At 58.7% G+C, this 57671-nt stretch carries 50 protein-coding genes and 1 riboswitch (1 of these 51 running past the window's edge); of the genes, 17 read left to right on the forward strand and 33 right to left on the reverse strand.

Annotated elements, in window-relative coordinates; all coding sequences use genetic code 11:
* Positions 1-572: 572 nt before the first annotated feature.
* From ppk1 to DXC90_RS06340, 5 genes are all read left to right on the forward strand, one after another.
* Positions 573-3026, forward strand: a complete 2454-nt coding sequence (gene ppk1, locus DXC90_RS06320) for a polyphosphate kinase 1 (protein ID WP_233502219.1) — start codon at positions 573-575, stop codon at positions 3024-3026.
* An 86-nt stretch (positions 3027-3112) separates the two neighbouring features.
* A complete protein-coding gene (rlmD, locus tag DXC90_RS06325) occupies positions 3113-4441 on the forward strand; it encodes a 23S rRNA (uracil(1939)-C(5))-methyltransferase RlmD (protein WP_117735242.1) in 1329 nt (442 codons plus the stop codon).
* A gap of 181 nt (positions 4442-4622) precedes the next feature.
* The gene (locus tag DXC90_RS06330; RefSeq protein WP_055287259.1) at positions 4623-5165 is read left to right on the forward strand and encodes a DJ-1 family glyoxalase III; all 543 of its coding nucleotides are present in this window, start codon (positions 4623-4625) and stop codon (positions 5163-5165) included.
* Entirely contained in the window at positions 5162-5743 is a 582-nt protein-coding gene (locus tag DXC90_RS06335; RefSeq protein ID WP_117735243.1) for a nucleoside triphosphate pyrophosphatase, read from the forward strand. The genes DXC90_RS06330 and DXC90_RS06335 overlap by 4 nt, the downstream gene beginning before the upstream one ends.
* A 101-nt stretch (positions 5744-5844) precedes the next feature.
* Complete coding sequence (locus DXC90_RS06340) at positions 5845-6846, forward strand: P1 family peptidase (RefSeq protein ID WP_117735244.1); 1002 nt, start codon at positions 5845-5847, stop codon at positions 6844-6846.
* Between the two features lie 373 nt (positions 6847-7219).
* Here DXC90_RS06340 and DXC90_RS06345 read toward each other — a convergent pair whose 3' ends face one another.
* On the reverse strand, positions 7220-8251 hold the full coding sequence (locus DXC90_RS06345) for a glycosyltransferase family 2 protein (RefSeq protein WP_117735245.1): 1032 nt from the start codon (positions 8249-8251) through the stop codon (positions 7220-7222).
* Entirely contained in the window at positions 8244-9446 is a 1203-nt protein-coding gene (gene glf / locus DXC90_RS06350) for a UDP-galactopyranose mutase (RefSeq protein WP_022094097.1), read from the reverse strand. The genes DXC90_RS06345 and glf overlap by 8 nt, the downstream gene beginning before the upstream one ends.
* Positions 9447-9677: 231 nt before the next feature.
* Here glf and pta point away from each other — a divergent pair, with 231 nt between their 5' ends.
* On the forward strand, positions 9678-10658 hold the full coding sequence (gene pta / locus DXC90_RS06355) for a phosphate acetyltransferase (RefSeq protein WP_117735246.1): 981 nt from the start codon (positions 9678-9680) through the stop codon (positions 10656-10658).
* A 347-nt stretch (positions 10659-11005) separates the two neighbouring features.
* Here pta and DXC90_RS06360 read toward each other — a convergent pair whose 3' ends face one another.
* From DXC90_RS06360 to rnd, 9 genes are all read right to left on the reverse strand, one after another.
* Complete coding sequence (locus tag DXC90_RS06360; RefSeq protein WP_117735247.1) at positions 11006-12184, reverse strand: acetate/propionate family kinase; 1179 nt, start codon at positions 12182-12184, stop codon at positions 11006-11008.
* Positions 12185-12346: 162 nt separating this feature from the next.
* Positions 12347-13525: an acetate/propionate family kinase gene (locus DXC90_RS06365; protein WP_117735248.1), complete on the reverse strand. Its 1179-nt coding sequence runs from the start codon at positions 13523-13525 to the stop codon at positions 12347-12349.
* 120 nt (positions 13526-13645) lie between these two features.
* Complete coding sequence (locus DXC90_RS06370) at positions 13646-14806, reverse strand: MFS transporter (RefSeq protein WP_117735249.1); 1161 nt, start codon at positions 14804-14806, stop codon at positions 13646-13648.
* Between the two features lie 119 nt (positions 14807-14925).
* Entirely contained in the window at positions 14926-15816 is an 891-nt protein-coding gene (locus tag DXC90_RS06375; protein WP_117735250.1) for a LysR family transcriptional regulator, read from the reverse strand.
* A 41-nt stretch (positions 15817-15857) separates the two neighbouring features.
* Positions 15858-16193 carry a histidine triad nucleotide-binding protein gene (locus DXC90_RS06380; RefSeq protein WP_035137921.1) on the reverse strand — a complete coding sequence of 112 codons (336 nt, stop codon included), beginning with the start codon at positions 16191-16193 and terminating at the stop codon, positions 15858-15860.
* Positions 16194-16348: 155 nt separating this feature from the next.
* The gene (gene xseB, locus DXC90_RS06385) at positions 16349-16615 is read right to left on the reverse strand and encodes an exodeoxyribonuclease VII small subunit (RefSeq protein ID WP_006234311.1); all 267 of its coding nucleotides are present in this window, start codon (positions 16613-16615) and stop codon (positions 16349-16351) included.
* A 42-nt stretch (positions 16616-16657) separates the two neighbouring features.
* Positions 16658-18109: an exodeoxyribonuclease VII large subunit gene (gene xseA, locus DXC90_RS06390; RefSeq protein ID WP_370446336.1), complete on the reverse strand. Its 1452-nt coding sequence runs from the start codon at positions 18107-18109 to the stop codon at positions 16658-16660.
* 115 nt (positions 18110-18224) lie between these two features.
* On the reverse strand, positions 18225-18929 hold the full coding sequence (locus tag DXC90_RS06395) for a zinc metallopeptidase (RefSeq protein ID WP_117735251.1): 705 nt from the start codon (positions 18927-18929) through the stop codon (positions 18225-18227).
* 238 nt (positions 18930-19167) lie between these two features.
* Positions 19168-20301: a ribonuclease D gene (rnd, locus tag DXC90_RS06400; RefSeq protein ID WP_117735252.1), complete on the reverse strand. Its 1134-nt coding sequence runs from the start codon at positions 20299-20301 to the stop codon at positions 19168-19170.
* Between the two features lie 98 nt (positions 20302-20399).
* Between rnd and DXC90_RS06405 the strand changes: the two genes are divergently transcribed.
* The 5 genes from DXC90_RS06405 to DXC90_RS06425 all read left to right on the forward strand — a co-directional run bounded on the left by DXC90_RS06405 (position 20400) and on the right by DXC90_RS06425 (position 27216).
* Complete coding sequence (locus tag DXC90_RS06405) at positions 20400-21317, forward strand: diacylglycerol kinase family protein (protein WP_117735253.1); 918 nt, start codon at positions 20400-20402, stop codon at positions 21315-21317.
* A 409-nt stretch (positions 21318-21726) separates the two neighbouring features.
* On the forward strand, positions 21727-23532 hold the full coding sequence (locus tag DXC90_RS06410) for a C69 family dipeptidase (protein ID WP_158550233.1): 1806 nt from the start codon (positions 21727-21729) through the stop codon (positions 23530-23532).
* A gap of 408 nt (positions 23533-23940) precedes the next feature.
* Positions 23941-24513, forward strand: coding sequence for a hypothetical protein (locus DXC90_RS06415; protein ID WP_117735255.1), 573 nt, complete (start codon positions 23941-23943; stop codon positions 24511-24513).
* Positions 24514-24725: 212 nt separating this feature from the next.
* Positions 24726-26477, forward strand: coding sequence for an ABC transporter ATP-binding protein (locus tag DXC90_RS06420; protein WP_117735256.1), 1752 nt, complete (start codon positions 24726-24728; stop codon positions 26475-26477).
* Positions 26470-27216: an energy-coupling factor transporter transmembrane protein EcfT gene (locus DXC90_RS06425; RefSeq protein WP_117735257.1), complete on the forward strand. Its 747-nt coding sequence runs from the start codon at positions 26470-26472 to the stop codon at positions 27214-27216. Before DXC90_RS06420 ends, DXC90_RS06425 begins: the two co-directional genes overlap by 8 nt.
* Positions 27217-27340: 124 nt before the next feature.
* Here DXC90_RS06425 and DXC90_RS06430 read toward each other — a convergent pair whose 3' ends face one another.
* Together DXC90_RS06430 and DXC90_RS06435 are read right to left on the reverse strand one after the other, a co-directional pair.
* Positions 27341-28087 (reverse strand): aspartate/glutamate racemase family protein, encoded by a 747-nt coding sequence (locus tag DXC90_RS06430; RefSeq protein WP_233502225.1) that lies wholly within the window; start codon positions 28085-28087, stop codon positions 27341-27343.
* Positions 28088-28171: 84 nt separating this feature from the next.
* A complete protein-coding gene (locus DXC90_RS06435; RefSeq protein ID WP_099431498.1) occupies positions 28172-29428 on the reverse strand; it encodes an ATP-grasp domain-containing protein in 1257 nt (418 codons plus the stop codon).
* A 396-nt stretch (positions 29429-29824) separates the two neighbouring features.
* Here DXC90_RS06435 and DXC90_RS06440 point away from each other — a divergent pair, with 396 nt between their 5' ends.
* A complete protein-coding gene (locus tag DXC90_RS06440; RefSeq protein ID WP_117735259.1) occupies positions 29825-30958 on the forward strand; it encodes a glucosaminidase domain-containing protein in 1134 nt (377 codons plus the stop codon).
* A gap of 55 nt (positions 30959-31013) precedes the next feature.
* On the opposite strand, the gene DXC90_RS06445 is transcribed toward DXC90_RS06440, so the two are convergent.
* The 5 genes from DXC90_RS06445 to DXC90_RS06465 all read right to left on the reverse strand — a co-directional run bounded on the left by DXC90_RS06445 (position 31014) and on the right by DXC90_RS06465 (position 35068).
* A complete protein-coding gene (locus DXC90_RS06445) occupies positions 31014-32405 on the reverse strand; it encodes a protein kinase (protein WP_117735260.1) in 1392 nt (463 codons plus the stop codon).
* 71 nt (positions 32406-32476) lie between these two features.
* Positions 32477-32899: an XRE family transcriptional regulator gene (locus tag DXC90_RS06450; RefSeq protein WP_117735261.1), complete on the reverse strand. Its 423-nt coding sequence runs from the start codon at positions 32897-32899 to the stop codon at positions 32477-32479.
* A 48-nt stretch (positions 32900-32947) separates the two neighbouring features.
* Positions 32948-33391 (reverse strand): FxLYD domain-containing protein, encoded by a 444-nt coding sequence (locus DXC90_RS06455; protein WP_117735262.1) that lies wholly within the window; start codon positions 33389-33391, stop codon positions 32948-32950.
* A gap of 238 nt (positions 33392-33629) precedes the next feature.
* Positions 33630-33878, reverse strand: coding sequence for a hypothetical protein (locus tag DXC90_RS06460; RefSeq protein WP_147326613.1), 249 nt, complete (start codon positions 33876-33878; stop codon positions 33630-33632).
* A gap of 2 nt (positions 33879-33880) precedes the next feature.
* Positions 33881-35068: an N-acetyldiaminopimelate deacetylase gene (locus DXC90_RS06465; RefSeq protein ID WP_233502227.1), complete on the reverse strand. Its 1188-nt coding sequence runs from the start codon at positions 35066-35068 to the stop codon at positions 33881-33883.
* 144 nt (positions 35069-35212) lie between these two features.
* A riboswitch (Lysine riboswitch) is annotated at positions 35213-35381 on the forward strand.
* A gap of 65 nt (positions 35382-35446) precedes the next feature.
* Here DXC90_RS06465 and dapA point away from each other — a divergent pair.
* From dapA to dapD, 3 genes are read left to right on the forward strand one after another with little or no spacing between them, the layout of a single operon-like run.
* Positions 35447-37756 (forward strand): 4-hydroxy-tetrahydrodipicolinate synthase, encoded by a 2310-nt coding sequence (gene dapA / locus DXC90_RS09755; RefSeq protein ID WP_117735264.1) that lies wholly within the window; start codon positions 35447-35449, stop codon positions 37754-37756.
* Positions 37749-38489 (forward strand): 4-hydroxy-tetrahydrodipicolinate reductase, encoded by a 741-nt coding sequence (dapB, locus tag DXC90_RS06475; RefSeq protein WP_199406643.1) that lies wholly within the window; start codon positions 37749-37751, stop codon positions 38487-38489. The genes dapA and dapB overlap by 8 nt, the downstream gene beginning before the upstream one ends.
* A 39-nt stretch (positions 38490-38528) precedes the next feature.
* A complete protein-coding gene (gene dapD, locus DXC90_RS06480; protein WP_117735265.1) occupies positions 38529-39248 on the forward strand; it encodes a 2,3,4,5-tetrahydropyridine-2,6-dicarboxylate N-acetyltransferase in 720 nt (239 codons plus the stop codon).
* A gap of 118 nt (positions 39249-39366) precedes the next feature.
* Here the strand turns inward: dapD and DXC90_RS06485 are convergent, their stop codons facing one another.
* The 13 genes from DXC90_RS06485 to DXC90_RS06545 all read right to left on the reverse strand — a co-directional run bounded on the left by DXC90_RS06485 (position 39367) and on the right by DXC90_RS06545 (position 52641).
* Entirely contained in the window at positions 39367-39711 is a 345-nt protein-coding gene (locus tag DXC90_RS06485) for a type II toxin-antitoxin system RelE/ParE family toxin (RefSeq protein WP_117735266.1), read from the reverse strand.
* Positions 39708-40058, reverse strand: coding sequence for a hypothetical protein (locus DXC90_RS06490; RefSeq protein WP_117735267.1), 351 nt, complete (start codon positions 40056-40058; stop codon positions 39708-39710). Before DXC90_RS06490 ends, DXC90_RS06485 begins: the two co-directional genes overlap by 4 nt.
* A gap of 86 nt (positions 40059-40144) precedes the next feature.
* Complete coding sequence (locus tag DXC90_RS06495; protein WP_117735268.1) at positions 40145-41149, reverse strand: nucleoid-associated protein; 1005 nt, start codon at positions 41147-41149, stop codon at positions 40145-40147.
* A gap of 111 nt (positions 41150-41260) precedes the next feature.
* On the reverse strand, positions 41261-42421 hold the full coding sequence (locus DXC90_RS06500) for a DUF2974 domain-containing protein (RefSeq protein ID WP_117735269.1): 1161 nt from the start codon (positions 42419-42421) through the stop codon (positions 41261-41263).
* 113 nt (positions 42422-42534) lie between these two features.
* Positions 42535-43485: an L-lactate dehydrogenase gene (locus DXC90_RS06505; RefSeq protein WP_117735270.1), complete on the reverse strand. Its 951-nt coding sequence runs from the start codon at positions 43483-43485 to the stop codon at positions 42535-42537.
* A 201-nt stretch (positions 43486-43686) separates the two neighbouring features.
* Positions 43687-44850, reverse strand: coding sequence for a pyridoxal phosphate-dependent aminotransferase (locus DXC90_RS06510; RefSeq protein ID WP_117735271.1), 1164 nt, complete (start codon positions 44848-44850; stop codon positions 43687-43689).
* Positions 44851-44968: 118 nt separating this feature from the next.
* Positions 44969-46957, reverse strand: coding sequence for an NAD(+) synthase (locus DXC90_RS06515; RefSeq protein WP_117735272.1), 1989 nt, complete (start codon positions 46955-46957; stop codon positions 44969-44971).
* 134 nt (positions 46958-47091) lie between these two features.
* The gene (locus tag DXC90_RS09865) at positions 47092-47370 is read right to left on the reverse strand and encodes a DUF4160 domain-containing protein (protein ID WP_117735273.1); all 279 of its coding nucleotides are present in this window, start codon (positions 47368-47370) and stop codon (positions 47092-47094) included.
* On the reverse strand, positions 47363-47632 hold the full coding sequence (locus DXC90_RS06525) for a hypothetical protein (RefSeq protein WP_117735274.1): 270 nt from the start codon (positions 47630-47632) through the stop codon (positions 47363-47365). Before DXC90_RS06525 ends, DXC90_RS09865 begins: the two co-directional genes overlap by 8 nt.
* Positions 47633-47815: 183 nt before the next feature.
* Positions 47816-48724, reverse strand: coding sequence for an AEC family transporter (locus DXC90_RS06530; protein WP_158550234.1), 909 nt, complete (start codon positions 48722-48724; stop codon positions 47816-47818).
* Positions 48725-48782: 58 nt separating this feature from the next.
* Positions 48783-49994 carry a hypothetical protein gene (locus DXC90_RS06535; RefSeq protein WP_117735276.1) on the reverse strand — a complete coding sequence of 404 codons (1212 nt, stop codon included), beginning with the start codon at positions 49992-49994 and terminating at the stop codon, positions 48783-48785.
* A gap of 118 nt (positions 49995-50112) precedes the next feature.
* Positions 50113-51537 (reverse strand): PTS transporter subunit EIIC, encoded by a 1425-nt coding sequence (locus DXC90_RS06540; protein WP_117735277.1) that lies wholly within the window; start codon positions 51535-51537, stop codon positions 50113-50115.
* 267 nt (positions 51538-51804) lie between these two features.
* Positions 51805-52641, reverse strand: coding sequence for a PRD domain-containing protein (locus DXC90_RS06545; protein ID WP_117735278.1), 837 nt, complete (start codon positions 52639-52641; stop codon positions 51805-51807).
* 248 nt (positions 52642-52889) lie between these two features.
* On the opposite strand from DXC90_RS06545, the gene DXC90_RS06550 reads away from it, so the two are divergent.
* Both DXC90_RS06550 and DXC90_RS06555 read left to right on the forward strand, forming a co-directional pair.
* Positions 52890-53852 (forward strand): hypothetical protein, encoded by a 963-nt coding sequence (locus tag DXC90_RS06550; protein ID WP_117735279.1) that lies wholly within the window; start codon positions 52890-52892, stop codon positions 53850-53852.
* A 140-nt stretch (positions 53853-53992) separates the two neighbouring features.
* Positions 53993-55294 (forward strand): hypothetical protein, encoded by a 1302-nt coding sequence (locus DXC90_RS06555; protein WP_117735280.1) that lies wholly within the window; start codon positions 53993-53995, stop codon positions 55292-55294.
* A gap of 93 nt (positions 55295-55387) precedes the next feature.
* Here DXC90_RS06555 and DXC90_RS06560 read toward each other — a convergent pair whose 3' ends face one another.
* Positions 55388-57106, reverse strand: a complete 1719-nt coding sequence (locus tag DXC90_RS06560) for an alpha,alpha-phosphotrehalase (protein WP_117735281.1) — start codon at positions 57104-57106, stop codon at positions 55388-55390.
* A 93-nt stretch (positions 57107-57199) separates the two neighbouring features.
* On the reverse strand, positions 57200-57671 hold the 3' end of the coding sequence (gene treP, locus DXC90_RS06565; RefSeq protein WP_117735282.1) for a PTS system trehalose-specific EIIBC component. Its footprint extends 1004 nt past the window's final position; the window shows 472 of its 1476 coding nt (coding positions 1005-1476); its start codon lies beyond the right edge, outside the window — the gene reads right to left on this strand; it ends in the stop codon at positions 57200-57202.

Here is a 57671-nt window from a genome sequence, read left to right on the forward strand (position 1 = left end):
TGCAGACCTTTCGTCATGGCCTCCTACCTTTCTTTCGGGCCTTACTGGCCGAATGTATCAGCGCCCCTCCATATGGGACGCTGCTTGCTGACAGCTCTAGTTATATCCAATTTCCACCCGCAATTCCACCTCGCCCCCGAACGGTCAGCAAAGTACGATGAACGGTATATCGCATATGATTTCCCATGATGCACTTCAGTTTCGTAAAGCAGATTTTCCTAGGTAAACGTTATTTTTCTAAGAAATCAAGATTGAACACTCAAAGTTATCCATGATTCAAAATTGCATAGCGAAAACGGTTTTCTGCATATATATGACGCTTGTCCTCGATTCGACCTACATTCGATTATATTCAGCTTGCTATCATTCTTATTCATACATTCTCACCAGTTGAGTGAGGATATAGATCGTTTACTCAAAGCACCGGACGTAAGTGCTTCGGCTCGTCAGCGTTAGAAGTAGGTAAAGATACCGTTCGCGCGATACGCCCGTGCCATAGGTCGACTAAATTGAGACAATAGAGAACAGTGTTAGGCTACCGTCCCCTGTAGGGACTGAACGGACAGATGCATATGCCGAGCAAAATCGAAAAGAAGCAAGCCGCCGCAAAGCTGCGCAAACCGCCGCGCGACTTCTCGTATACGCAGAACCGAGAGCTCAGCTGGCTACGCTTTGATAACCGCGTGCTTGACGAGGCATTCGACGAGACCGTTCCTTTGTTCGAGCGTCTAAAGTTCGTGTCGATCTTCGAGTCCAACCTCGATGAGTTTCTCATGGTGCGCGTGGGCGGCCTGTCCGACCTGGCAGAGCTCAAAAAACAGCCTGTCGATAACAAGAGCAATATGACCGCCTCCGAACAGGTCGATGCCGTCATGGCCGAAATGCCCGGGCTCCTTACCCGTTGGGAGTCCATCTTCAAGAGCATCGAGGGCAAACTCGACGCCCTGGGCGTTCACCGCGCTCGCGTCGATTCGCTTACGCCCGAGGAGCGCACCTTTGTCACCCGCTACTTCCAGGCCTACGTGTCGCCGGTCATCTCGCCGTTGGTCATTGACCCGCGCCACCCCTTCCCCAACCTGCGCAACGGCGCACTCTATCTAGCTTGCGGACTGGACGGTGTCACGGACGAGGAAAGTCTGCTGGGCCTCATCGAGATTCCCGCCTCGATGAACCGCGTGGTCGAGATTCCCTCGCCCGCCGGCACCTACTCCTACATCTTGCTCGAGGACGTCATTCTTGCCTGCTTGGACAGCTGCTTTGGCTCCTATAAGCCGCTCGACCGCGCTCTGATCCGCGTCACCCGCAATGCCGATATCGACCCGGACGGCGAGGGCGTCGAGGAGGAAGAGGATTACCGCCAGCACATGAAGCGCATCCTCAAAAAGCGCTTGCGCCTGCAGCCGGTGGTGCTTGCCGTCTCCGGTTCGCTCGAGAAGGCGACGTTCAAGACCATCCGCAAAGCGCTTGAGCTTTCGCGCCGCTCGGTTTTTACCTGCGATATCCCGCTCGACCTGGACTACGTCTTTGGCATCGAGGGCAAAATTCCCGAGCACCTGCGCAACGAGCTCCTCTTTACGCCGTTTAAGCCGCAGCCCAACCCCACCATCGACATGTCCCGCTCCATTCGCGAGCAGGTGCTGCAGGGCGACAAGTTGCTCTTTTACCCCTACGAGGCCATGAATCCGTTCCTGGACCTGGTACACGAGGCCGCCTACGACCCCGAGTGCATCTCGCTGCGCATCACGCTCTACCGCGTGGCCAAGCAGAGTCGTCTGTGCGAGTCGTTGATTGACGCCGCCGAGAACGGCAAAGAGGTCACGGTGCTCATGGAGCTCCGCGCGCGCTTTGACGAGCAAAATAACATCGAGTGGGCAGAGCGTCTGGAAGAAGCGGGCTGCACCGTTATCTATGGCTCCGAGGGCTTTAAATGCCACTCAAAGATCTGCCAGCTCACCTATCGCGAGGGCATGGCGCTCACCCGACTCACGCTTTTGGGCACCGGTAACTTTAACGAGAAGACGGCCAAGCTCTACAGCGACTTTATGCTCATGACCGCCCATCCCGGGATCGGCGAAGACGCCAACCTGTTCTTCCGCAACCTGTCGCTGGGCAACCTGCGCGGCGACTACCGCTTTTTGGGCGTGGCGCCCGTCGGCCTTAAGCCACTCATCATGCGCGGTCTGGACCGCGAGATCCAACGCGCTCTCGCCGGCGAGCCCGCGCGCGTATTCTTTAAGCTCAACTCGTTGACTGACCGCGAGGTCATCGACAAGATCGCCGAGGCATCGTGTGCCGGTGTGCGCGTGGACATGATCATCCGCGGCATCTCGTGCCTGAAGCCCAACATTGCGGGCAAGACCGAAAACGTGCACGTACGTTCTATCGTCGGACGCTTCTTGGAGCACGCGCGCGTCTATGCCTTCGGCGTGGACTCGGACATGATCTACCTGAGCTCGGCCGACATGATGACGCGCAACACCGAGCATCGCGTAGAGATCGCCTTCCCCGTGCTCGACCCCACCTGCCGCGCGCTGGTGCACGAGTACATGGGCGTGCAGCTGCGCGACAACGTGAAGGCACGCAGCCTGACGAGCGACGGCACCTGGGTTCCCGTAGAGCGAAAAGAGGGTGAGAAGCCCTTTAACTCGCAGGAGTTCCTGTTGGAGCGCACTTATCGCAACGCCGAGTCCGCAGCCGTGGCTTCGGAGCCCGTCGCCAAAGCAAAACCGGAATCCGCACCTGTTCTGGGCCCCAAGCCCAAGCCCCAGGCGGACGTTCCCAAGGTCCAGAAGGTCCAGGCAACCGTCATTGAACCCGACCTGGAATCCGAACCCGAGCCTGCGCCCCAGCCCCAGCCCCAGCCTCGGCCGCAGACCGTCAAGTCCGCGCCCCATGCAAGCGCCCGCCGCGAGAAACCCGCCGGCAAGACCAAGGCCATCGAGCGCCATCGCCCCGGCCGCGTGCGTATGGGTCTGGGCCTGATCGGCTTAGGCCTTAAGACGCTCATTACCGGCAAGACGAAATAGACGTTTGTAGAAGCGCCCCGAATTTGAGGAATGCCTCAGGTACGGGGCGCTTTTCCCTGCTACCATGGTTGCGGACAACAACGCGAATGACAGGCAGGAATATGAAGCTCACCGTAGAATCGATGACGTATGGCGCCGATGGTCTGGCGCACGCCGACAACGGCAAGGCCGTATTTGTACAGGGCGCCGTGGCGGGCGATACCGTCGAGGTCGAAATCGTGCAGGACGGCAAGTCGTTTATGCGCGCCCGCGCCACCGAGATTCTTGAGCCGAGCCCCGATCGAATTCAGCCTCCCTGCCCCTTCGTGGGCGTCTGCGGTGGCTGCTCGTGGGGCAATCTCTCGCGCACCGCTCAGCTTGCCGCCAAGGAGCAAAACCTGCGCTCCACGCTCGAGCGCATCGGCAAGTTCACCCCCGAGCAAGTCGACGAGCTGGTGCAGCCCATCCGCCACACCAAGGACGATTGGGGCTACCGCAATAAAATTGAGCTCGAACCGACCGTCGTTAACGGCCGCGTTCGTCTTGGCATGCACGGCGTCGATCCCAGCAAGATCGTGACCGTCGATTCGTGCCCGCTGTTCGATAAGCGTTTTCCCAAGGCGCTCAAATCGGTCGTCGGCGCGCTTAACTATCTGAGCGGCAGCCACGACCTGGGCTTGGAGCGCGTGGGCATTCGCGCCTCGCGTCGCACCAAAGCGCTCGAGGTCGCGCTCTGGACGCCCACGGGCTCGTTCCCGCGCTCGCAAGTCTCGCGCGTGCTGGCAGACGCCGCACACCCCACGAGCATAGTGCGCGTTATGAGCAAGGGTGAGAAGAAGGCCCGCCGCGTCTCCAAGGTTGAGATGCTCGCCGGTGAGGGCTCCTGGACCGAGAACATCGCCGACGGCCAGATGCGCCTTTCGGCCCCGTCGTTTTTCCAGGTCAACACCAAGGGTGCCGAGATTTTGATCGAGCTTGTCATGGAGGCGCTCGACCCGCAGGAAGACGAACTTGCCGTGGACCTGTATTGCGGAGCTGGAACCTTCACCCTGCCGCTCGCCCGCCGCTGCGACTTTGTTGCCGCCGTCGAGGCCTACGGCCCGGCCGTGCGCGACCTGCGCCGTAACCTGGAGATCAACAAACTCGATAACGTCGATGTCATCGGCGGCGACGCGGTGCGCGAGTTCCCCGATCAGGACGCCGATGTCCTGGTGGTCGACCCGCCGCGTGCAGGCCTCGCCCCCGAGGCGATCGACCTTATCGCCAGCACGAGTGCTCGCGATGTCGCCTACGTGAGCTGCGACCCGGCCACCCTGGCGCGCGATCTCAAACGCTTTGTCGAAGAAGGCACCTTCTCCCCCGTAAAGATCACGCCAGTCGACCTGTTCCCGCAAACCTTCCACTGCGAAACCGTCGTCCACCTCAAGCGCAACTAACCCAACTGCTCGAACCCACCGCCCAAATGATTTTTCTGGGACGGGGATTTAATGATCATTGTGTACCGAATGATCATTAAATCCCCGTCCCAGAAAAATCATTTGGGAATGGGGCATGGCAAGCATGAGTCTTCGGGGTATAAGACGGCTAATTGTATGCCGCCCTATGAAAGGAACCCTCATGCCCAGCGTTGCCGTTCTCGCCGCCGATGGCTTTGAAACTATTGAATGCCTGACCATGGTCGATGTCATGCGTCGCGGCGGCGTGCGTGCCACGCTCGTCTCGATCATGCCCACGCGTGAGGTCGTAAGCTCGCTGCAGATCCCCGTGACCTGCGATGCGCTCTTTGATGAGATCAATTTTGACGAGTACGACTGCGTCGTGCTGCCCGGCGGCCTGCCCGGTGCCACCAACCTGCGCGCCGATCAGCGCGTCTGCGACGTGGTCTGCGAGTTCGCCGCGACCAAGCACGTCGCCGCCATCTGCGCCGCCCCGTTTATCCTGGGTGAGCTCGACCTGCTCGAGGGGCGCCACGCCACTTGCTTCCCTGGCTTTGAGAAAAGCTTCCCCGAAGGCGCCTATACCGGCGAGAAGGTTACGCAAGACGGCAACATCATCACCGCCAGCGGCATGGCCCAGTCGCTCCCCTTTGCGCTTGAGCTGCTGCGCACGCTCGCCGGCGACAAGGCCGTCGAGAAGGTTGCCGAGGGCATTCAGCTATGATTTTAGCTTCGCAATCACCGCGCCGCATCGAGTTGATGCGCGAAGCGGGCTATGACATTCGCGTGATTCCAGCAGATATCGACGAGACGCCTTTTGATGGCGAAGCTCCGCTTACGCTCGTCGAGCGCCTGGCACGCGCCAAAGCCGCTGCCGTCGCCGCTGAACACGCCGAGCCCAACGAGCTGACCGTCGCTGCCGATACTATCGTCACGTTTGACGGTAGAATTTTGGGCAAGCCCGCAAATGAGGACGAGGCGCGCGCCATGCTCCGCGAGCTTTCGTGCCGCACGCACCAGGTGGCGACCGGCGTCTGCATCGTCAAGGCCGGCGACGCCACGGCTCCGCACGCCGCCGAGAGCCTGTCGTTTGTCGATGTGACCGACGTGACGTTCTATGAGCTCACCGACGAGCAGATTGAGCTCTACGTCGCCTCGGGCGAGCCCATGGACAAAGCCGGCGCCTACGGCATCCAGGGCGTCGGCGGGCGCATGCTCGTGCATGATATTTCGGGCGACTTCTACAACGTGGTGGGCCTGCCCATCGCTCGCGTCGCGCGCGCGATTCAAAAACTCTCGTAATTGCACCTGGCGCTGGGTATCCCCCAGCGCCTACAATTTTGGCGTACCGTACGGATCCCGACCGGGCACATGGCGCGGCGGAAAACCGATAGGAGTTAAACATGGATACACTGCTCGAGGCCATTGACGTCTGCGATGTCGATGGCTTTTGCTTTGGCAACTACACGGACGAGGAGGCCGGCACCGGTTGCACCGTAATCGTGGCACCCGAGGGCGCCACCGGCGGCGCTGACGTTCGCGGCGGTGCTCCAGCATCGCGCGAAACCGACCTGCTGCGACCCGAGAACACCGTCGACAAGGTCCACGCCGTCTGCCTTTCGGGCGGATCGGCCTTTGGTCTGGAGGCCGCAAGCGGCGTCGCCCGCGAGCTCGAGAGCCGCGGCATCGGCCTTCCCGTCGGCCCCACGCAGGTGCCTATCGTGTGCTCCAGCTGCATCTTCGACCTCGCCTTTGGCGATCCCACCGTTCGCCCCGACATAGAGGCCGGCATCGCCGCCGTGCGCGAGGCACTCGACAACACCCCCACCACACTCGAGCAGGGCAATGTGGGCGCCGGCACCGGCGCTACCGTAGGTAAGCTCATGGGCCCCGCCACCTGCATGAAGGCCGGCCTTGGCACTGCCGCCGTGGCGCTCGGTCCCGTTAAGGTAGGCGCCGTGGTTTCGGTCAACGCCTGCGGCAACGTCGTCGACCCGACCACGGGCGAGTGGGTGGCAGGCATGCGCGCAGCAGCCGATAGCGACCAGATCATCGATATGGAGCTCGCCGCTTTTGCCGCCGCCGGCTCTATGCAGATGCCGCTCGACCGCATCAACACCACCATCAGCTGCATCGTCACCAACGTTGAGCTCACCAAGGCTCAGGCCACCAAGGTCTCCCAGATGGCCGCAGACGCCTATGCGCACGCCATCCGCCCCACGCACACCACCAACGACGGCGACACCATCTACACCCTCGCCAGCGGCAAACTAGACGCTCAGACAAGCGCCGCCGTACCCCTAGACCTGCTGGGCATGCTCGCCGTAAGGGCCCTACAGACCGCCATCGTAAACGGAGCCAAAACCGCCAAAACCTCCCACGGCATCCCCGGCGCCGCAAAGTAACCTCACCTGACCGGTTGCCCGGTAGGGCTTGGTTATGTTTGCTGCTCTACAGTCCTGGCTCGCACGAAGAGCGCATTAAGTGCTCTTCGGCTCGTGCGGAACTCGCGACAAACATAACCAAGCCCCACCGGGCAACCTACTCAACCAGATCCCTTTCAGCCCAGGCCCCTGTGTACCGCGCGTCGAAGATCTTCAAATTCAAATAACCTGACAATCGATTCTTATAGCAGAGGCCCCTTGGCCTTTAGTTTGATACAAGTTCCGCACGAGCCGGAAAGCACTTAATGTGCTTTCCGTGCGAGCAGGACTGTTCGCAGTAGCAAACTAAAGGCCAAGGGGCCCAGTCAACCTAACAGCAGCGATTACTCGGCAGTTAGTTGAATTTGAAGATCTTTGAGGCAAGACGGTATAGGCCGAGTGTGGTTTTGTCTCCGGCACGACCGCGGAGGTTAGTGAAGAAGCCGACCACGCCGTAGCGCGCACGACGATACATGCGCTCGTCGTAGGACTTCAAATCGCCCCACAGCGTCTTCAGACGCTCATCGGCACAATCCTCATCGGAAAGCTTGGTAAGCACCGAGCAAATCGCCATCATCATGGTGAAATAGCCCATCATGTACGAGCGCAGACGCGACGACTCAACATCGCTGTACAGGTGGAATGATTCCATCATGATGCGCGTAACGCGGAACTGCTGGTCCAGGCGTTTAACCATCGTCGCCTCGTTGACGCTCTGGCCCTCGCGACCGATAAAGTAGCGGTAGAGGTCGATGTCGGCGTAATAGATAGTCTTGCAACGCGGCAGCGGCACGTAGGCGTAGATGTTGTCCACATAGAACGTGTGCGGCGGCATGGGAAGGTTGGATGCGCGCAGCACATCCGTGCGGTAGCACAGGCTGTGCATGAGCAGGTTCTGGTCCAGACGGAAATGACCGATCTGATCCCAAGTAAAAATCTTTTTGCGCGGCAGGGCAAACTTGTAACCGATAGCGGTATGCGTGCCCTCGTAAACCTTCTCGTACACGTAGTTCGAGACAAACAGGTCGACGCGCTGGTCACGCTCCTCAAAGCCGCGCAGGATCGAAAGCATGGTCGAAAGGGCAGCGCCGTCGAGCCAGTCGTCCGAGTCGACAACCTTGTAATAGGTGCCCTGCGCCTCGCGCAAGCCCGAAAGGACGGCGATACCGTGGCCGCCGTTCTCCTGATGCACCGCGCGGATAATGCCGGGGTAACGCGTCTCCCACTCGTCGGCCTTAGCGGCCGTCTCGTCCTTGGAACCGTCATCGACGATGATAATCTCGATGTCGGTGGCATAATTGCTCCCCTCCAGAATGGAGGTGATGCAATGGTCCATGTCCTTGGCGGCGTTATACGAGGGAATACCGAATGTAATGACTTTATGCATGGCAGGCGATAATCTCATCCGAAAGATCGAGGGCGGAGTTGGTCACAGCATCCATATCGTAGTAGCGATACTCGGCCAGACGACCAACTGGGTGGAAGTTCGTCAGGTTCTGGACGCGCTCAAGATAGCGCTCGTAGAGCTCACGGTTCTCGGGCTCCAGGATGGCGTAATACGGCGTCTCGCCCGAGCCGGGCGTATAGGCCTTGGAGTACTCCTTCATGATGGTGGTCTTGCCGGGCAGGACCTGACCGGTCATGTTCTTGAACTCGGTAATGCGCGTATAGTCCTCGCTCGTGGTGTAATTGACGGTGCCCACGGGCTGGAACTGGTCCATATCGAGCGTCTCGAACTTCATATCGAGCGTACGGTACGGCAGAGCGCCCAGGTCGAGGTTGAACAGCTCATCGAGCGGACCGGTGTAGACGATCTCGCCACCATAGACCTTACCGTCGATCTTGACGGTGGTCTCGTCGATTTCAAAGAGGTCACGGGCGTCTACGTCACAGAACACGTCGATCAGATCGTGATCGAGCATATGCTCGAACAGCGCGGTATAGCCGTCCTGCGGCATGCCCTGGAAAGGAGCCTGCGGGAAGTAGCGGTCATCGTCGCCCACAAAGACGGGAACGCGGCCGGTGATCGAGGGATCGATCTGGTCGGGTGTCTGGCCCCACTGCTTCATGGTGTAATGCAAAAAGACGTTCTCGTAGACGTAATCAGCGACCTCGGCCAAGTCGGGGTCGTTCTTCTTACGCAGCTCCATAATGGGCACCTTGACATCCTTGCCAAAGGTCTCCACGAGCTTCTGATACAGCTCCTCGCCGCGCTCGTCACCAAAGGCGAGTTTGAGACTCGCATGGTTGAAGGGCACGGGCATAAGGGTGCCGTTGATGTTGGCGAGCACCTTGTGCTGATAATCCGTCCACTTGGTAAAGCGCGACAGGAAATTGTGCACGCGCTCGTTAAAGGTGTGATAGATATGCGGACCGTACTCGTGGATCAGGATTCCGGCCTCGTCAGTGCAGTCATAGGCATTGCCCGCAATGTGGCTACGGCGCTCCAAAACGGCAACACGATAGCCGATGGTCTCGGCAAGACGGCGGGCGCAAACGGCACCGGCATATCCAGCACCGACGACAATCATGTCGTACGCGCCGGCGTTAAAGCCTTCAGGCAGGCCTGAGGTAATCTGCATCGATACTCCTTGTCAAAAGCCACGGGCTCGTTAGCTGGGCTTTTCTCGAACATTCTTCGAGACATATTTATCAGAGCGATTATAGCGCTAATGCGTCCTATAATGAGCTTGCCACACAAGGAAAGCTCAAGCACCGCGGCGTACAAATTTGAAAGGTAAACCCGCTAGCAGCGGGTTTATTCGTGAACAGCCGGGCGCCTGGAGCTTAGTAGAACGCTTGTAAGGAGTAACATGAGCGATTTCCTTAACCGTATGAAGTCTGCCGCCAAGGCCGACCTTAAGACGATCGTCCTGCCCGAGGGCGAGGATCCGCGCACCATCGTCGCGGCCACCAAGATCATCGAGGAGGGCCTGGCAAAGATCGTCATCCTGGGCAACCCCGACGAGATCAACGTTCCCGGCGCCACCGTCATCGATCCGCGCAATGCCGAGAAGCACGAGGAGTACGCGCAGAAGTTTGCCGAGCTCCGTGCCAAGAAGGGTGTCACCATCGAGCAGGCTCGCGCCCAGGTGATGGACGCCACCTACTTTGGCACCATGATGGTCAAGATGGGCGACGCCGACGGCCTGGTCTCCGGCGCCTGCCACTCCACCGCCGACACCCTGCGCCCCGCGCTGCAGATCCTCAAGACCGCCCCGGGCACCAAGCTGGTCTCGGCCTTCTTCGTGATGTGTACCGACACCCCGCAGTTCGGCACCGACGGTACGCTGATCTTCGCCGACTGCGGCCTCAACATCAACCCGTCCTCCGACGAGCTCTCCGAGATCGCCATCGCCTCCGCTCACTCCTGGTCCACTTTTATGAGCAGCGTCGAGCCGCACGTGGCCATGCTCTCCTACTCCACCATGGGCTCCGCCGGCGGCGAGGTCGCCAAGAAGGTCCAAGAGGCCGTGAAGTTCTGCAAGGAGAAGGCCCCCGAGCTCGCCATCGATGGCGACCTTCAGCTTGACGCCGCCATCGTTCCCACCGTCGCCCAGCTCAAGGCTCCCGGCTCCTCCGTTGCTGGCAAGGCCAACGTGCTTGTGTTCCCCGACCTCGAGGCCGGCAACATCGGCTACAAGCTGGTCCAGCGCTTCGCCGGCGCCGACGCTTACGGCCCTATCCTGCAGGGCATTGCCAAGCCGGTTAACGACCTTTCGCGCGGCTGCTCTGCCGACGACATCGTGGGTGTCGTGGCCATCACCGCCGTCCAGGCTCAGATGGCTGAGTAGCGGACGTATCCCCTCGGGACCCCACAGGGTAAAGCTCTGAAAACGTCCTCGGACATGTCGGAAGCCCCCGCTGCGCACTACGTGCGGCGGGGGCTTCCTCCGTCCTGCGGGATGTTTTCAGAGCTTTACCCTGTGGGGTCCCTGCCGCTACGTGATATTCAGGGAATCTGGAATGGACGGCGGCTTGGCTACGAGCTGGAGCCGAGGATCTGAATGGTCGGGTGCCGCTGTTGGGAGCGCAGGCGTTGCTGGTGATGATCACTTTGGGACTGGAATTTCCGCCTGCTAGCAAAAAGGCCTCCGAAGCTGTTGCTCTGGAGGCCTTTTTTCAATTACAAACGAATGCGCTAGTTGTTCTTGGTCAGGCGCTCGACGTCGCGGGCGATCATGTATTCCTCGTCGGTGGGGATGACCATGACCGTGACGGAAGAGCCGGCGGCGCTGATGACCTGCGGGCCGTTGCCCACGGCCTCGCGGTTCTTGTTGTTGTCGATACGCACGCCCAGCCACTCAAAGCAGTCGCAGAAGGCCTTGCGGATCGACCAGTCATTCTCACCGATGCCGGCGGTAAAGGTAATGGTGTCCACGCCCGCCATGGAGGCGATCATGGAACCGGCCTGCTGCATGGCCTTATAGGCGAACATATCGAAGGCGAGCAGGCAGCGCTCGTCACCCTCGGAGGCGCGCGTACGGATGTCGCGGGCGTCGTTGGAGATGCCCGAGATGGCAAGCAGACCGGACTGCTTGTTCATCATGTCATCGACTTCCTGGTAGGTGTAGCCGCCCTCGCGCTGGAGGTAGCACACGGTGGCCGGGTCGATAGAACCGCAACGGGTACCCATCATCAGACCGTCAAGCGGCGTGAGGCCCATCGTGGTATCGCGGCACACGCCGTCCTCGATGGCGGCAAGCGAGGCGCCGTTGCCCAGATGGCACGAAAGCAGACGGTGGCAGCGCGCACCCAGGATCTCCTTGGCCATCATCCACTCGTAACGGTGGCTCGTACCGTGCGCGCCATATTTGCGCACGTGGTACTTGTCGCACACGTCCTTGGGCAGGGCGTAGGTGTAGGCGACCTCGGGCATGGTCATGTGGAACGAGGTGTCGAAGACGGCCACATTGGGCAGCTCCGGATACTTCTCACGGCAATATTCGATTGCCGCGGCCTCGCCGTAATTGTGCAGCGGGGCGAGCGGGGCCACCTCAAGGATCTTAGCCATGACCTCATCGTCGACGACCGCGGAATCATCGAAATGCCAGCCACCCTGAACGATACGGTGGCCGATGCCATCGATCGTAAAGTCGGTCTTATCGAGCTCATCGAGTACGCGCGCAATGGCCGAGCGATGATCGGGGAAGGGAACCTCTTCGGTCTGCTTGGCGCCACCGTTCTCGGCGTGACCAAAGATGCCCATGTCCGAGCCGATACGCTCGCAGTTGCCCTTGGCAAAAACCTCGCGGGTATCGGTATCCAAGAGCTGATATTTAAGGCTTGAGCTGCCGGCGTTGACAACAAGTACGTTCATGAGACTCCTTTGCAGTGCAATACGGTCGGCATGCCCCTTAAGGCGGCCGTATGTTAATGAGAAGTTATCACAGCTTGATAAATAGCTATCATGCATATCGCCCAACGAGCGCAAAAGAGGGGCCAAACGGCATGTTGCTGTCCAGCCCCTCCCCTCTTGCAATTACTTGGCGTTGACGATGCGCTCGACGTCGGAAGCGATCATGAACTCCTCGTCCGTGGGGATGACAAAAATCTTGACCTTGGAATCCTTGGCGGACAGGCACCAAGCGCCGTCGCCGCGCAGGGCATTGCGGGCATGATCCATCTTGACGCCCATAAAAGCCAGACGATCGGCCACGCCGGCGCGAACGGCCGGAGCGTGCTCACCGATGCCAGCAGTAAAGACCAGGGTGTCCATGCCACACATGGAGGTGGCCATCTCGGCGGCCTTGGCGGCAATCTTGTAGACGAACATATCGAAGGCGAGCTGAGCCTCGGGGTCGCCAGCGGCGGCGAGCTCCTCGACGTTACGGCAGTCGTTGGTCTTGCCGCCAGTCACGGCCATGAGGCCGGACTTCTTGTTCATCATCTCGTCGACCTCGTCAAAAGTGTAGCCACCCTCGCGCTGCAGGTAGCACACGGTAGCCGGGTCGATAGAACCGCAGCGGGTACCCATCATGACGCCGTCGAGCGGCGTCAAGCCCATGGTGGTGTCCATGCACTTGCCGTCCTCGATGGCGCACAGAGAAGCGCCGGAGCCAATGTGGCACACGACGACCTTGCGGGCCTCGCCGTTGGTCATCTCGGCGACCTTCTTGGAGATGTAACGGTAGCTGGTGCCGTGAGCGCCATACTTGCGGATGTGCAGCTTGTCGCAGACGTCCTTGGGCAGGGCGTAGGTGCGGGCGACCTCGGGCATGTTGAAGTGGAAAGCGGTGTCGTAAACCGTGACGTTGGGCAGGTCGGGATACTGCTCCAGGCAGTACTCGATAACGTTGGCCTCGGGGTTGTTGTGCAGCGGGGCGAGCGGGGCAACCTCGCGGATCTTGGCGAGAACGTCCTCGTCGACGAGGGAGGAATCGCCAAAGTACCAACCGCCCTGAACGATGCGGTGGCCGATGCCCTCAATCTTGACGCCGTTGGCCTCGAGGTCCTTCAGGACGACCTCGATGGCGACCTTGTGGTCGGGGAACTCGATGTTCTCGGTCACCTTCTTGGAACCGTTGGCAGCGTGGGTGAAGGTGCCGCCGGTAAAGCAGACGCGCTCGCAGGAGCCCTTCGCGGACACCTTATGGGACTTGGTATCGATGACCTGATACTTAAGGGTCGAAGATCCCGCGTTGACGACCAGAACGTTCATGTGTCTCCCTACTAACAGGCGGTGTGGCGCCGCCAGGTTACATACGCATCAATAATAAACCCAAACGCCCTCGCGCTCGGGTTTATTGCGTTGATATATAAGTTATCGGTGCCTAAATACTCATGGCCTTTGACTTGTAAGACAAAATAGCGCGGGGATATACACCAGGGAAGAAATCCCGAGCGCAACAAGCAATACGACTCGAATGCCCGCAACGCTACTCAGCACAGAGTTGAGCAGATAGAAAAGAACAGCACCCACCGCCACCATCTGGCTTTGAACCGAAATCAGTGAACAGCGCATCGATGAATCGGCAGCATTTTGGAAAACTGAGTATTTGATTGGGGCAAACAACGAGTACGCAACCGTCTGCAGCACATAGAACACGGGCAGCAAATTAGCCGGAGCAAGGGGGATCAAAAACAAAGCTGTCAATACTAAGCGAATGATGCCGCAAATACGCGCAAAACGGCCCTTGTCGACATGAGCAATCACACTGGGCACAATAAGCCCCATGGAGGCCGAGGCAAGGAGCTGGACCGCAATGGTCACACCCGAAGCGACGGCATTCATTCCGCGACCCGCAAGCAGCAGTGAGAAAAAGTCTTCCAGGGCGACAAAAGCAAATGCCTGAGAACAGTCCATGATGAACGCTGAACGAAGAATGCCATTACACGCAATAGCGGCACCGATCATCTTCGGGCTAATTCCACGCTCAGGTGCCCCCGCAGTGCCCCCTCTTCGCATCTCAGGAATGCAGACAACGACAACCAACGTCAACACCATTGCGATGATATCTGCCGAAAGACCAATGAGATATGCACCGACAGACGAAATGAAACCGCCCACGCAAGCGGAGATGGCATAAGAGGCATAGAAAACAAATCGCTCAACGATATTAAGTCTTACGAGCTGGTCCTGAGAGACGCTGTCAATGTAAATCGCTTCTATGGATCCGCTCAGACATGCAACGGCAAAACCTTTGAGAGCGAACGCACCGATTAAAAGCAGAGGGGAACGGACGAGAAGCAGGGCGGCGTAGTATCCAAGCATCCCCACGCCGCCAACGAGACCGCTTGTCTTTCGTCCAAACCTATCAGCAATATAGCCAGTGGGAACTTCGAGGATGAACTTACTCACTTGATATGCAATCATCATGCTAGAAATCGCCACCATCGAGAATCCGACGAATTCAAGGTAAACCGTCAGAAAATACAAAATGGTGCTGAAGTTCGACAGAAAAACGAACGTCATATAAAGCAAAACCGTACGGTTTTTCATGCTCCGCCCTCCAAGAGTCAGCAACCTAAATCGGAATCTTGGAAAAGCATGAGGGCAAAGCTGTCAGCTATGCGTTGCAGGGCGTCAACATTCACTTGACGACACGAGGCCAAATGGCCTCACGAAGCGAGATGACGCAATAGGTGAAGAAATACCGTCTGGTGTCGATCGGTCCAGGCATTTTGTCGATAGCAAAAGTAGATGGGCAAGGCTACGTCATGTGAGGCTTCAATGGAGCACTCGCTCACTTCCGATCCATCCGATGCGAGAGAAGAGCCAGAAAAACCCAATATCAATCCCCCGGCTTGAAGAAACTCAGCCTGCGCCCTGTTTTCGTATTCGACATCTCGGAAGCGAAAATTGACGAGCTGGGCTTCAGGGCATTGGTTAATCGCATTGAGACAGGGTGACAAATTAATGGGAACAGCGAGCCTGCCGCCCAGTAACTCACGAATGGTCATAGCGTCAACAGATTGATGACCCGCTGGGTATGAAAGAACCTTGAGCTCCTTTTCACCCAAGTATTTAGAAGAAAGGACGCTGTCCCGTGGTTCCTCAAACGAGATAGCCGCGTCCGAAATGCCAAGCACAAGTGATTCAAAGCATGTTGCCGTTGGCTGATGCCACACATCAAGATGAATCTGAGGGTGCGAGCGTTCAAACGAGTCGTACCAGTTTTCGGCAAAAAGGCGCCCCCGTCCATGAAGGCAGGGGGCGTAAAGACGGAAGTGGCCGTCGGGCGAGACGCCGTCGCCCCTCGATTGTGCGTACTTTTTGAGATCGTCGACTTGTGCCAGGATCACGCGTGCAAGACGCGCAAATTCTCTGCCCGCCGGAGACAAAACAGCCTCCCCCGCCGATCGGTCGAGCAAAACAATCTGATACTCAGATTCCAACTTTTTGATTGCCGACGAAACGGCTTGCGGACTCACATGAACGGCGCGAGCTGCTTTGCGCACGCCGCCATAGTTCGCTACCGCTTGAAGGTATTCGAGTTGAGAAAGCTGCATAGATTACTCCAAAGGCAGCCAAGTCGACGGGCTACGCGCCCTCAGATGAGGTTCTCGCCCAGGTTTTTGCCGCCGAGGACGTGCATGTGGAAGTGCATGACGGTCTGGCCGGCGTTGACACCCTTGTTGGAAATGACGCGGAAACCGTCCTCCAGACCCTTGGCCTTGGCGACCTCCTGGATGGCGTGAGCCATGGCGCCCATGGTCTCGGCGGGCACGTTGTCGGCGATATCGCTGTAGTGCTTCTTGGGGATCACGAGCGTATGGACCGGCGCCTGGGGGTTGAGGTCGTCAAAAGCGATGACCTGGTCGTCCTCATAGACAACGGTCGAGGGGATCTCGTGGTTGGCGATTTTGCAGAAAATGCAATCACACATGGTTGGTTCCTTTCTCACAGACCAAGGTAGTCTTTTTGGGACGGGGCTTTTTTGACTACTTTTTCGCAAACGCAAGCGCTCGGCGAGCCGTCGCGCAAGGGTAGTCAAAAAAGCCCCGTCCCAAACAGACTACCCCAAAGCAGGCTGTAAGTTGGCTAGAACGAAAGGTTGTCGTCGGTGTTGGCGGCTTCGCCGTCGGCGAGTACGTCGTTGCCGTCGACGTCCTTAAGGAGCACCGAGACCTTCTGCTCGGCATCGGACAGGCGGGTGCGCAGGCTCTTGAGGAGCTCGACGCCGCGGGTGTAGCTCTCGAGCGACTCCTCGAGCTCCATATCGCCCGACTCAAGGCTGCGGATGATGAGCTCCAGCTCTTGCGAAGCCTGCTTGTACGTAAGCTGCTCCACCGGGGTCTTCTCTGCCATATCTGTTTCCTTTCCTAAGGGTCTATCACTGTGAAACGCGGTCTACTCGACCGCGTTGACGGTTGCCGACACGTTACCGTCTGACATGCGCACGCGGATGGCGTCGCCGGGCTTAAAGGTCTTGGCGCTCGTAGCAACCCCATCATCGCTGTACGCGATGGAGTAACCGCGGGCAAGTACCTTAAGCGGCGACAGGGCATCGAGCGAAGCCGCCGCACGGCCCAGGTCGGACGCTGACTTGCTGAGCATCGTGCGCCCCTGATGCTCCAGGCGAGAACTCGCGAGCGTGAGCGCATGGCGCTTGCCATCAAGCCCTGAGGTGCTTGCGATCAAGCGCTCGGGCAGACGCTCGAAGTTGGAACGGAAGGCCCCAACCGAACGCGTTATGGCGCCAGACAAACGATCGGCCGTCAGGGCAAGCTCGGACTCGCGACGCTCAACCATAAACGTTGGATCGTTAAGACACGGGCGGCACGCGGCTGCATCGAGCGCGTCGCCCAGACGAGCCGTATAGGTGTCCCAGGCACGACGGCCGCGTTGGTCGAGCATTTCCAGATCGACCTGATCCGACCCGATCATCGAAGCCATCGCGGCGCCCAGACGCTGATGGCGCGCCTCGAGCACATCAGCCAACTCCGTCATAGCCGGCGCCACCGATTCGGCCGCCGCCGTGGGTGTGGAGGCGCGACGGTCACTCACCATGTCGCAGATCGAGGTATCGGGCTCATGCCCAATACCAGTCACCACGGGCACGGGGCAAGCCGCCACCGCGCGGGCGAGCTCCTCATCGTTAAAGGTCATGAGGTCCTCGAAGGAACCGCCGCCACGCACGAGCAAAATGCAATCGAGCGCCGGCGTAATGGCAGCGGCGCGGCGCAAGCCTTCAATAAGCTCTGCCGGCGCACCCTCGCCCTGGACCTTTGCGCCCACGCAGACAAGCTCGACAAGCGGGTTGCGACGGCGCAGCGTACGCTTGACGTCATCGATTACGGCGCCCGAAAGCGAGGTGACGACCGCTACGCGCGAGCAAAACACCGGGATGCGACGCTTGCGCGTCTCGTCCATCAGGCCCTCGCGGCGTAGCTTTTCGGCCAGCTGCGCCACTTGTTGACGCAGCAGACCCTCCCCCGCCAGCGAGAACGAGCGGGCGACGAAGCTCATGCGACCCGTAGGCTTGTAGAGATTGAAGCTGCCCTTAAAGCTTACCTGCATGCCGTCGCGCAAGTCGAAAGTGCGCTTAAGGTAGGCGCCCTTCCAGATGATACAGTCGACGGCCGCCGAGTCGTCCTTGATCTGAAAGTAGCAGTGGCCGCTTCGGGCGTTGGGACCACGGAAACCCGTGACCTCGCCTAAAACGCTCAGCTGCGGAATGGCATCGAGCGCGCCGGCGGCGATCTCCACCGCCTGGCTCACGCTGAGCTCCTTGCGCTCCTGATCGTCCGAACCGTCGAACTCGGCGGAAACGGCATTGCCGGTTAGATTCCAGCCTGCCACGCAGCCTCCTTCCGTTATCGTGCACAAGGGCTTCGGCCCTGCGCAAATTCAAGTCCAAAACATAGTACAGCGCCGCGGGGACACAAATCCCCACGGCGCCCAGCGACCCAATTTGTTATCGGTTGGAGTTTCTGTTGTAGCGAGCCATAAGGTAGAGCAGCTGAATAATCGAGGTGAGCGCCGCCGCCACGTAGGTGAGCGCGGCTGCCGTCAGCACCTTCTTGGCACCGTTGACCTGCTTGGAACTCATGCCCGACTGCTCGATATACGCCACGGCGCGGCGACTGGCATCGATCTCGACCGGCAGCGTAACCAGCTGGAACAGCACGCTAAACGAGAAGAAGACCAGCGCGAGGGTCGTGAGCCCCGCGATGTTCATGAACAGGCCCATGAGCAGCACGATCGTCCAGGTGTTCTGGGTAAAGTTGACGACGGGGACCAAAGCGGTGCGTACCTTCATCATGGCATAACCACTTTGACGCTGGGCGGCATGGCCCGCCTCGTGGCAGGCGACGGCAACGCTTGCGACCGACCCGCCCGAACGGTTGGCATCCGAGAGATACAGGTTGTTATCCTGCGGGTTGTAATGATCGGTAAGCTCGCCGGCAACGCCCTTTATGCCCACGGCGCTACAACCGTTGGCATCGAGCATGCGACGAGCGACCGTGGCGCCCGTATCGCCATCCGAGCGCACCTTAGACCACGTCTTGTACGTCGAGTTGATATAGCTCTGCGCGGCAAGGCCAAGCACTGTGCAGACAAGAACAACCAGCAGGTACAGCGGGTCGATGCCAAAGCCGTATCCATAGTAATAAGGCATGCGAATTCCTCCGAATCGAGTTACACGTTGGAGGCATTCTACCCACTCGACTGACCAGCAAATCAACATCGATGTTTTGGCAATGTCAGCGAAAACGGTCGAGAGCGAGCAAGGTGACGTGAAAGAGAAGCGTCGCGTACTTTGGTACGCGAGCGACGATTGAACGTCAGATTGCCGCTCTCGGCCGTTTGCAGCGTCGAGCTGTTACGCGGTTTGGTAAAACCGCGTAACTATATACCTATAGCAATTCAATTTTGCCATCTTTGACCGTCAACCCCATATTACCCGAGAGCAAATCGTCCAGACGCGAACCCACGAGCTCAAAACGCCAACCTTCGCGCAGGGGGCTCTGCTCGGGATGCTCGATGTAGTCGGCCAGGTCATCGCGCGAGGCAATGACCGAGGTCGCCACGCCCGAGCGCTCGGAGACCAAGCGAATAAGCGCATACATAAGGTCGGTCACGCTCTCCAACTCCGACGAAATCTGGCGATGCCCGCGCACCATGAGCGGCAGGCGATCGTGCGGGCAGCTCGCGCCGCGCTTGATGGCCATGAGCGCGCCTTCCACATCGCGCTCCCCCAGCTGGTCGGTGCCGCGGATGCTGCGGAACTCCTCGACGCGCACGGGATTGCGCTTGACGAGCGCCAGCAGCGTGTCGTCGGACATGACCCACTTGCGCGGGATGTTGTGGCGCTCGGCGCGATCCTCGCGCCAGGCGGCGAGCTCGCGCGCGATACCCAGCTGGTGACGGCTGCACGAATTGATGCGTTTGACCTTGCGGAACGCCTCGTGGCGATCAGCGCGATAGTGCGACTCGTCGGCCAGCGGGCGCAACTCGTCGAGCACCCAGTCCACACGGCCCAGCTCGCGCAGGCGGCTCATCATCTCGGTATAGGCAACAATCAGGTACTTGACGTCATCGATCGCGTACTCAATCTGCTTATCGGTCAGCGGGCGGCGCGACCAGTCGGTCAGCGACTCGGTCTTAGGCAACGAAACGCCGCAGAACGTCTGCACGAGCGCACCGTAGGAAATCTGCTGGCGCTCGCCCAAAAAGGCGGCGGCGACCTGCGTGTCAAAAATCGGACGCGGCAGCACGCCTACGGTATGAAGCATGACCTCCATATCCTGCGAGCAGGCGTGGAAGACCTTGGTCACGCTCTCGTCGGCCATAAGCTCGGCCAGCGGCGATAGGTCGTCGATCACCAGCGGATCGACCGCGACACTCTCGGCGGGGGTGGCAATCTGGACCAGGCACAGGCGCGGATGAAACGTGCGCTCGCGCAAAAACTCGGTGTCGACGGCGATCGCGTCGAACTCGCGGGCGCGCTGGCAAAAGTCGAGCAGAGCCTGATGTGTGGAAATGTACATATCAACCCATCGAATAAGGTTAGGCCCGAAAAACACGGGTAGGATATCGGCATTGCCCTACAACTATACTCGGTTAGTCACAGAACGGGAACGTAAGTATGCGCTGCCTTATCATCCACAACCCGGCATCGGGCCCCAGCTCAGATGAAATCTACGCATTCACGCACGCCCTTGCACAGGGCGGCGACGAGGTCGTGATGCGCTTTATCGGCGATGGCATGGAGCCCGAGGACGCCGTGGCAGACGTTCGCGAGTTCGACCGCGTGGTCGTCTCGGGCGGCGACGGCACCGTCTCCAACGTGCTCGACCAGATGCGCGGCTGCGGCGTTCCCACGCTCGTTTTCCCCTCCGGCACGGCCTGCCTATTCTTTAACAACATCGGCAATGCCCCCGAGGCAGCGGCGCTCGCCAAGGCATGCCGCGCCGGCCGCACGGTCAAAGTCGACATGGGCGAGCTCTTTTGGCTCGACGAGAACGGCAACGAAAAGCGCCATGGCTTTATCATCATCGCCGGCTCGGGCTTTGACGCTGAGATTATGATGAAGGCCGCCCCCACTAAAAACGACATCGGCGAGATCGCCTACTTCCTGTCGGCGCTCGCCACACCCAACCCCACGGTGGCGCACTTTACCATTGAGCATGACGGCATTGTCGAGGAGCTCGACGGCATCTGTTGCATGGCAGGCAACACGTCTGTCATCCAAAACGACATCAACCTGTTCCCCAACTGCCGCATGAACGACGGCATGGTCGACATCGCGGTCATCGAGCCCGTACGCACGGTACAGCTGCTTCCCACGGTAATCACCGCCGCGCTCGACCCCGCCGGCAAGGTGCTTGGCCGTCCGCAGTTCAAGATCATCCAGACCAAAGAAGCCAAGATCACCTGCACGCCGTCGCTGGGCATGCAGTTCGATGGCGAGATCATCTCCAGCAACTCGGGCGTCTTTGGTGCCCGCGCGCTTCCGCAATGCCTCGACCTCATCGTCGACGAATTCTCCCCGCTCGGAAAATAGGAGGACCCCATGAACGACAATCCCCTGCTCGGCTTTATCGTCATTGTTCTGGCCATGCTCGTCGGCTATGCGATTAACGTGATCCACCGTCGGAAGAAGTAAAACCACATTAGTATGATATTCATCCAGCTATCGACTCTCCCGCTGTTTATGCAAATTCTAAACAGCGGGAGAGTTTTCTTTTGAGTATTGTCTGGCGCTTTATTCCACTGCAGTAAATGCAGGGTGCCTTTATTTAACTAAAGCTACAAAATGAGTATTCTTATCCGCTCATCGCATATTTTATGACGCTCATCGAGTATTTCACCGAATCTAGTGAATACTTTTTAGACTTCCGATAGGCTAATAGATGTATTTATTAGCTGAAATCCTGCACGGTTCCGCGGGGTTTCAACGGTTGGGAGGGATCATGAGGTTTACTCATCCCGTCAACACGCTCAAGAAGCTTGGCTGCGGCCTTGCATTCGGAGCTGCGGCCATTATGGCCATGCCGACCTCGGCACTCGCTTGCACCCAGATCTACATGGGCAGCAAACTCACGGCGGACGGCAACACGTACTACGGCCGCGCAGAGGACTTTAGCACACGCTATATCAAGCACTTTGGCATTGAGCCTGCGCACAAGGACGGTAGCAAGTACACCTCGCTCGAATCCGGCTTTGAGTACAAGTCCACGGGCCCCACGTATCGCTACACCTTCGTTCGCGACAACCCCTCTCAGTGGGAAGATCGCTATGACGCTTATTCCGAGGCTGGCATCAACGAGAAGGGCGTCTCCTGCTCTGCCACGCTGAGCACCTCCTACAACGAGAAGGCCGAGGAGGCCGACCCCCTCACCGAGGAGACCGGCATCGGTGAATACAACTACGCCAGCGTCATCCTGGGCGAGAGCGCCACGGCCCGCGAGGGCGTCGAGCTCCTCGGAAGTCTGGTCGACGAGCAGGGCATCTGCACCAACGACCAGATCATCATCGCCGACAACAACGAGACCTGGCTGTTCGCCGGACTTTCTGGCCATCAGTGGATTGCCATGAAGCTCACCGACGACATCGCCTCGGTCAACCCCAACATCGGCAACCTTAACTACAAGGTTAACCTCGACGACACCGAGAACTGCCTCCATTCCAAGGACATTCAGACCATGCCCGAAGAAAAGGGCTTTGCCAAGTACTTCGATGACGGCCAGTTCGACGTTGCCCAGACCTACGGTGAGGAAATTAGCGAGCAGGCCATGCATTCTTGGTCGCGCTATATCCAGGGCCGCGATTACTTCATGGCTCCGCTTGCCGAGGGCACCGACTACGAGATCGTTAAGGACGAGCGCGAAGATGCTCGCGCCACGACCGGCGCCCTGGTCCACGAGATGCAGCCGCTGTTCTTCCAGCCCGGCAAGTCCGACTGGAACACCTTTGAGATGATCCGCAGCTTTGCTACTCGTGGCGAGAATGTCGCCGGCCTCAACGCCAACACCGACGGCGCCTATGCCATTGGTTCCAACCGCAACACCGAGATCCACACCTTCCAGATCCGTCAGGGCATGGACCCCGAGATCGCGACCATTCAGTGGGAGATGCTCTCCAACGCCGAATTCTCCGTCGCCATCCCCTTCTACTCCGCACTGCTCACCGAGGTCAGCCCCTACTTCAGCGATCAGGATGTCTCCTTTGATCACTGCGAAGAGGAAGACGTCGTGAACAACGAGGAGCCCAAGAACTCCATCAACTACGTCCTCATGGACATCAACACACTCGCCTATGAGAACCGCGACCACTGCGCCACCGGCGTCCGCGCCTATCTCGACGCCCTGCAGAAGGAACTCATCGAGCAGAACCTGACCGTCGACGATGCCATGCAGGCCACCGAGGACACCGAGGCCCGCACCGCCCTGGCCAACAAGGCCGGCAAGGCTGCCACCAAGAACACCTACCTCAAGTGCAAGGCTATGCTCGAGGAGATGCGTGACTACCTCAAGGAGGAGGATTTCTCCGAGGAGTTCGTCCCGAGTGACTACGATGCCGACAACGACTGCCTGGTCGAGTCCATCACCTACGCCGACGAGGCCCTCTCCGATGAGGATGTAGCCGAGCCCGAGGTCAAAGAGGAAGAGGCCACCGAGGAGAAGTCCGAGGGCAACAACATGGTTGCCATGGCCGTTGGCGCCGTCGTCATCATCGGCGTCTGCGCCTACGTGATCTATCGTCGCAAGAAGGCCTAAGGCCCTCATGTCCTAGCTGAGCGGGCAAGGCAGCGATGGCAGCCTCGTTCGCTCAGCCCGCTCTTTTGACCGGCGGGAAACCCGCCTGAAATCTTTTTAAAAAAGATTTCCCCGCACACACTTCGCTGTGCTATAGTGCAGCGCAACAGCAACTAGGTGCGACCGCGCCACGGCATCACGAAAGGAGCCACCAACATGAAGAACACGATGAACTCTCTCAACAACTGGTGGTGGCGTGATGCGAATTCGATCGGTCGACAGTGAGTCCCTCACGCCTGTTTTTGCGCTCTAGGTGATTGGAAGGCCTCCGGTTTCGACCGGGGGCCTTTTTCTATCTCGAGCCCGATCGCATTCGCATCACGCGCCTCCGCTTTTCTCTTGCACTCCCATTCCGAAAGGATTTTCACCATGTCTCAGAACACCACCGCCGCCCAGCCCCGCACCGTCCAGACCGCCGACCGCGGCAAGCTCGATGTCCGCGCCCTCGTCCTGCTCGCCATCCTGCTCGCCGCCGGCTTCATCCTCAACTTCACCGTCGGCAAGGCAATCTCGGGCATCTCGGGCGGCATGATCAGCCCCGAGTTCATCATCTCGGCCTTCTGCCTCACCATCCTGGTCGTTCGCCCCAACATCGGCCAGGCGCTCGTCATTGGCCTCATCTCGGCTGCCGTGATCCAGATCACCACCACCTCGCCGTTCTTCGATTTTGCCGCCGAGGGCATCGCCGCCATGCTCATGGCCGTCATCGTCAACGCTGCTGCCAAGGACGGACAGGTCAAGTCTGCCGTCGCCATCGTCGCAACGTTCGTGACCACCTTTGTCTCGGGCGTCATCTTCATGGTCATCAAGATGGCCATGCTCGGCGTGGTGGGCGAGCTCGCCGCCGCTATGCTGCCCGTCGTCGCCATGACCGCCGTCTTTAACGCCATTCTGGTCGGTGCCCTCTACTTGCCCATCCAGAAGGCCCTTAGGCTCCATTAACCCGCTCGGCTTTACGAGCCACCCCATCTTGGCGTTCATTCGTCGCTCGCGTACCCAAGTACGCTGCGCTCCTCTTTCGCGCCAACCTGGGGCCCCTCGTAAAGCCGTCTCCGCACTCCACCAACAAAGACTGTCCCAAACAACTAGCTCTTGGGGACGTTCTTAAACGACTAGTCATGTAAGAACGTCCCCAATGACTATGAAAGGTATCCATGGAAACGATCATCAACGTCGACGATGTCTCGTTCTCCTATGGCACGCAGACCGAGCAGGCGCTTAGCCACATCTCGCTCAGCGTGAACAAGGGAGATTTCATCGGCATCATCGGGCCCTCGGGCGCCGGCAAGTCCACGCTTTCCGCCTGCCTGTCGGGCGCCGTGCCCCACCACTACACCGGCACGTTCTTTGGGTCCGTCATGGTTGGCGGCCACGACACCTGCGAGGTCTCGCTCACCGACGTATCGCAGATCGTCGGCAGCGTGCTGCAGGATATCGACACGCAGATGGTCGCTTCGGTCGTCGAGGACGAGATACTCTTTGGACTCGAGAACTTTGGCGTTCCCCACGACCAGATCGAGCAGCGCGTGAGCGAAACGCTCGAGACCGTCGGCATCAGCGACCTGCGCGACCGCGAGATCGCCACGCTCTCGGGCGGCCAAAAGCAAAAGGTGGCCATCGCTGCCATCCTCGCCATGCGACCGCGCGTGCTCGTGCTCGATGAGCCCACCGCAGCGCTCGACCCCGCCAGCTCCACCCTGGTCTTCGAGACGCTACGTGAGGCAAACCGCGCACTTGGAATCACCATCGCCGTCGTTGAGCAAAAGGTCGCCCTGCTCTCGGAGTACTGCAACCGCGTGCTCGTGCTCAACCATGGCGAAATCGCGCTGCTGGGCGAGCCACACGAGGTCTTCGCGCATACCGACGAGCTCCGTGCCATCGGCGTCGACTGCCCTCGCGTCACGCGTATCTTCAATAGCCTCCAGGCCGATGGCCTGGTAAGCGGTACCCCTTGCTTGGATGTCGATGAGGCCGAGCGCCTGATTTCGGGCATCGTCGACCCCGCACACGCAAGCAGCGACATTCAGGCACCCGCCGGCTCACCGCACGCACCGTCGTTGCGCCCGCACGCCAAGGACGCCGAGCCCGTGCTCACCTTCGATCATGTTGAGTTTGCCTATCCCAATGGCGGCGCCGCCGTCCACGACCTCAACCTGACCCTCTATCCCGGCGAGCTCGTGGGCATCGTCGGCCAGAACGGTGCCGGCAAGACCACGCTCACCAAGCTGCTCACAGGCCTGCTTAAGCCCGCCTCGGGCAGCGTGCGCGTCACGGGACTGGATACCGCAGCCGTTCCCACGAGCCGTATCGCCCGCGAAGCTGCAACCCTCTTCCAAAACCCTGACCGTCAGATCTGCAAGGACACTGTGCTCGACGAGGTCGCCTTTGGCTTGGAGCTTGGCGGCATGGACCGCGCCGAGGCTCTGCGTCGTGCTCAACTCGTCATCGACCGCTTTGGCCTGCCTGCCGATGAGGCGCCTTTCTCGCTTTCGCGCGGTCAGCGCCAGATGGTGGCACTCGCCTCTGTCGTGGTCGTAGAGCCCAAGATCGTCGTGCTCGACGAGCCCACGAGCGGCCTTGATTACCGCGAGTGCATGACCGTCATGGAAACGGTGCGCACCATGGCCGAGCGCGGTTGCGCCGTTATCATGGTCTGCCACGATATGGAAGTCGTTTCGGATTTTGCCGAGCGCATCGTGGTGATGGCAAACGGCCGCATCCTCGACCGCGGCCGCACGCACGAGCTATTCTCGAACATCGATCTCATGCGGCGTGTCTACGTGGAGCCTCCCCAGGTTATTGAACTCTCGCGCCGTCTGGCATCTTCCGTCTCGCCCGCTTTTGCGCAGGTGAGCGAGGTCACCGATGTCGTTCGAATTACCAAGGAGATGGTCCACCGTGGTTAACGTCATCGACTACATGCCGGGCGATACGCTGCTGCATCGCCTGAACCCCGTTGTCAAGCTGGGCCTCGCCGCCGCCATCATCGTCGGCATCTTCTTATCCGACACCTATGTGGCGCTGCTGGGCTTTTTGGCACTCACCCTTGCTCTGGGTGCCTATGCCGGCGTCGTCAACCGTCTGTTCTCGCTACTCAAGTTGCTGATTCCGCTCGCGCTTATCATGCTGGTGCTCCAGCTGGCCTTTATGCGCGATGGCAACGTGGTGTGGGGCTTTATCACCGACACGGGCCTCATCACAGGATCGAAGGCCTGTCTGCGCCTGCTGGGCGTGGCGTTACCACTCATCCTCATGCTCATGGTGACCAAGCTCAACGACCTTGCCAACGCCTGCGTCGAGGTGCTGCACGTGCCGTATCGCTATGCCTTCACCTTTACCACGGCGCTGCGCTTTGTGCCGGCGTTTGGTCAGGAGATGAACGCCATCATGGAGGCGCAGACCGCACGCGGCGTCGAGTACGACACCAAGAACCCCATCAAGAAGCTTAAGCTCATGCTGCCACTGTGCGTGCCACTGCTCATCTCGAGCGTGGGCAAAACCGATGCCACGGCCTTGGCGGCAGAACAGCGCGGCTTCTATCTGCGTACGCGCGCCAGCTCGTACAAGCGCTATCCCATCACAGGGCTGGACATTGCTGTGCTTACTGTCAGTGTTGCGCTCATCGTCCTCGGCTTCCTGTTCTAGCCCATCGCCAATGGCAACCGACAAACGCAAAAGGCCCCGGATCGCATCGAGCGAGCCGGGGCCTTACTGTTTCCCCAGATAAAACCTGCCAAAATAAACCTGTCCCTTCTTGGCAGGTCGAGGGCTACAGGCGATAGAGTGCGCCGCTGCGGATGATGGATTCGCGCACCAACACGTCCATGGCGTCGAGGGTGATCTCGGGCATCTCGCGATACTTTTGCAGCACCGAGAGCTCCGTGCAAGCCAAAATGACACGGTCGCAGCCACTGCGGGCGAACTCCCACATCACGCGATCGAACTTATCCATATCGGGCTCACGTCCGGCCTTCACATCATCGTAGATAAGCGACATCACATCGTTCTGACGTTTCTCGCTGGGATAGACAACCTCGACACCTGCCGCCTCGCACTCGCGCCCGTAGACGCCGGCACCCACGGTGCCGTCGGTTCCCATAATGCCAATCTTGCGAACCGGCTCGGCCGGCATGCTCAGATTGGGATCGAACTCGCACTCCCCCATCACCGCACCCGCAAGGGCATAGCGAACCGACTCGCGCGGCATGTGAATGATCGGCACCCTGGTAAACGACTGGATCTGGTCGTAGAAGTAGTGTGACGTGTTGCAGGGAATGGCAATGTGCGCACAGCCCAGCGACTCGAGTGCCTGGGCACACTCTTTCATGGTCGCCAGCAGCTTGGCATGCTCGCCGGTCTTAATGGCCAGCGTGCGGTCGGGCATGGTCGACTTGGAGAGCACCACCATGTCGATATGTTCTTGATCGCAGGCAGCAGCCGTATGACGCACCACCTGGTCGTAGTAATACGACGTGGCCTCGGCGCCCATGCCGCCGATAACTCCCAGCTTTTCCATCGCCGCCTCCTTGGTGACGCTTGCGCAATTGCGCGTATCATACCCGCGCCCGCCCGATGTAAACCGGACGGGCGCCGCACTCATCTACTTGTAATACGTCTTGAACAGCTTAAAGTGGCGCAGCTTGGTGTGCCACATGCGCAGCCAGCGGTTAAAGACAAAGTCGCCCTTCATAAACGAAGGGTCGGCGCCCTTGCCTTCCTTGTCCAGGCGATGCACCTTCGCGCGCAACTCGGGATCCTTGACGTACTTGTCGACGACGCCCATGGGAACGACCATCCACAGGGCCTCGTCCTGCGCCGTCACAAACTCCGGCTCAAACGGGCGGTTGAACACATACTCGTCCACCACATACTTGGCAACGTTAAAGCCGCTGTTGGTGACGTAGTAGTTGCTGCGACCCTGGCGCGTGTTGAAATCGAAGAACTTAAACGAGCCGTCGCGCTCGTCGTACTTAACGTCAAAGTTGGAATAGCCCACAAAGTGAAGGTCCTCGAGCAACTTGCGCACGCCACCCATAAGCTCGTCATTGGGCTCGGTGATGATGCAGGCGTGATTACCGACGCCATGGGGCTGATGCTCCTCGAGCAGCACGTGGCCCAGGCACATCATGCGGACCTTGCCGTTGCGGTCGGAATAGCTGGTGAGCACGCGCATGTACTCGTCGTTGCCGGGCACGCGATCCTGCAAGATCAGGTCGTCGGTGTAGCCGCTGGCATACGAGTCGCGAATGACCTGTTCCAGCTCAGCACGGTCGGCAATCTCATAGGCCTTTTTCTGGCCCTCGAACTCGTGCTGCCACCACATGATGCCGTCGGAAGGCTTCAGGATCATCGGGTAAGGAAAATCGATCTGGTCGAGCACTTCGGCAGGTGCCTCGCCTTGGGCATTCAGCATCGCCATGGTGAAGGTAAAGGTATGCGGATAGGGCACGCCATGCTTCTCGCACAGCTCGTAGAAGATCTCCTTCTTCTGACACTGCTCAAGCATGCTATAGGGAGCGTAAGGCGCGACGATGTTATCCGCCAACTCATGGGCATCCTTGGCCTGAGCCACGAGGGCAACATAGTTATCTCCACAGCCCACAAGGACAATCGTCTTATCGGCATGCGCTTGGGCAATGCCGTTGACGGTCCTGAGCATCACGGGCATGGTATCGATATCCACGTTGGGCGTGTAGTCGATAATCTGACTGCGGTACGCGGGACCCGTCTGATACTTGCCAAAGACCAGACTCTTGACCTGGTACTCCTCGTAGAAGGCGCGCGCCACCGAATAGGCGTTGATGTCGCCACCGAGCAGCACGGGGATAAACTCACGCTCTGTAAACTGCAATGCCATGGATACTTCCTATCATCAACTGCCCATACGCTGAGCGGTCTTTATGCAACCTGTTTATTTTAACGTGCCGGGCCGTCTCCTCCTAAAGCTCCACCGTATCTATGGCAATCAACGCAATTATCTAGTATGAAAGCCGCGCTCACCGCGATAGGGCCCTGTAGTTGCAAAACCCCACGTTAAGAGAGCTTTCACAGCCCAAAACTCGCCCACAAACAGGTCCTCGTAACGTTAAAGTTGAACTCTATGGTTTCTCAACAATTCGATATAACTGCAGGTCAAAGCCAAAGCCTCAAGTTCAACTTGACCCTTTAGAACCTTTAAGGTTCAAGTTGAGGTCGAAAGCAGTAGTAGAATACCTTTCGAACCATAACCTACGATTGATTGCAGAGGGACTGGATGCAGCATTCGAACCATCGCACCGCAGCGCTCATCGCGTCGAAGCCGGCTCGTATCATCACGAGCGCCGCGCTCGCCGTTGCACTGACGGCCACGCCGATGCTCTCCCCCGTCGCGGCATATGCCGCCTCGCAGGCAACGCAGGATCAGCTTTCCGCCGCCCAGCAGAAGATCGAAGCCGCCACGGGCGCCTACAACGAGGCCCGCACCAAGCTCGAGGACCTTCAGAAGCAAATCGACACCAACGAGGCCAGCATCGAGCAAATCGAAGCCGAGCTTCCCGATCAGCAGGCCAAGGCAAGCTCCGCCATGCGCGACCTGTACAAGTACCAGAAGGGCACCAACCCCATCGTGAGCTTCCTGGTCAACGCGCAGAGCCTGGGCGAGTTCATCACGACCTGCAAGTACACCAACCAGATCACGAGCTCGAGCGTCGATGAGATCGATGAGCTCAACAAGATGCAGACCGAGCTCGAGCAGAACAAGACTGAGCTCGAGCAGGCCAAGTCCCAGCTCGAGGCCGAGCAGAAAACCGCCGAGGATGCACTGGCGCAGGCCCAGCAGCTTCGCAGCGAAGCCCAGGCAAAGGCCGAGCAGGAGAACGCCGCCGAGCTGGCCAAGCTCGAGGCCGACAAGGCTGCTGCCGCTGAGAAGCTCGCGGGCACTGGCGTGAGCGGCAACAACTCCAACAGCCAGGCAAATAACTCCAACACCACCATCGATACCACGGTGAACAACCCCAATACCGGCAACTCCGATTACGACTCGTTTATCAACGAGTGGACCAGCCGTATCGACAACTACCTCGCCGGCTCCCCCCTGGCAGGCCAGGGCTACAACTTTGCCGTGGCCGCCTGGAACACCGGTGTTGACCCTCGCTGGTCCCCCGCCATCGCCTGCATCGAGAGCAGCAAGGGCCTCTATTGCGCTAATTCCTACAACGCCTGGGGCTGGAGCGCCGTTGGCGGCGGTTGGCGCAGCTTTGGCAGCTGGGGCGAGGGCATCTCAGCCCACGTTGCCTATCTTGGTCGCAACTACGGCTCCACGCTTACCCCGGATGCCGCCAAAAAGTACTGCCCGCCCACGTGGCAGGACTGGTACAACAAGGTTGCCGGCCAGATGAACCGCATCTAGCTATAGCTGCAAAGGGCCCCAATCGGGGCCCTTTTTCTTTGAGCAGTACGCCACATTAGGTAACAATGCCGGTCGCATTGCCGATGGCAACAACCACGATCATTATGGCGACTATAATCCCCAACGCTTTGAGCCACAGGGTGACAAACCCACGACCCCGATAGCGATCGAGCACGGGAAAGCGACGCCGAAGCCTGCGGCGGTCGAGCATGCCAAACGCAATGAGCACCACCATGCCATCGACCATAAGAAAATACTCAAGGGCCAAAAACCACGTTGGATAGCTACGGTTGGCTCCCGTGGGCTGGAACACGGCAAAATGGCTTCCGACGAGCAGCAGCAAGGTTGCTGCATAGATAAAGCCGTTCCATATACGCCCGATGGGCTCCGGGATCCGCGAAAGCAGGCCCTTGTGGCAAGGGGCCACCGTCGAGACATCTTGGGACTGTCGCGCGGTGGATGCCGCCGTTTGCGGAGCAGTCTGCGTCGCTGAAGGCTCCGTCTCGCCAATCGAGCCAGGCCCAGGCAGGCACAGCTCATATGCCGCGCGCGCAGCGTGCCCGAGCGCCTCCGCGCTTGCAAAGCGCTTGGCCGGATCGAGCGCCATCGCCATGCAGACAACATCGGCAAGCGGGGCGGGAACGCCACGCGCCTCGCATTGCTCGCGCATGTTCCGTCCCGGCTTAGGATCGATCCCCGTCAAGCAAAAGAACAGGAGTGCGCCGAGCGCATAGACATCGCTACGCACGCTCGTCTGCCCAAAACCATATTGCTCGGGCGGCGCATAGGGTCGCGTTCCAAACTTAACCGTGTCGGCATCGGCTCCGTCACGCCATACCCGCGCAATCCCCAAATCGATAATCACCAGTGACGAAAAGGTCATACCCGCGTCGGCCGTATATCGCACACCCGAGACGATAATGTTCGAGGGTTTGAAATCACGATGAATCACCGGCACCGGACGCTCTCCGGCCACCGCAAAGCCGGCATGGAGCTCAGCGGCTGCATCGCAAAGGGCGCCAAACAGATCGCACGCATAATCGGGTGTCGCGCCCAAACGTCCCACCAGGGCCTCAAGCGTTTCGCCTTCGATATATTCCATGACCACGCAAAGCTCGTCGCCCACGCGGCGGCAATCGACAATCCGGGGCAAGTGCTCATAGCGTCGTCCGGCGCGCTGGGCCGCAAACAGACGCTCATATACCCCGCCAATCTGGGCCGATGCGTCGATACGCTTACGAACAAAGGGGCCGAGAGACCCTCCGCCAGAGCCCTCAAAGTACACGAGCTCGGTCGTCTCGACATCCGAGCGCTTGAGCACCCGGTCTACGCGATAGCTGTCGTCGCGATCGAGCGACGCCAGGTGCTCGGCAAGCGCTGCGGTCAGCTCGTCATCAGAATATGTTGGGCTCTGAGTATCCATAGCGTCCATAATAACGCAGGGCACGGGCGCCCCATGACGCCCATGCCCTGCATGTTTGAAATATCGTGAGGTGCTCTTCCGCCGGCAGACAGCCGCTAGCTCACCGTCTCCTCGCCAAAGCGGTATAGCTCCTCGTTTACCTTTTGCAAGCTGCAGCCGCGATCGATGCAGAAAATGATGATCGCATCACGGCGGTCCTTGCAGTTGAGGACGTTGGCGCCCGCCGCCGTCAAGGCGCGGTTGGCCTCTTTGAGCGTCAGCGCCATGGCAAAGGCAATCTGCAGCACCTTATTGCGACTCGGATGCCGCGTGCCGGTAAAAATCTGATAGCCAAACGTCTCGTTGAGGTCGGCCATACGGACCACGCGCGAACGCTCCAGTCCCTTTTCCTGCAGCAGCTGCTTTAGGTAATCAGAAAGCGATGGGGCGGCAAAGTCGTGTTCCCTTATGTAGCCATCGATACTTGGCGCGTCGAGAAGCTCGTCGAGCAGCTCCTCGGTCAGTTTTTTATCGGGCACGCGGCTTCGCCTCCCCAGCTCGCACAGTAATCATGTTATTAATTCTAGTTAAAAGCCGCTCACATCAGAACGCTCCCAGCTGGCAACCTGGTCGGGAGATACCGTACTCAACGCTTCGAACTTCCAGGTGCCGCCCGCTTTTAGATGGTTAGTGTTCGCAAGAGCCGTTCCCACCTGATTGCCGTCCGCGTCATACAGAACATACTCAATCTGAATGTAGCTTTGCTCTTTATCCGTATTATTGGTCAACGTGCCGGTGATCTTATATGCGAACTGATTAGACGTATCCCCTGCCTCATCCGAAACCGTATAGGGCTCTTGTGCCTCTTTTTGTTCCTCGACCTGCTGGGTCTGCTCAGCAGATTTTGCCGCATCACCCGTAGAAGAACCAGACGAGTTGCCACCCATAGAACCTACGGCCCCGACAACAACGAGCACCACGATGACGCCCAAAATGATCTTGCCGATCGGTTTCTTTCCCTCTTTTGCCATTATGCATCCTTCCAACTATCCGGCCACCGTGCCGGCACACAGCACATCGTAGAAAGGATTGAACTTGGATTCATTAGCTGAGAGCTAAGGCTGCGGTAAACGGCCAATGCAGTTATCCAAACGCCGAGCAAACGCACTTTACGCGACCGTCTGCTGGCAGTGCATCAACCCACCGTGACGGATTCCCCGGTAAAGGTGCTCACAACCAACAGGATAAAGAAGGCCAAATAGCTGATGCTCAGCAGGTAGGCGATGACCAAAAGGCAATCCATTCTACATTGGTCTTACCGTCGGCGCGGCGCTGTTCACGACTGCGATAAAGCCAAATCGTCACGCCGATGGCAGTGATAAACAGTACGAGTGCCGCCGCAGCCAGCCCAGCAAGCACAAACATCACGCCAATGCTCACAGCGATGACCGGAAGCAGCAGCAAACCGCACCCGCATCCACCCGGACTATATACGGCAGACTGTCGGCGTCGCCTCATCGTCACTCCATCACAAGCAATCGTTTGTAGACATTGAGGCCTTTGAGCAGGATTTCCTCGTCAAAGAGCATGGTATCGGTATGCAGGGCGCTTGTGGCATAGGCAGGACAGCCATCCGAATCGATCGGATTGCCTTGGCCCTCCGGCACACCCGCGCCCAGCAAGAAGAACACGCCTGGCAGATGGCGCTGATAGAAGGCGAAGTCCTCGGCAATTAACAGCGGTTCATCCACGAGTTGCAGCTCGGGCAAAGCAGGTGCGACGCTGGCAAACAGCTCGGGGTCGTTGTCGACCGGCGGATACCCTTCAGCAAAGTCGAGATCGTACGTACAGCCCGTAGCGGCGCACGCCTCATCAAGCACGCGGCGCACGCCCTCTCGCGCACGGTCGAACATATTGTCCGTAAACACGCGCAGGCTGCCGGCCACGTGGGCCTCCCCCGCCACGGCGTTGCAGACGGTGCCGGCCTGCAGCAGGCCAAACTTACCGATACAGGGTCCATCGGCGCCCAGCTCGTCCATCAGCTCGCGCTCGGCGACCAAGAACTTGGCAGCTGCCAGCGCCGCATCGCGCGATTCCTCAACCGGAACCCCATAGGTCTTGGCGATATGGATGCTCGTCCCGTGAATGTGCACATGCGTCTCGCTCGAACGCGCCAGCAGCGGACCGGGGCAGCTCGCCAGCGTGCCGGCGGGAAGGTCGGGCCACACGTGAAAGCCAAAGATCCGGTCGGCGCCATAGCGCTCGAATACACCGCTCTCGCACACCGTCTTGGCGCCACCGGTCGTCTCCTCGGCCGGCTGGAACACAAAGAGCACGTTACGTTTAATGGTGCCCGGCTGCTCGCGAATCGTACGGCCGACATACGTCGCGGCGGCAAGCGCCATGGCCATGTGCCCGTCGTGCCCGCAAGCGTGCATCTTACCGGGATGAGACGAGGCGAAGGCAGCGCCCGTGGCCTCTGCAATGGGCAGCGCATCCATGTCGGCGCGAATCGCCGTGGCATGCGCGGCACCAACGCCAGCGTCAAAGAAAGCGCAGACGCAGCTGGGGCATGGATGGGTCAGCTCGCAGTCGAGCGGCGCCAACACGCCCTCGATATAGGCGATAGTCTGCGGAAGATCGAAATCGAGCTCCGGAATGCGATGGAGATCGCGGCGATAGCGACGGAGTTCTTGGAGTTCGGTCATAGAAAATCCCTTCGTAAGGCACATCTGTTGCAACTTATTGTGATACAGGATTGTGGCACACATGTTTCCAGCATATCCCTGCATTTTTTAAACGTTATATACGAATACTCTTGTTTGGTAAAGTGCAACGTGGTAGGGTCTTTACCACTTGATAGAGGCGCGGGCACGAAGAGCCGCGGGCGAGTCGGCAGACTTTGACCCCGTGGGGAGGCGAAACCCGCCGAACTGGGTTTTTCGGGCACGAACAGCCTGGTGGGCCTGCGGGAAACACCCGCAGGACTGTCTGCAGCAATGCGGGAGCGCTATCCGGACATTGGGTCCACGCTATGCGGATTCGATGCGCAGGTAGCGCCGTCTGGATAGCGAGGTTTACGGGACATGTCATTGACTCCCAACGAGGCATATGCGGCAAAGAAGCCGTTTGTGGACAAGGAAACGCTCGAGCATATCGTTGAGCAGTTCCCCACGCCGTTTCATCTATACGACGAGGCGGGCATCCGCCGCAACATGCAAGAAGTACGCGACGCCTTTGCATGGAACCCGGGCTTTAAGGAATACTTTGCCGTCAAGGCCAACCCTAACCCGGCACTTATCTCCATCCTCAACGAATACGGCTGCGGCTGCGATTGCTCGAGCTATACCGAGCTCATGATCGCCCGCTCACTGGGCATCACCGGCCACGACATCATGCTCTCGTCCAACGACACGCCGGCGGCCGACTTTGAGCTCGCCGACAAGCTGGGTGCCATCGTCAACTTTGACGACATCAGCCACATCGAGTTCTTTGAGCACGTTGCGGGGCCAATCCCCAAGACGGTCAGCTGCCGCTTTAATCCGGGCGGTCTGTTCCAGCTCTCCAACGGCATCATGGACAACCCGGGCGACTCCAAATATGGCATGACCACCGAGCAGCTTTTCGAGGCCTTCCGCATGCTCAAGGCCAAGGGCGCCGAGGACTTTGGTATCCACGCATTCCTTGCCAGCAACACCGTCACCAACGACTACTACCCCAAGCTCGCGCGCATCCTCTTTGAGCTTGCCGTGCGCCTGGAGAGCGAGACCGGCGCACACGTCGCCTTCATCAATCTGTCCGGCGGCGTCGGTATCCCCTATCTGCCCGAGCAGCAGGCCAACGACATCCACGCCATCGGTGAAGGGGTACACACGGCCTACGACGAGATTCTGGTTCCCGCCGGCATGGGCGATGTGGCGATCTGTACCGAGATGGGCCGCTTTATGATGGGCCCCTATGGGTGCCTGGTCACCAAGGCCATCCACGAGAAGCAAATCTACAAGGACTATATCGGCGTGGACGCCAGCGCCGTCGACCTCATTCGTCCCGCCATGTATGGCGCTTACCACCACATCACGGTGATGGGCCAGCCGGGTGGCGACGACAAGACCACAAAGCCCGTTACGGACACCTACGACATCACGGGCAATCTGTGCGAGAACAATGACAAGTTCGCCATCGACCGCGAGCTGCCGCATATCGACATGGGCGACCTGCTCGTGATTCACGACACCGGCGCGCATGGCTACTCCATGGGCTATAACTACAACGGCCGTCTGCGCTCCGCCGAGGTCCTGCTGCGCCCCGATGGCTCGGCAGACCTCATCCGCCGCGCCGAGCGCCCGGGCGATTACTTTGCCACGCTCGACGTGCTGCCGTGCGGCCGCGAGCTGCTGGCCAAATCGCGCGCCGATGCCGCCCGCCGTCGCGCTCAAGACGAGCGCCTAGCAGTCGCCGCCCAATGGAACAAACGCGTCCAGATCGCGGAAGCGAAGGAGAAGAACATGGATATCCGCAATCTCGAGGGCTCAATCGTCGCCCTTGTCACGCCGTTTAAAAAGGACGGCAGTGTCGACTTTGACGCACTTGAGCGCCTTATCGATTTCCACCTGCAAAATGGCACTGACGCCATCCTCACCCTGGGCACCACCGGAGAGAGTGCCACGATGACCGACGACGAGGACAACTCCGTTGTCGCCGCAGTGGTCAAGCAGGTTGCGGGCCGCGTCCCCGTTATTGCCGGCTCGGGCTCTAACTCCACGCAAACCATGCTCACTAAGTCGCTCACTTACCAGGGCCTGGGTGCCGATGGTCTGCTGCTCATTACCCCCTACTACAACAAATCTAACGAAGAGGGCATCTACCAGCACTTTAAGACCGTGGCCGACGCCGTGGACATCCCCTGCATTTTGTACAACATCCCCGGCCGCTGTGGCTGCGGTATCAGCGAGCGCAACGTAGAGCGCTTGGCCGCGCACCCCAACATCATGGGCATCAAGGAGGCCTCGGGCAACGTCGCCTACGCGGCCAAGATCGCCCACCTGCTGTCCGATGACTTCCGCATGTACTCGGGCGAGGATGCACTCACCGTGCCGCTCATGAGCCTAGGCGCTTCGGGTACCATCAGCGTGTGGGCCGACGTACAGCCGCAGCTCGTGCACGACATGTGCCGCGCCTATCTGGACGGCGACGTAGCGCGCGCCCGCGATATCCAGATTGCCGGCCAGCCGCTCATCAACGCCCTCTTTAGCGAGGTCAACCCCATCCCCGTTAAGGAAGCGCTCGCCCAGATGGGCATGATCGAGGCAAACTACCGTATGCCGCTATGCCCCATGGCAGACGACACGCGAGCCGCACTTACCGATACTCTGAAGGGAGCTGGTCTGCTTGATTAAGACCGTCATTATGGGAACGGGCCGCATGGGCTCGCTCATCCGCACTACCGCCGAAGGAATTGTCGACGCCGCCGGGCAGCCCGCTTTTGATATCGTGGCCCAGATTGGCTTCGATTTGAGCGAGCTCGAGAACGCACCGGCTGCCGATGTGATTATCGACTTCTCGAACGTCGTGACCTTCGACGCCGTCGTCGCCTATGTCGAGCGCACGGGTACGGCGTTGGTCTCGGGCACCACAGGCTACACTCCCGAGCAGATGGACCGCCTGCGTGAGCTGGGCCAGAACGCCCGCGTTATGCACTCGGGCAATTACTCCATCGGCATCGCCGCCCTGCGTCATCTAGTGGCCCAGGCCACGCGCGAGCTGCCCGGCTTTGACTGCGAGATTGTCGAGACGCACCACAACCAAAAGGTTGACGCCCCCAGCGGCACCGCCAAGCTGCTGCTCGACGCCGTAGTCGAGGCCGAGCCCGAGGCAGGCTACCACCCCGTCTACGGACGCGAGGGCATGTGCGGCGCGCGCGACCCCAAGGAAATCGGTATGCACTCGTTGCGCGGCGGCACCGTCGCCGGCGTGCACGAGGTGAGCTTCTTTGGCCAGGACGAGGAGGTCACGCTCACGCACCGTGCCACGAGCCGCCAGATCTTCGTCAACGGCGCCCTGGCCGCCGCCCAGAAGCTCGTCACCCGCGAGCCCGGCTTCTACACGTTCGACCAGATCATGTTTGCCTAACCAGGTATCAACCGGATCCACCCAAAGGAGAGACAGCATATGAGCAACGCAGCCGAGATGGATGCACAGGAGATTATCAACTACATCGCCACCGCGCCCAAGAAGACGCCCGTCAAACTGTACGTGCGCGAAAAGCCCGGCATGGAGGTCCAGTGGGGCAACGCACGCGTCTACGGCGATTGCCGCGGCAAGACCGTCATTGGCGACTGGGATGAGCTCAAGGCAATCCTCTACGCTAACGACGATTCTATCGATTACTACGATGTGGAGAACGACTGCCGCAACTCCGCCGTGCCCATGCTCGACCTTAAGGGCATCAACGCCCGCATCGAGCCGGGCGCGATCATCCGTGACCGCGTCGAGATCGGCGATCGCGCCGTCATCATGATGGGCGCCATCATCAACATCGGCTCCGTCATTGGCGAGGGCTCCATGATCGACATGGGCGCCGTGCTGGGCGGCCGCGCCACCGTGGGCAAGAACTGCCACATCGGCGCTGGAACCGTGTTGGCAGGCGTCGTTGAACCCGCAAGCGCCACGCCCGTCATCATCGAAGACGACGTCATGATCGGCGCCAACGCCGTGGTCCTGGAGGGCGTGCGCGTGGGCAAGGGCGCCGTCGTGGCCGCCGGTGCCGTATGCGTCGAGGACGTCCCCGCCGGTGCCGTCGTGGCCGGTGTCCCCGCCCGCGTCATCAAGATGCGCGACGAGAAGACCGACAGCAAGACCGGCCTCGAGGAAGGCCTGCGCCAGCTTTAAAAGTTACGCGGTTTTGACAAACCGCGTTTTCGCTGACGTATGCTCAACCTGCGGCGCAGTGTCAGCAACCAAGCCGAAAACAAAAAAGGCCGAAGCACCATCGGGGCTTCGGCCTTCATCATCTCAGAGTTCCGTCGTATTCAACCATGGCAGACTGCTTCAACAGACGCGCCGTGGCCGTCTTATAGACCTCGGAACGGTCACGCCGCCCAATTGCTACAATCTCGGCAATCTCAACTGTTCCGTCCTCTCGAATTCGAAAAATCATTCGGAGTCCCGCGTTTCGCCATTTGATCTTCTTGCAGCCGGCAAGCTCACCGTGAAGCGGCGTTCCGATTTCATCGGCGCGCGTCTTTAATTTTTCTATTGCAATGCGCACGAGTCTTCGCTGAGAACCATCAAGCTTTTGATATTCCTTCTCGACATCTCGATTCAAAAAGCCGATGACAAAATGCCCACTCATTCGAAAAGGTCCTCGTCGGAAATCGCGTCGGGATCCATTGACTCAAACTCTGCGAGCTCATCAGGAGTTAAGGCGTCCTCAAACGGAATAAACTCGTGCGGACCGTTCTTGATTCGGTCCGCCGCGATGCGATCAATCTCAAGTTCGCGCAGGTACTGCAGCGCACCGTACATTTCCTCATAGGCGGCATAATCGACAATCACGGTATCGATATCGTTATGGTCTGCAATGAATTGCGGGGCACGCTTGGCGCGCTTGCGTATGGCGGATAAAGACTTGCTTGCTTCGGTAGCAGAAACAACCTGGTCTTTCGTAAACACCGGTTTTTCCAGAACAAGTGGGGACATTTTTGACCTCCAAAAAAATAGTCTGGATTATATTTCCAAGTATACATCGAAATATAATCCAGACTTTTATTCAAAAGTAAAAAGCTTTATCGATTCTCGATGCTGCCAATATTCTTGAGCTCGATGCAGATGAGGCCGTTGGGTTCGTTGACGAACTCGATGTACTCGGAGTTCGAACCCATCTCGGCCGGAAAGCTGATCTCGATGCCCGTGTCGGTACGAATCTTGTGATTGCGCACCGCCGCGCGTTCTACCTGCTTGCGCTCCACGGGCACGCGCTCGGGCACCTTCTCTTCGGTCAGTGCCGCGCGTACGCTTTCCTTGATGACCGGCTCGTCCTCAAAGACCTCGTCGACGATATCCCAAGGCGGCAGTTCCTCGTCATCCTCGACCTTCTCGGCAACGGCAGCTTTGACCTTAGCCAGTGCCACAGCTGTGTTAGCACCGTGCTCCTCGGCGACTTCCTCGACCACACGCGTCACGGTGTCGATGACCTCCTTGCCCGATACGCCCGTGTCGCACTGCAGCAGGCCATCGGGGATAAGCATACGGTCCTCACCGGCAATCTTGCGCTTCTTGTCCACATAACCGATCTCCATGGTGCTCGCGCGCACGATGGCATAGCTTGGCACCTTTTGTGAAGGATTCGGCAGGATAGCATAGTGGCGCGTGATGTCGTTGCGCACCTCGCCCTCCTCGCGGCCCACTTCGTGCATAAAAGCCTGCTTGGAGCCCAGCAACATCACGGCAAACCAGCGGGCATCCTCGTCGTCGTCAAAGTCGGCCACGAGCACATCGGTGGACTCGGCTTTTTCGGCCTTGGTGAGCTCGGAGGAAATGAACTCCGCAATCTGCTGCGACAGGTCCACGAACTCGCGCTCGCCAAAGAAATAGCCCTTGAGCTCGCCGCCGAATGCGGAGTTCTCGGCAAACGTGGCGCGCTTGTTATCGGCCGATGTACGGGCACGGCGCAAATGTGTGGTCACAAAGTTGCGCACGGTGCGGCTCTCGATATCGAGCTCTCGCTGGCTCATGACGTTGACGGCAGAGTCAAAGTCCAGGATATGCAGAATCGCGTGATTGATTTTCATATACGGCATTCCGTTCTAGATCGAATTGAGCACGAACCAGTATAGCGGTCGAGCCCGCCCCAGGCGCATCGAAGATTGGTGCATCGGGGACAGGTTGCTTTGCACCAATGGCTAGCGCAGGAGCTCGGACTGCCAAGCCTCGAGCTGTTCTGCCAAACTCTTGCCGGCAGCGGGCATGTCGATCTGGGGTCGTTTGGGCAGCAGTGCGCATTTAAGGATTGCCGCGATGGTCTGCGAGACAAAGCGTCGCGTATCCTTGTCAAAGCCTTGCGCAGTCTGGAGCATCACGGGCAGGCTCTCGCGCAGATTCCCGGCGATATCCGCAAACCGCTCAGCACCCGTAGCCTCAAGCACGGAGAACAACGCATCTACAAAACGCTCGCGCTCGCTAGGCGACACCGCAAGCAGCATCTCGCGAATGGAGCCATCAACGTATCGAGCACCGGCGGACAGGCGCTCACAGTACACGAAGTCGCGACCATCAACCACCCAGCTAAAGGGATTGTGCTGCAGCAGGCTGAACTCGGTGCTCTCAACGATGGCATAGTCCTCCTGCGTCTCGAACATCATGCCAAAAATCGACGACCGAGGTAGCGTCTTGTCGATTCGACTGGATAGATCAGCGAAGGCGCTGCCGTTCAGAAACTCCTCGACGAAGCCCGGACCATCATGGGAATACGCCCGTTCGATTCGCTCACGGGCGACATCGGAGCACATCGCCGCACCGTACACCGCAAGGTTTCCACCCTTGGAATGACCTCCGCACAAAAGCGGCCCGTCAATCGTATCCGCTGCCTCGTCCACATAACGCGCCGCGGATTCCTGGGCCGGCACAGGACACCGGAACGCCATGTTAAAGTCCTCTTTCCAGCCCACAATCGTGCTGTCGGTCCCCCGGAAGGAAAGATAGCTAAACCCCGCCGGAAATCGGAACGTCATAGCCGCAAACTGCTCTGTCACCACCACATCGCTCACGGCACGATAGCCGCAAACGTGCACGCCACGGTAGCGAGGGCTTGCTGCCACGGCCTCCAACAAGGCCCTGCTCCCCTCCGGATCCCACAGGTCGCCAATCATGTCCCGGTAGCACTCGGCACGCAGCAGCTCGCGTACGTCAAGACCCTGCCAGCCGGTAAGCTCCGGCATATCCCCCGGCAAACGCAAATAGGACAGCCACGCAAAGACCAGGCTATCCACAGCGCAGAACGACCGTTCCTCAAACGGATCAAACGCCGTCTGGGCATAGGTCAAAAAATTAGGCGAATCCGACATGGCTCTCCCATCAACAATGGCGCAAAGCAACCTGTCCCCCTTGCACCAAAAAGGCGCCCGGGTCGTGTGGACCCAGGCGCCTTCATTGTAGCTTGCTGGCAAACGAGCCTAATTTAGCAGGAGAAGTCGACGCTGTCGATGATGTCCTTGAGGGCCTTGGCGGAGACGGTGAGCTCATGCTGCTCGTCATCGTTCAGCGGCACGGGGACGCGGCAGACAACGCCGTCGCGGCCAACGACGGTCGGCATGGAGATGGCAAGATCGGACAGGCCGTACTCGCCCACCATGAGCGAGGAGACGGGCAGAACGGTCTGTTCATCGCGCATGACGGCAGTGCAGATGCGCTTAACGGCCATGGCGACGCCGTAGTAGGTGGCGTGCTTCTTCTCGATGATGGTGTAGGCGGAGTTCTTGACGTCCTCGGCGATGCGCTTCTCGGCAGCCTCATGCTCCAGATGGCCGTGAAGCTCGCAGAAGGTGTTCAGCGGAACGCCGGCAACCTGAGCGCTGGACCAAGCGACAAACTCGGAGTCGCCGTGCTCACCCATGACGTAGGCCTGAACGTCGCGCGGATCGACCTCGACGTGAGCGCCGAGCATCTGCTGCAGACGGCCGGTGTCGAGCACGGTGCCGGATCCGATGACGTGGCCCTCGGGCAGACCGGACATCTTGATGGCGGCATAGGTCAGAACGTCGACCGGGTTGGAGACGATGAGCAGAATGCCGTCAAAGCCGGACTTCTTAATCTCGGGAATAATGGACTTAAAGATGTTGACGTTCTTGTTGACCAGGTCTAGGCGGGTCTCGCCGGGCTTCTGGGCAGCGCCAGCGGTGACGACGATCATAGCGGCGTCGGCGACATCGGAATAATCGCCGGCATAGATCTTCATCGGCTCGGCAAACGTCATGCCGTGCGCGATATCCAGTGCCTCACCCTCGGCGCGGTTCTTGTCCACGTCGATGAGGACCATCTCGGAGAACAGACCACTCTGCATCAGTGCGAACGCCGACGACGAACCGACGAAACCGCAGCCGACAATAGCGACCTTCTTCTCGTTAACCATTACTTTCTCCCATCTCTCTCCACAAACAGGCCGCCCGGGAACGACCCAAGCGGCTTGCCGTAATCCCAATATAGCCAATCGGGACTTTGATTATGCGCCTATTCGCAGCCAAAAATCGACCGTTTACCGAAATTGTTTGCAGAATTCGTAAGATAACTGCCCGAAATCGGTTTCGAACTATTGACGCGCCTAAATGTCTTTTTAATACAGACCCGCCTCGCGAATAGCCTCGACGGCCAGAGCGATCTGATCGGGCGGCAAGACCAGCGCCATGCGCACGTGCCCCTCGCCCGAAGGCCCAAAGCTCGCACCCGGCGTCACCACAACGCCGGCCTTCTCCATGAGCTCCTCGCAAAACGCCATGGAATCGGTACGGCCGCCGGGAAGTTTGGCCCACACAAACATCGAACCATGCGCGTTGGGACGCTCCCAGCCCAAGCCCTCAAGGCCGTCGCACAGGGCATCGCGGCGCTCCTGGTACTTCAGACGCTGTGCCTCAACCTCATCGCGCGGACCGTTCAGGCAGGCGATGGCAGCCTTCTGGATCGGAAAGAACATACCGAAGTCAATCTGGCTGCGCAGCTTGGCAAAGGCCGAGACCACGTCCTCGCGACCGACCAAAAAGCCGATGCGGGCACCGGTGACGTTAAACGACTTGGAAAGCGAGAAGAATTCCACGCCCACCTCGAGCGCGCCGGGATACTGCAAAAAGCTTCCGCCCGGCTCGCCGTCAAACACGATATCGGAGTACGCGTTGTCATGGACGATGAGCAGGTCATGCTCACGGGCAAAGGCGATAATCTCCTCGTAGACTTCGGGCGTGCCCACCGAGCCAACCGGGTTGGCGGGCAGCGACACGATCATGTACTTGGCACGATCGGCCACTTCGGGATCGATGCCCGCCACATAGGGCAGGTAATTATGCTCGGCAACCAGCGGATAGTATTCGAGCTTGGCATCGGCGATCTTGGCACCCGCCTCAAAGACCGGGTAGCACGGATCGGGAACCAGAATGGTGTCACCCGGATCGAGCAGCGCCAGGCCCAAATGGCCCACGCCCTCCTGCGTGCCGTTGCACGACTGCACCATGGACGGCGTGATGCCCGAAACGCCAAAGCGGCGCTCGTAGTAATCGCACACGGCCTGCTTAAGCTCGGGCAGATCGCGCAGGGCATACTTCCACATCTCGGGGTCCTGGGCGGCCTGGACCAGCGCCTCGACCACGTGGTCGTACGGCTTAAAGTCAGGCGTGCCCACGCTCATGTTGTAAATGGTCTTGCCCTGGGCCTTAAGCACAAGAAGCTTATTATTGAGCGAGGCAAATACCTCCGCGCCAAAGCGGTCGAGACGCTCCGATGCCTGCATGGTGCCACCTTTCGATATAAAAAACGCGGCGTTCCGACAAGAGCGCCGCGCGATACGGGCCATCAGATTGCAAAAGTGTAACGCTTGCAACCCCCGTATTGGTTCAATTTAGCCAACCTTAGTCAATCGGATTGAGCGCATCGATCTGCGCAAGCCACAGACGCGAGCTGGCGTCACTCGGCATACGCCAATCGCCACGCGGGCTGAGCGTCACCGAGCCCACCTTGGGGCCGTCGGGCAGGCAGCTTCGCTTAAACTGCTGGGCAAAGAAGCGGCGGTAGAACGTACGCAGCCACGTGTGGACGGTCTTGGCGTCGTAGACGTCCTCGAAGCTCTTGAGCGCCATGCGGTAGATCTTGCCCGGCTCAAAGCCAAAACGCAGCAGGTAGTAGAGGAAGTAGTCGTGCAGCTCGTACGGGCCCACCAAATCCTCGGTCTTCTGCGCAATCTCGCCGTCGCCCGTGGGCGGCAGAAGTTCGGGAGACACCGGCGTATCGAGGATATCGAGCAGCACCTCGGCGATGCGTTCGCCAAAGACATCGGCCGCATAGCGCACCAGATGACGCACGAGCGTCTTGGGCACGCTCGCGTTGACGGCATACATACTCATGTGGTCGCCGTTATAGGTAGCCCAGCCGAGCGCCAGCTCACTGAGGTCGCCGGTGCCGATGACAAAACCGCCGGCCTGGTTGGCAAGATCCATGAGAATCTGCGTACGCTCGCGCGCCTGGCTGTTCTCGTAGGTCACGTCCTGAACTGCCGGATCGTGCTCGATATCTTTAAAGTGCTGTTCCACGGCCGCATGAATCGAGACCTCGCGGAAGCTCACACCCAGGTCGCGAGCAAGCGACTCGGCATTGGACTTGGTGCGGCACGTCGTGCCAAAGCCCGGCATGGAAACCGCCGTGATACCCGTACGCGGCAGGCCCAAGGCGTCGAACGCACGCACGGTCACGAGGAGCGCCAGCGTGGAATCGAGGCCGCCCGAAAGGCCGATGACGGCCGCCTTGGTGCCCGTATGGGCAAGGCGCGTCTTGAGGCCCGCGGTCTGCAGATCGAGGATGGTCTCGCAGCGCTCGGCCAGATCGCCATGGTCGGCCGGCACAAAGGGCGCACGCGGGAAAACACGGTCGATATCGTAGGCATCGCGCAGAACGGGCTCTTCGGCCAACACGCCCTCAAACGAAAACTCAACGGTCGTGGCCTCCGGCGCATCGTCTGCTCGTGTCCACGTCGTCGAGCGGCGGCGCTCAGCAACCAGACGGTCGAGGTCGACATCGGCAACCGCCATGTCGCAGGTGAGAAGCCTGGTCGCAGCAAGCTTGGAGCCGTTCTCGTAGACGAGGTTCTCGCCCGCAAAAACCATGTCGGTCGTGGACTCGCCCTCGCTTGCGTCCGCGTAGGCATAGGCGCAGTACAGGCGCGCGCTCTGATTGGAGATGAGGCTGCGGCGGTAATCTGCCTTGCCGATGATTTCGTCCGAGGCCGACGGGTTGAGGATCACCGTTGCACCAGCGAGCGCCATCTCGGTCGAGGGAGGCGCCGGCACCCACAGGTCCTCACAAACCTCGACGCCCAGCACCAGGTCCTCGGTACCCTCATCGCAGCAGCGGTAGACAAGCCCCGAGCCAAGCGGCACCGGACCCTGACCGGCAAATTCAATCCACACGGGATCGGCCGGCGCCGGAGCAAACCAGCGGCACTCATAAAACTCGCCGTAGTTGGGCAGATACTTTTTGGCCGTAAGGCCCAAAAGCTCGCCCGCACAGCACACGGCCGCGCAATTGTAGATGTTTTCGGCCACCGCAACGGGAAGACCGATGGTAAAGATGATCGGCAGCTCACGGGTTTCATCGAGGATGCGCACCAGCGCCGCCTCGCAGCCATGCAGCAGCGTGCGGTTATGGAACAGATCAGCCGCGGTATAGCCGCACAGGTTAAGCTCGGGCAGCACGAGCGCACGAACACCGCGCTCGGCAGCCTCGTGAACAGCCGCCAGCGCAACCTCGGCATTGCCCTCGACATCGGCCACGCGAATCCGCGGCGAAGCCGCCGCCACACGCAAAAAGCCATCGTTCTCAACTTGACCGTTTAGAAAATCGTTCATGCGAGCTCCAACACATCCGTTTAGCCGCAACGAGCGGCGGCGATATAGTCCGCCTCCATTGTACTGTCAAGTTCAATCAGTGCTGATGGGGCGGGCTCATGATTAAAATTGGAAAAGAGAAGTCAGAATAGCGTTTAGCAGTAGAACGAGATCTCATCCACAAGGAAAAACGCCTTCCATTTAGAGCAAATCAATTCATGCTGAGCGGCGATAATTTCACAGAGGTCGTCAAGCGTGCTCCGGGGGATCTTCGCTTTGTTATTAGCGACAATGCAACCGCCCCTGCGAGTCAGCCAGATTTTGGCCGAGCTATCCGAAGGCGCCCCCTTGCAAACATGGACATGGATTGGCTCGCCCGCTTCATTGGACCAAAAGAAGACTCGATAGCCGCCAATAAGAAATAAGCTAGGCAACTTTTGCTCCTCCGCTTGCGGCGTAGCGATACAGCAGATGGGCGTTATTGCTCAGAAAAGTCTCAAAGCCTCGCTTCTCCTCGTCGGTGAAACGCCCCTCCCACATGGTCCAATTGTAAGAAGGCAGCTCACAACGAGCGGAGTCAAAGCCCTCTGCCGTCGGTCGTTCAAAATGCACGATAACCTTTTCGATATCGCCATCTGTAATCAGGTCAGAATGAATGACCTCGGTACCATCTTCGAATGTCATATACGGGTACATCACGTAAACCACCTCGCAATCATGAAATCAGTTTAGCATCAAGCTAGTGCGCCAATGATAGCAAGCCCCCTTGATGAGTTGATAGCATCTGTTGCCAGCACGATCGACGGCGGTCCGGATTGTTGGGCCCCGGCCATAATCGACCGCCACGAAGCGTTCATCCGCAGGTGCGTGGCATAGCGCCTAGAACACTAGCTGAGACAAGGACACTATCGCTGGCATAGTGAACATAGACAGAAGGGTGGTAACACAGACTGTTCCACATGCATATCGATAGTCCTTATTATGCTGCTGGGCAAAGATAGCTACATTCGCGCCGGTGGGGGTCGCAGCCGCAATCAGCAGCGCCATCTTAATTGACCCATCACATGGAAAGAGACATAGGAACAGGAGCGAAAGAATCGGAATGACAAGCAGCCTGACCGATGAGACGGCAAACAAGCTTTTCGCCCTCAGGAGCGCCATCAAATCAGACTGAGCAAGATAGATACCGAGAGTCATCATTGCTAGCGGAGTGTTGAGCCCCGAGATATACGAAAGCACTGACTGTGCCAGAGGGACCGTTGGGACACGAAGGATAAAAATCAAGAAACCGCCCAATAAAGCCATGACCATTGGACTTGTCAGGATCGCTTTAGGACTCATACATTTTTTAGACCCCGACAGCAGATACTGCCCGTATGTCCATTGCATGGCATTGAGAAGAGCGATCATGCACGTGATGAAAAACACGGCATCTTTTCCAAGCGCCGCTTCAACAAGGGGTATTCCCACAAATCCAGCATTCGAGAATGCCGCAGCAAAAATGTCGATGGGACGGCCCCTGAACAACAGGCGGGCAACAACGCAAGCGAGCAACAACATCGCCGCCGACAGCATTAAGGTCATTCCCAACTCATACATCCTCTGAAACGAATACTCGATCCAAAATGATTTGAGAATGATTGCGGGAATCACAAGGTTGATGAGCAACTTTCCGAATTCTATTGCAGCCTGCTCGCTCAATATGCCCAAGCGGTTTAGAGCGTAGCCCATTCCCATGAGCAAAAACATGATAAGGACTTGTTGGATGAGAGGTTCAATGATTGACACAATACATGCTCCGTATAATCCTGACCGGTTCATCTACCACGATGGTCTATAGCGCCTGCTATAGCGCGGCACCGACCGCCTGAATGATTCGCGCAACGAACGCATCGGCAACCCCGCGCGGCGTTCGCGAGTTGTAGGTTTCAAAATACTTGCCGTAGTCTTCCTGAGGCACAAGGTAGTTGCAGTACGTGTTCGCATAGCCGATAACAAAGACGTTGTATTGGCTAAACGCCCTCTTAAAATCCAAGCCTAATGTGCTACACGTATCGCATGGCATCGTGATAAAAATGCAGTTACCAATTACCGCAAACTGGCTCGGAAGCTCAAGCTCGATTTTCCCCATCGAGAGCTTAAGTTGTTGCCGCTTAAGGAGAAAGTCTCGCATCGGGCTCGCATCCATAGCCTCTATCCGATTGGTCATCTCGATCCAATCCGGATCTGTTTTTGCATCGTAGACACTCTTCATGCTGATAGAGCCCCAACGCGGAGTATCAACTCTGAGTGCCGCGCGCTCACGCTTGGATTCAATTTGAGCGCAAAGTTCGTTAGCCGTGCGTTCGAGTTCGGCAACTCCCTCCCCTTGCCGATAGAAACGCGTCGACACATCCCCGCACGTTCCGTTGACGCAAAGTACAGGACAGCCATATTTCCTCTCCAAACGCTGCCTGACATGCCCAATCAAATCAGCAGAGAGGACGGCGCTTTTCCCATTAAGGATGGTAGGATGAGCGGACATGAACAGCATTTTTCCAATTGGGCGACCGCCTTGAGCGTCCTCAAACGAGAAAATACTTACCTGTTTATCGGCCGGACCGCCCTGAACATTTCGATTCCCGTACAGTCCCTCGATGCCTAACATCTCCATCGATACGGTCGCCTTCGACCTGGACGCCCATGCAGATACCGCCGCCTCGGTAGCCAAGCCAGTCAAATCACTCGTCAATTCGGTTTCAGGTAACGTGTCCTCGTAGGCAAGCTTAAAATAGCATGGTGCAGAATGGGTATGAATGCATGCGACGACGATATTGCTCGAATCGATGCCCGTTTTTGACGATACGGCGTTCTTGACCGAAAGGGAAAAATCTTTCGACACCATTATTGAATCGAGCTCGATAAGAATAAACGGGACAAGATCAACACAGACAGCGCTAGCGTTGACCTCAATAGGATCAAGAACATCCGTCCAGGCACCTTTTCTGTTGTAGCCGCCCATGCGGCAAGGAGACTGGGGTGTTACGTCAATCTTCGAGATTCCAAACTCTATGTTCATTCCAACTCCAACTCTTCGCGGCACACGCCGCCCAAACATCGGAAATAGAAATACAACAAGAGAAGGGCGTCATGGACGCCCTTCCAATGCGTCCTGCCACACGCAGGCCGTAGAAAACTTAACGCTCGGAAACGGGGCCATTCTCGAGCTCATCCGCCGTAAAGCCCAGGAAATACGTGCCCAAGGCGCTCACAAGGAAGCCTGCACCAGCAGCGATTCCAAAGTTGATGAGATTCTGGGTCCCGCCGCCCGCAAACGCGAGGAACTCCAAGAAGTTAGATGCCGCGCCGGCAGTATAAACCGTGGCTCCGAGAGCGATTGCAAGCGCACCGGCAACAAAGGATCCGATAATCTTCCAGACAAACACGCGGCGATAGCGCAGCATCATGCCGTAGATGAAAGGCTCGCCGACGCCTCCGACAATGTTTGCAACCAAATAGCCGAATGCCATGCTCTTCTCGTCTTTATCGCGCAGCTTGAGCCAGGTCGCCACCTCGCAGCCGAAGGTCGCCCAAAGGCTAACGCCCGTCGCAACCAAAACAAAGCTGTCGGTTCCCACAGTCATATAGTTAGCGATGGCAATCATCGCAACCGCCACATGCATGCCGGTAATAATCATTGGGCACCAAAGACCCGCCAGAATACCTCCTCCGAGGATGGCGGCGATACCACCGGAAGTACCAAGGAACTCAAAACCGGCGGCGAGGGCATTACCGGCCCATGAACCAACAGGGGCGAGAGCGCAGAGAGACACAGGAACAGCGACGACCATGGTAAGGAAAGGCGCGAAAACCGTTGAAAGGGTATCTGGCACATATTTGCGGAAGAAGCGCTCGATATAACTCATCGCCCACACGGACAGAAGAATGGGAAGGACCGTCTTTGTGTAGTTTGCGGCGACGCAGGGAATGCCATAAACGGAGAACTGAGCTCCATCGGTCGCAAGCTGAATCATGGTCGGGTCGATAAGAATGCCGCCCATAAAGGCACCGAGGACAGGCGTTACGCCAATGTTCTTAGCCGCATTATAGCCAAGGTAGATGGGGATAAAATAGAACGCTGCGTCATAAACCATGTTCATCAGAACATAAAGGTCGCTTGTGTCGGACAGCACGCCCGCCATCGTAGGTCCCAGCACCACCGCTACGGTCTTGAACAGGCCAGCACACATTAGGACGGGGATCATAGGCACCATGGAGCTTGACAGGTAGTTGAGGATGTTATTGCCAATAACCTTAGGTGTGAGCTTCTGCTTAGGAGCATCAAGGTTCTCGTCGATGGCGTCCTGCTTGGCAAAGCCGCCGATCTTGCAGAGCTCGTCATAAACCTTGGGCACGTTTTGGCCCACGATTACCTGGAACTGCCCTCCGGAGATTTGAGCACCCAACACACCGCCAATCTTCTTCACTTCTTTGATATCGGGGGCATCGATATCTTTGAGGTTAAAACGCAGGCGCGTCATACAGTGCGCAACAAACGTCACGTTCTCCTTGCCACCGACGGCCTCGAGCACGTCCGCTGCGATTTTCTTATTGTCAGTCATAGCTGAACTCCCTTGCTTTTCTGTCTTCCCGTTTGCGCACACGCGAAGAACCGATTACGGCAGGCCTGACACGAGGCAAATCGAGAAAAGCAAGAAGAAGACAAAAACAGAAGAGCCCCAAAGCACAAAGCGGACAGGGAACTGTCTACGTCATGCTTCGGGGCTCTTCTCGAATAACACCTTATGTGACTATGAAACTACATCCAACAGTTGCTTTTACGAAAGTCGAAACCGGCCAACGGTCAAATTTCAGCGGCGAGCGGTCGATTAGGACCTAGATCCCGCGCAGACGCGATTGACGTGGAGCATCAGGTAGACCTTCTCTTCATCGGCGAGCCCGACGTCAAAGCGCTCTTCGATAAGCGCGGCCATGCGGTCGACGCACACGGCCACGTCGGGATGCTGCTCGCAGAGCGGTCCGTAAAGCGCGCCGTTCTCCGTGTTGAGGGGCTCTCCTGTCTGCACGCGTTCTAACAGGTAGCGCACGTGCGTGGCATAACGGCAAAAGTCAAAGCCGTCGCGGTCCACGCAAACCCCCAGCTCGGATTCGATAATCTTGGTGAAGCTCTCGAGCATCACCTCGTCCTTACGCACCGTATTGGATTTGGCCTTTGAAGACGAGGCGACCACGCTGTTGACGATACAGAGCGCGATACCGCTCGCCTCCCCCCGCGGCATCTTGACGTTGAAGCCGCGATTGATGCCCTCGATCGCGAACTTGGCGATCTTGTACTCAATGGGGTACATCTGCTGCACATCATAGGAGAGCGGCATCTGCACAAACATATGCTCGCGGCAGCGTTTGATGGCAAAGGCGATATGGTCAGCCATGGTAAAGGGAAGGTTTGCCGAGAGCTCGCGCGAGATGTTGGAGCGAGCGATATCGGCAATCTGGGCGGAGAACTCCATCACCTGAGGATCGATCTCGTCGAGCAGCGCTAGGTAGCGCGAGTCGACACCGTAGAAGGTTCGCTCGATCTTATCGAGTGTGGCCTCATCGGGGCCATTGGGAAACCCGATACCGCGGCCAATTGCCACGAGTTCACGGCCCTTGGCGTTTACGCAGATAACCGTATTGTTGTTGATCCGCTTAAGGATTTTCATGACGCTCCCTACCCGGCGCAAGCAACAGCGCCGCGAGCCCGATTATTCCACGGGATATCAAATCCGGTCAACCTTCCTTTCGACATCCGAACGATTCGCCCCGTCTTCATTCGATCAGCCTGAGGAGAAGTTTCGCGCTTTGGTGAGTTGATGGTGTTGCGGGCGAATCCATCTCCGGTTCACACCGACTGGGTACCCTGAGGGCTGAACAACCTGTCGCAGCACTAAACGAACCGGGAGGACCCCGTATGACGACTGAATATACCGACGCGCCGCGCACGCGCGTCATGACGCCGGCATCGCTCAACAACGGCGTGCACGAGAACCATTCCATCGGACAGACCATGGCCATCGCGCCCAAAAAGGGCCTGTTCGACGACATTTCCATTCCCCAGATCATCGCCGGCGCCGCAGCTGCCGCCACGAGCGTGGCGCTTGCTTCAAAGATCGGCATTGCCGGCTCGGTGATTGGTGCCGCTGTGAGCTCAGTCATCACTGTTGTGTCCTCGCAGGTCTATCGCCACTTTATCTCCGCCAGCGCCGAAGCAATCAAGGGCACGCATGCCGTTGTCGACTACCCTACCGGCGCCTACGAGCCCGTTGAGCCCAATGTCGAGGAGCACCTAGGTGGCGCCGCAACCACGCAGGAGATGCGCCAGGTTGCGGGACGCGCGACCACGGCGCGCGTCGCTCCCAACAGCCTGCGCGCCAAGGCGGCGGCTGAGCGCAGCCAGACGCAAAAGAAGGTCATCATCTTCTCGATCGCTATCGCCATCGTCGCGGTCATCGCCTGCGCCGGCGCCATCCTTATCACCACTGCCGGTGAGGGTCTGGGCGAGCGTCCCGAGCCGATCCTTTCGTCGCGCACGACCGAGAGCGATGCAAATGGCAACACCCAGTCGCAGGATCAGCAGGCACAGACGGACGATACGCAAGACAGTTCTACCTCTGCCAATTCGTCCTCGAACACCCAAAACCAATCGCAGGGCACCGATTCCTCTTCGGCCAACAGCAGCACGCCGTCCGGCACGACCGACTCAAGCCAAACGACTGACGGTTCACAGCCGAGCACGGGCGGCCAGACGAGCGACAGTACTTCGGGAACGGGCGCAGCAGACAGCAGCAACACCAACAGCTCGAACAGCTCGAGCGGAACCGCGTCCGGCACGGCATCCGACAACTCGAGCCAAGGCACGGCATCGGGCAACTAAGCACATTTGCCTCTCATAGATAACCGACCTGTATAACGGGCGCGAATCGACAGCGGTTCGCGCCCGTTTGCCTTGGGCGCCGCCATGGCGAACGCTATGCGATGGTAAGATGCTTTACATGTGTAAAGAGGAGATTTGCCATGAGCAAGACAATAGTTAGGCCCACGCTTTCGCTGGGCAACCACATCTATCTGTATCGACTGCTACGCGATGCGATTGGATGCGGCAAGCAAACGTTTATGACGCAGGTCGAGGAGGCACTCGCCGCGGGCGATATGACGGCCTACGACCTGGGCTTTGAGTCCACGCGCGAGTTGCTCGAGGAGCTTGACGACTGCATTAAGCTGACCGTCTTTAAGGGCGGTCGCCTGTATGCCACGGTCATCGCAAACGAGGCCTGGGATGTCGCACTTGCCAAGGGCGAGGACAAGCCCAAGGCAGTCAAGGGCGCCAAGCAGTCCTACAAAAAGAAAAAGCGCGGTGAGAAGGACCTCAAGGCCGTGCGCCCCAAGCACGTAAAGCGCACCGAGCCAGAAGCCATGGTTGAAGCCGTGCCGGAACCCGAGCCCGAGACAGAGATCGAAGTCGCTATCGAGGTGACGGCAGAAGCCGAAACCGAAATCGCCACCACAACTGATTCCGAAGCCATGTCTGATCAGGAAGCCACTGTTGAGCTCAACGAGACTCCCACGTCGACAATCGAAGAGACGGCTGGCCAACCCGAGGCGCCCGTGTTCCAGAATAGCGATGTCTTTGGCGACAATGCCGAGGACGGTCAGTCTGACGAGCCCGCAGATCAAAACGCTACCGAGGCGACACCGGAGCCCGAGACGCCGCAGCCCGCCATCTCGCTCACGGTCGTCTATGACCCCGAGAACGCCAACGCAGGTATCACCACCATGGCTTCCACGCCGGTTGAGACAAAGCCGAGCGTCGAGCATGAGAACGCTCCGCAAGTCGAGGTCGACACCATGCCCACAGATGCACCCGCTACCGTCGAGTCCACAGATTCCGCGGCGATGCCGAAAGCGGACCCCGAACCCGTGTCCGCTGCCGAACCCGCGTCCGCGCCCGGGATGGCGCCCGTCGATGGGCGGGCCCCTGCACCGGCCACGCCACCAGCCCCCGCACCCACAGCACCGACCATCCCCGAGGACTTCCCCATCGATATCGCAACCGAGGTCTTCTGCCCCGGTCCGTTGCTGCACCAGCTGTCGACCTATCTCCCCTACGGCGCCGATACCCTCGGCATTGTCGGCGAGTACTACTGGATCGCCCGCGAGCGCGGCACCATCGACGTCGCGCGCAACCGAGCGAGTTTCCCGCTGCGCTACACGCAGGACGGCGAACGCCGCGAGGTTACCGTACGCATCCGCCGCAACACCACCGGCGGTCTCGGAGCCGCCTGGACCATCGATAAAATCGAAGAACCCGAGCAGTAACGACAAACGGCTCAAATCCAAATCAGGATTTGAGCCGTTTAATTGTGCCAATCAGGCCGCACTCAGCTGCAAATGGACACAATACCCATGCGCTTATTTACGAATGAGCGCATATCCCTCAAAGGGGCGAAGCGCCTGCAGGTCCTCAACATCCCCATACGAGTGCAGCAGCACGTCCCACTCCCCTTGAGCCAGCAGTTCCCGGACTTCCGGGCCCACTTCGCTCATACCATCGAAGAAATTGGCAACCACAAGCATCGATCCAGGCACGGACATGTCTTCGATCGTCGCCACCGACGCATCATAGGGCTCTCCGACAGGAAGATTGCCAAATCGCCCATACGCGAGCACGGGCGCACTGTCCGCGTCAACAAAACGGACCTTGCCCGTCGCCACCACAGGCAACTCGTGCCGCAGCTCATTCACCTGACGATAGAACTCAAAAATAGAATTCGAAACGCCCACTTCGAGCTCCGCCGTTATCTCATCTTGGCTACAATCCTTCGCATCGCGAGCCATCGGAACCCAAGGCTCAGCGATCGAAAAACCATGGTGCACCTCGCCATTCCACTGCATAGGCAGGCGGCCGTTATCGCGCGAATGCATGTTGATGATCGCGAGCGCCTCTTCGGGTGCCTTTCCCTGCTCGAGCAAGATGCGGTAATAGTTGCGGCTCTCGACATCGTTGAACTCTTCGATGCTCGTAAAGTGTGCGTTGGTCGAGCCCAGCTCGTCACCTTGATAGATATAGGGCGTGCCGCGCAACAGGTCCATAAAGAGCGCGAGCATCTTTGCCGCGGGAATGCGCAGGGAACCGTCGGTCCCAAAACGCGAAAGGGCACGTGGCTGGTCGTGATTGTCCCAGAACACGGCATTCCAACCACCGCCCGCCTGCATACCCTCCTGCCAGGCGGCAAGAGTCTTTTGCAACAGCGCGAAGTCAGGAGCCTTGTTTACCCACTTCCTCCCGTTCTCAAAATCGACCTTAAGATGATGGAAGTTGAAGGTCATAGCGAGCTCGTGGTTTTGAGGCTGCGTATATCGAATGCAAGCCTCAAGGCCCGTCGAATTCATCTCTCCGACCGTCATCATGCCCTCGATGCCGCCCTCACGCACCAGCTCCTGGATGTAGCTGTCCACACGCGCACCGTCCGTGTAAAAGCGGCGACCATCGCCCTCGTAGTCGTCTTCCCATGAATCTGGCTTATCGATTAGATTGATTACGTCGAAGCGAAAGCCGTCAACGCCCTTCTCGCGCCAAAAACGCAAGACATCGGCAACCTCATGCCTCACTTCAGGATTTTTCCAGTTGAGGTCGGGTTGGCCCGGATCGAATAGGTGCAGGTACCATTTGCCAACATGAGGTTCCCAGGTCCAGGCGGGACCGCCAAACTTCGAATCCCAGTTGCAGGGAGGTTCGCGCGGTATCCCCTCTTCAAAAATAAAGTAGTCCTGGTAGCGCTTGTCGCCCGCGATGGCGCGCTGAAACCACTCATGCTCGCTCGAAACATGGTTAAATACCATGTCGAGCATAAGGCCGATGCCGCGCGCATGCGCCTCGCGCGAAAGCTCTTCGAACTCCTCCATGGTTCCAAATCGCGGATCGATGCTTCGGTAATCGGCCACGTCGTAGCCGTTGTCCTTTTGCGGCGAGACAAAAAATGGGGTTATCCAGAGGTAATCGATACCAAGCTGCTTGAGGTAATCGAGCTTTTGCGTGATGCCGGGCAGATCGCCCCAACCGTCACCATTAGAATCGTTAAAGCTCTTGGGATAGATTTGGTACACGACCTTATTGCTGATATCAAGCATCGCTCGTCCTCCCTCCAACAGGAAATGTGAAATACGCGAGCACCGCTGACGAACAAAGCCGCCGCGGCGCTCGTAGGGTTACTGCTCGTAGGGTTACTTATCCTGAGCGGCCAACTCCGCGCAAATCTCGGCGGCACTGGCCTCGGCCTCCTCGCGAATGCCTTTCTTGGAGCCCACGATAACCGTTAGAACAAAAGGAACGACCAGCACGATGAGCATACAAACCGCAAACATCGCCCAGCTGTCAGGCTGCATCGAAAGGATTCCCGGCAGGCCACCGACGCCAACAGCGTTTGCGGTGCAGTTTGTCACCACGCTCAAAAGACCAGCAAGGGAGGAGCCGATCATGGCACACACAAACGGGAACGTGTACTTAAGGTTGACGCCGAACATGGCAGGCTCGGTAACACCCAGGTAGCAAGAGATGATGGCGGGGATATTTACCTGCTGGTCACGATCGTTGGAACGCTGCAGGTACGCCATGCCCAATACAGCCGAGCCTTGTGCGATATTGGAAAGCGCGATCATAGGCCAAAGCATAGTGCCACCAAAATCGGCAATCAGC

The sequence above is a fragment of the Collinsella sp. TF09-1AT genome, from assembly GCF_003436895.1.
Taxonomy (GTDB): domain Bacteria; phylum Actinomycetota; class Coriobacteriia; order Coriobacteriales; family Coriobacteriaceae; genus Collinsella.

Coding starts and splice junctions, on each gene's coding strand:
- ppk1 (WP_233502219.1), top strand. CDS start 573: ATGCCGAGCAAAATCGAAAAGAAGCAAGCCGCCGCAAAGCTGCGCAAA.
- rlmD (WP_117735242.1), top strand. CDS start 3,113: ATGACAGGCAGGAATATGAAGCTCACCGTAGAATCGATGACGTATGGC.
- DXC90_RS06330 (WP_055287259.1), top strand. CDS start 4,623: ATGCCCAGCGTTGCCGTTCTCGCCGCCGATGGCTTTGAAACTATTGAA.
- DXC90_RS06335 (WP_117735243.1), top strand. CDS start 5,162: ATGATTTTAGCTTCGCAATCACCGCGCCGCATCGAGTTGATGCGCGAA.
- DXC90_RS06340 (WP_117735244.1), top strand. CDS start 5,845: ATGGATACACTGCTCGAGGCCATTGACGTCTGCGATGTCGATGGCTTT.
- DXC90_RS06345 (WP_117735245.1), bottom strand. CDS start 8,251: ATGCATAAAGTCATTACATTCGGTATTCCCTCGTATAACGCCGCCAAG.
- glf (WP_022094097.1), bottom strand. CDS start 9,446: ATGCAGATTACCTCAGGCCTGCCTGAAGGCTTTAACGCCGGCGCGTAC.
- pta (WP_117735246.1), top strand. CDS start 9,678: ATGAGCGATTTCCTTAACCGTATGAAGTCTGCCGCCAAGGCCGACCTT.
- DXC90_RS06360 (WP_117735247.1), bottom strand. CDS start 12,184: ATGAACGTACTTGTTGTCAACGCCGGCAGCTCAAGCCTTAAATATCAG.
- DXC90_RS06365 (WP_117735248.1), bottom strand. CDS start 13,525: ATGAACGTTCTGGTCGTCAACGCGGGATCTTCGACCCTTAAGTATCAG.
- DXC90_RS06370 (WP_117735249.1), bottom strand. CDS start 14,806: ATGAAAAACCGTACGGTTTTGCTTTATATGACGTTCGTTTTTCTGTCG.
- DXC90_RS06375 (WP_117735250.1), bottom strand. CDS start 15,816: ATGCAGCTTTCTCAACTCGAATACCTTCAAGCGGTAGCGAACTATGGC.
- DXC90_RS06380 (WP_035137921.1), bottom strand. CDS start 16,193: ATGTGTGATTGCATTTTCTGCAAAATCGCCAACCACGAGATCCCCTCG.
- xseB (WP_006234311.1), bottom strand. CDS start 16,615: ATGGCAGAGAAGACCCCGGTGGAGCAGCTTACGTACAAGCAGGCTTCG.
- DXC90_RS06395 (WP_117735251.1), bottom strand. CDS start 18,929: ATGCCTTATTACTATGGATACGGCTTTGGCATCGACCCGCTGTACCTG.
- rnd (WP_117735252.1), bottom strand. CDS start 20,301: ATGTACATTTCCACACATCAGGCTCTGCTCGACTTTTGCCAGCGCGCC.
- DXC90_RS06405 (WP_117735253.1), top strand. CDS start 20,400: ATGCGCTGCCTTATCATCCACAACCCGGCATCGGGCCCCAGCTCAGAT.
- DXC90_RS06410 (WP_158550233.1), top strand. CDS start 21,727: ATGAGGTTTACTCATCCCGTCAACACGCTCAAGAAGCTTGGCTGCGGC.
- DXC90_RS06415 (WP_117735255.1), top strand. CDS start 23,941: ATGTCTCAGAACACCACCGCCGCCCAGCCCCGCACCGTCCAGACCGCC.
- DXC90_RS06420 (WP_117735256.1), top strand. CDS start 24,726: ATGGAAACGATCATCAACGTCGACGATGTCTCGTTCTCCTATGGCACG.
- DXC90_RS06430 (WP_233502225.1), bottom strand. CDS start 28,087: ATGGAAAAGCTGGGAGTTATCGGCGGCATGGGCGCCGAGGCCACGTCG.
- DXC90_RS06435 (WP_099431498.1), bottom strand. CDS start 29,428: ATGGCATTGCAGTTTACAGAGCGTGAGTTTATCCCCGTGCTGCTCGGT.
- DXC90_RS06440 (WP_117735259.1), top strand. CDS start 29,825: ATGCAGCATTCGAACCATCGCACCGCAGCGCTCATCGCGTCGAAGCCG.
- DXC90_RS06455 (WP_117735262.1), bottom strand. CDS start 33,391: ATGGCAAAAGAGGGAAAGAAACCGATCGGCAAGATCATTTTGGGCGTC.
- DXC90_RS06460 (WP_147326613.1), bottom strand. CDS start 33,878: ATGAGGCGACGCCGACAGTCTGCCGTATATAGTCCGGGTGGATGCGGG.
- DXC90_RS06465 (WP_233502227.1), bottom strand. CDS start 35,068: ATGACCGAACTCCAAGAACTCCGTCGCTATCGCCGCGATCTCCATCGC.
- dapA (WP_117735264.1), top strand. CDS start 35,447: ATGTCATTGACTCCCAACGAGGCATATGCGGCAAAGAAGCCGTTTGTG.
- dapD (WP_117735265.1), top strand. CDS start 38,529: ATGAGCAACGCAGCCGAGATGGATGCACAGGAGATTATCAACTACATC.
- DXC90_RS06485 (WP_117735266.1), bottom strand. CDS start 39,711: ATGAGTGGGCATTTTGTCATCGGCTTTTTGAATCGAGATGTCGAGAAG.
- DXC90_RS06490 (WP_117735267.1), bottom strand. CDS start 40,058: ATGTCCCCACTTGTTCTGGAAAAACCGGTGTTTACGAAAGACCAGGTT.
- DXC90_RS06495 (WP_117735268.1), bottom strand. CDS start 41,149: ATGAAAATCAATCACGCGATTCTGCATATCCTGGACTTTGACTCTGCC.
- DXC90_RS06500 (WP_117735269.1), bottom strand. CDS start 42,421: ATGTCGGATTCGCCTAATTTTTTGACCTATGCCCAGACGGCGTTTGAT.
- DXC90_RS06505 (WP_117735270.1), bottom strand. CDS start 43,485: ATGGTTAACGAGAAGAAGGTCGCTATTGTCGGCTGCGGTTTCGTCGGT.
- DXC90_RS06510 (WP_117735271.1), bottom strand. CDS start 44,850: ATGCAGGCATCGGAGCGTCTCGACCGCTTTGGCGCGGAGGTATTTGCC.
- DXC90_RS06515 (WP_117735272.1), bottom strand. CDS start 46,957: ATGAACGATTTTCTAAACGGTCAAGTTGAGAACGATGGCTTTTTGCGT.
- DXC90_RS06525 (WP_117735274.1), bottom strand. CDS start 47,632: ATGTACCCGTATATGACATTCGAAGATGGTACCGAGGTCATTCATTCT.
- DXC90_RS06535 (WP_117735276.1), bottom strand. CDS start 49,994: ATGAACATAGAGTTTGGAATCTCGAAGATTGACGTAACACCCCAGTCT.
- DXC90_RS06540 (WP_117735277.1), bottom strand. CDS start 51,537: ATGACTGACAATAAGAAAATCGCAGCGGACGTGCTCGAGGCCGTCGGT.
- DXC90_RS06545 (WP_117735278.1), bottom strand. CDS start 52,641: ATGAAAATCCTTAAGCGGATCAACAACAATACGGTTATCTGCGTAAAC.
- DXC90_RS06550 (WP_117735279.1), top strand. CDS start 52,890: ATGACGACTGAATATACCGACGCGCCGCGCACGCGCGTCATGACGCCG.
- DXC90_RS06555 (WP_117735280.1), top strand. CDS start 53,993: ATGAGCAAGACAATAGTTAGGCCCACGCTTTCGCTGGGCAACCACATC.
- DXC90_RS06560 (WP_117735281.1), bottom strand. CDS start 57,106: ATGCTTGATATCAGCAATAAGGTCGTGTACCAAATCTATCCCAAGAGC.